General features: G+C 68.0%; 56 protein-coding genes and 1 other RNA gene (1 of these 57 cut by a window edge). 31 read left to right on the top strand and 26 right to left on the bottom strand.

Features of this window, described 5'->3' with window-relative positions; all coding sequences use genetic code 11:
* The first annotated feature begins 47 nt into the window (after window positions 1–47).
* Genes cobC through ACWEFV_RS14975 form a run of 4 tightly spaced genes read left to right on the top strand, consistent with a single transcriptional unit; the run spans window position 48 to window position 4,096 of the window.
* A complete protein-coding gene (cobC, locus tag ACWEFV_RS14990; protein ID WP_450070703.1) occupies window positions 48–1,082 on the top strand; it encodes an Rv2231c family pyridoxal phosphate-dependent protein CobC in 1,035 nt (344 codons plus the stop codon).
* Window positions 1,079–2,212: a Nif3-like dinuclear metal center hexameric protein gene (locus ACWEFV_RS14985; RefSeq protein WP_450070702.1), complete on the top strand. Its 1,134-nt coding sequence runs from the start codon at window positions 1,079–1,081 to the stop codon at window positions 2,210–2,212. The genes cobC and ACWEFV_RS14985 overlap by 4 nt, the downstream gene beginning before the upstream one ends.
* Window positions 2,213–2,264: 52 nt before the next feature.
* Window positions 2,265–2,993 (top strand): zinc ribbon domain-containing protein, encoded by a 729-nt coding sequence (locus ACWEFV_RS14980; RefSeq protein ID WP_135455886.1) that lies wholly within the window; start codon window positions 2,265–2,267, stop codon window positions 2,991–2,993.
* On the top strand, window positions 2,990–4,096 hold the full coding sequence (locus tag ACWEFV_RS14975; RefSeq protein ID WP_450070701.1) for a bifunctional RNase H/acid phosphatase: 1,107 nt from the start codon (window positions 2,990–2,992) through the stop codon (window positions 4,094–4,096). The genes ACWEFV_RS14980 and ACWEFV_RS14975 overlap by 4 nt, the downstream gene beginning before the upstream one ends.
* Window positions 4,097–4,109: 13 nt before the next feature.
* Here the strand turns inward: ACWEFV_RS14975 and ACWEFV_RS14970 are convergent, their stop codons facing one another.
* A complete protein-coding gene (locus ACWEFV_RS14970) occupies window positions 4,110–4,691 on the bottom strand; it encodes a helix-turn-helix domain-containing protein (protein ID WP_450070700.1) in 582 nt (193 codons plus the stop codon).
* Between the two features lie 48 nt (window positions 4,692–4,739).
* Between ACWEFV_RS14970 and ACWEFV_RS14965 the strand changes: the two genes are divergently transcribed.
* The gene (locus tag ACWEFV_RS14965) at window positions 4,740–6,290 is read left to right on the top strand and encodes an FAD-dependent oxidoreductase (RefSeq protein WP_450070699.1); all 1,551 of its coding nucleotides are present in this window, start codon (window positions 4,740–4,742) and stop codon (window positions 6,288–6,290) included.
* A 31-nt stretch (window positions 6,291–6,321) separates the two neighbouring features.
* On the opposite strand, the gene ACWEFV_RS14960 is transcribed toward ACWEFV_RS14965, so the two are convergent.
* Both ACWEFV_RS14960 and ACWEFV_RS14955 read right to left on the bottom strand, forming a co-directional pair.
* Window positions 6,322–6,756, bottom strand: a complete 435-nt coding sequence (locus ACWEFV_RS14960; RefSeq protein WP_135455879.1) for a VOC family protein — start codon at window positions 6,754–6,756, stop codon at window positions 6,322–6,324.
* Window positions 6,757–6,765: 9 nt separating this feature from the next.
* The gene (locus ACWEFV_RS14955) at window positions 6,766–7,218 is read right to left on the bottom strand and encodes a helix-turn-helix transcriptional regulator (RefSeq protein WP_135455877.1); all 453 of its coding nucleotides are present in this window, start codon (window positions 7,216–7,218) and stop codon (window positions 6,766–6,768) included.
* Window positions 7,219–7,247: 29 nt separating this feature from the next.
* Between ACWEFV_RS14955 and rnpB the strand changes: the two genes are divergently transcribed.
* An RNA gene (gene rnpB, locus ACWEFV_RS14950) (RNase P RNA component class A) lies at window positions 7,248–7,641 on the top strand.
* Between the two features lie 20 nt (window positions 7,642–7,661).
* Here rnpB and ACWEFV_RS14945 read toward each other — a convergent pair.
* Entirely contained in the window at window positions 7,662–9,155 is a 1,494-nt protein-coding gene (locus tag ACWEFV_RS14945) for a CYTH and CHAD domain-containing protein (RefSeq protein ID WP_450070698.1), read from the bottom strand.
* Window positions 9,156–9,315: 160 nt separating this feature from the next.
* Here ACWEFV_RS14945 and ACWEFV_RS14940 point away from each other — a divergent pair, with 160 nt between their 5' ends.
* Both ACWEFV_RS14940 and ACWEFV_RS14935 read left to right on the top strand, forming a co-directional pair.
* Window positions 9,316–10,014, top strand: a complete 699-nt coding sequence (locus tag ACWEFV_RS14940) for a TetR/AcrR family transcriptional regulator (RefSeq protein ID WP_450070697.1) — start codon at window positions 9,316–9,318, stop codon at window positions 10,012–10,014.
* Between the two features lie 10 nt (window positions 10,015–10,024).
* Window positions 10,025–10,810, top strand: coding sequence for an enoyl-CoA hydratase/isomerase family protein (locus tag ACWEFV_RS14935; protein ID WP_450070696.1), 786 nt, complete (start codon window positions 10,025–10,027; stop codon window positions 10,808–10,810).
* Here the strand turns inward: ACWEFV_RS14935 and ACWEFV_RS14930 are convergent.
* Complete coding sequence (locus ACWEFV_RS14930; protein WP_450070695.1) at window positions 10,807–11,700, bottom strand: oxidoreductase; 894 nt, start codon at window positions 11,698–11,700, stop codon at window positions 10,807–10,809. The genes ACWEFV_RS14935 and ACWEFV_RS14930 overlap by 4 nt on opposite strands.
* Before the next feature lie 88 nt (window positions 11,701–11,788).
* On the opposite strand from ACWEFV_RS14930, the gene ACWEFV_RS14925 reads away from it, so the two are divergent.
* Entirely contained in the window at window positions 11,789–12,220 is a 432-nt protein-coding gene (locus ACWEFV_RS14925; protein ID WP_135455864.1) for a MarR family winged helix-turn-helix transcriptional regulator, read from the top strand.
* A gap of 9 nt (window positions 12,221–12,229) precedes the next feature.
* Here the strand turns inward: ACWEFV_RS14925 and panB are convergent, their stop codons facing one another.
* Window positions 12,230–13,075 (bottom strand): 3-methyl-2-oxobutanoate hydroxymethyltransferase, encoded by an 846-nt coding sequence (gene panB, locus ACWEFV_RS14920; protein ID WP_450070694.1) that lies wholly within the window; start codon window positions 13,073–13,075, stop codon window positions 12,230–12,232.
* Between the two features lie 155 nt (window positions 13,076–13,230).
* Between panB and ACWEFV_RS14915 the strand changes: the two genes are divergently transcribed.
* The 7 genes from ACWEFV_RS14915 (at window position 13,231) to ACWEFV_RS14885 (ending at window position 23,830) form a co-directional block, all read left to right on the top strand.
* On the top strand, window positions 13,231–14,622 hold the full coding sequence (locus ACWEFV_RS14915; protein WP_450070693.1) for a WS/DGAT/MGAT family O-acyltransferase: 1,392 nt from the start codon (window positions 13,231–13,233) through the stop codon (window positions 14,620–14,622).
* A gap of 65 nt (window positions 14,623–14,687) precedes the next feature.
* A complete protein-coding gene (locus tag ACWEFV_RS14910) occupies window positions 14,688–16,205 on the top strand; it encodes an alpha/beta hydrolase (RefSeq protein ID WP_450070692.1) in 1,518 nt (505 codons plus the stop codon).
* Window positions 16,206–16,293: 88 nt separating this feature from the next.
* Entirely contained in the window at window positions 16,294–17,817 is a 1,524-nt protein-coding gene (locus ACWEFV_RS14905) for an alpha/beta hydrolase (protein ID WP_450070691.1), read from the top strand.
* Window positions 17,818–17,869: 52 nt separating this feature from the next.
* Window positions 17,870–19,210 (top strand): type I glutamate--ammonia ligase, encoded by a 1,341-nt coding sequence (glnA, locus tag ACWEFV_RS14900; RefSeq protein ID WP_036449413.1) that lies wholly within the window; start codon window positions 17,870–17,872, stop codon window positions 19,208–19,210.
* A gap of 51 nt (window positions 19,211–19,261) precedes the next feature.
* Window positions 19,262–22,267, top strand: a complete 3,006-nt coding sequence (locus ACWEFV_RS14895) for a bifunctional [glutamine synthetase] adenylyltransferase/[glutamine synthetase]-adenylyl-L-tyrosine phosphorylase (protein ID WP_450070690.1) — start codon at window positions 19,262–19,264, stop codon at window positions 22,265–22,267.
* Between the two features lie 79 nt (window positions 22,268–22,346).
* Window positions 22,347–22,976, top strand: coding sequence for a PaaI family thioesterase (locus tag ACWEFV_RS14890; RefSeq protein WP_450070689.1), 630 nt, complete (start codon window positions 22,347–22,349; stop codon window positions 22,974–22,976).
* On the top strand, window positions 22,973–23,830 hold the full coding sequence (locus tag ACWEFV_RS14885; protein WP_450070688.1) for a TIGR03619 family F420-dependent LLM class oxidoreductase: 858 nt from the start codon (window positions 22,973–22,975) through the stop codon (window positions 23,828–23,830). The genes ACWEFV_RS14890 and ACWEFV_RS14885 overlap by 4 nt, the downstream gene beginning before the upstream one ends.
* Here the strand turns inward: ACWEFV_RS14885 and ACWEFV_RS14880 are convergent.
* The 3 genes from ACWEFV_RS14880 to glnA (ACWEFV_RS14870) all read right to left on the bottom strand — a co-directional run bounded on the left by ACWEFV_RS14880 (window position 23,827) and on the right by glnA (ACWEFV_RS14870) (window position 26,324).
* Window positions 23,827–24,261 (bottom strand): DoxX family protein, encoded by a 435-nt coding sequence (locus ACWEFV_RS14880; RefSeq protein ID WP_450070687.1) that lies wholly within the window; start codon window positions 24,259–24,261, stop codon window positions 23,827–23,829. The two genes, ACWEFV_RS14885 and ACWEFV_RS14880, sit on opposite strands and share 4 nt — an antisense overlap.
* Before the next feature lie 31 nt (window positions 24,262–24,292).
* Entirely contained in the window at window positions 24,293–24,724 is a 432-nt protein-coding gene (gene dtd / locus ACWEFV_RS14875) for a D-aminoacyl-tRNA deacylase (RefSeq protein ID WP_450070686.1), read from the bottom strand.
* Between the two features lie 163 nt (window positions 24,725–24,887).
* On the bottom strand, window positions 24,888–26,324 hold the full coding sequence (glnA, locus tag ACWEFV_RS14870) for a type I glutamate--ammonia ligase (protein ID WP_135455844.1): 1,437 nt from the start codon (window positions 26,322–26,324) through the stop codon (window positions 24,888–24,890).
* A gap of 147 nt (window positions 26,325–26,471) precedes the next feature.
* On the opposite strand from glnA (ACWEFV_RS14870), the gene ACWEFV_RS14865 reads away from it, so the two are divergent.
* Complete coding sequence (locus ACWEFV_RS14865; RefSeq protein WP_450070685.1) at window positions 26,472–26,948, top strand: RDD family protein; 477 nt, start codon at window positions 26,472–26,474, stop codon at window positions 26,946–26,948.
* A 69-nt stretch (window positions 26,949–27,017) separates the two neighbouring features.
* Here ACWEFV_RS14865 and ACWEFV_RS14860 read toward each other — a convergent pair whose 3' ends face one another.
* Genes ACWEFV_RS14860 through lipB form a run of 3 tightly spaced genes read right to left on the bottom strand, consistent with a single transcriptional unit; the run spans window position 27,018 to window position 29,452 of the window.
* Window positions 27,018–27,770, bottom strand: a complete 753-nt coding sequence (locus tag ACWEFV_RS14860; protein WP_135455840.1) for a DUF4191 domain-containing protein — start codon at window positions 27,768–27,770, stop codon at window positions 27,018–27,020.
* Window positions 27,771–27,774: 4 nt separating this feature from the next.
* A complete protein-coding gene (lipA, locus tag ACWEFV_RS14855) occupies window positions 27,775–28,719 on the bottom strand; it encodes a lipoyl synthase (RefSeq protein ID WP_450070684.1) in 945 nt (314 codons plus the stop codon).
* A 4-nt stretch (window positions 28,720–28,723) separates the two neighbouring features.
* Window positions 28,724–29,452 (bottom strand): lipoyl(octanoyl) transferase LipB, encoded by a 729-nt coding sequence (gene lipB, locus ACWEFV_RS14850; RefSeq protein WP_450070683.1) that lies wholly within the window; start codon window positions 29,450–29,452, stop codon window positions 28,724–28,726.
* Window positions 29,453–29,463: 11 nt separating this feature from the next.
* Here lipB and ACWEFV_RS14845 point away from each other — a divergent pair, with 11 nt between their 5' ends.
* Window positions 29,464–29,766: an STM3941 family protein gene (locus ACWEFV_RS14845; protein WP_450070682.1), complete on the top strand. Its 303-nt coding sequence runs from the start codon at window positions 29,464–29,466 to the stop codon at window positions 29,764–29,766.
* Between the two features lie 12 nt (window positions 29,767–29,778).
* Window positions 29,779–29,955 (top strand): hypothetical protein, encoded by a 177-nt coding sequence (locus ACWEFV_RS14840; protein WP_450070681.1) that lies wholly within the window; start codon window positions 29,779–29,781, stop codon window positions 29,953–29,955.
* Here the strand turns inward: ACWEFV_RS14840 and ACWEFV_RS14835 are convergent.
* Both ACWEFV_RS14835 and sucB read right to left on the bottom strand, forming a co-directional pair.
* Window positions 29,952–30,860: a TIGR01777 family oxidoreductase gene (locus tag ACWEFV_RS14835; protein ID WP_450070680.1), complete on the bottom strand. Its 909-nt coding sequence runs from the start codon at window positions 30,858–30,860 to the stop codon at window positions 29,952–29,954. The two genes, ACWEFV_RS14840 and ACWEFV_RS14835, sit on opposite strands and share 4 nt — an antisense overlap.
* Window positions 30,861–30,885: 25 nt before the next feature.
* Window positions 30,886–32,670, bottom strand: a complete 1,785-nt coding sequence (gene sucB / locus ACWEFV_RS14830) for a 2-oxoglutarate dehydrogenase, E2 component, dihydrolipoamide succinyltransferase (protein ID WP_450070679.1) — start codon at window positions 32,668–32,670, stop codon at window positions 30,886–30,888.
* Between the two features lie 216 nt (window positions 32,671–32,886).
* On the opposite strand from sucB, the gene ACWEFV_RS14825 reads away from it, so the two are divergent.
* Entirely contained in the window at window positions 32,887–33,240 is a 354-nt protein-coding gene (locus ACWEFV_RS14825) for an oxidoreductase (RefSeq protein WP_450070678.1), read from the top strand.
* A 68-nt stretch (window positions 33,241–33,308) separates the two neighbouring features.
* A complete protein-coding gene (locus tag ACWEFV_RS14820; RefSeq protein WP_135455826.1) occupies window positions 33,309–35,045 on the top strand; it encodes an SDR family oxidoreductase in 1,737 nt (578 codons plus the stop codon).
* 5 nt (window positions 35,046–35,050) lie between these two features.
* Here ACWEFV_RS14820 and ACWEFV_RS14815 read toward each other — a convergent pair whose 3' ends face one another.
* Genes ACWEFV_RS14815 through ACWEFV_RS14800 form a run of 4 tightly spaced genes read right to left on the bottom strand, consistent with a single transcriptional unit; the run spans window position 35,051 to window position 39,746 of the window.
* Window positions 35,051–35,974, bottom strand: coding sequence for a lytic murein transglycosylase (locus tag ACWEFV_RS14815; RefSeq protein WP_450070795.1), 924 nt, complete (start codon window positions 35,972–35,974; stop codon window positions 35,051–35,053).
* 54 nt (window positions 35,975–36,028) lie between these two features.
* Window positions 36,029–37,549: a leucyl aminopeptidase gene (locus ACWEFV_RS14810; RefSeq protein ID WP_450070677.1), complete on the bottom strand. Its 1,521-nt coding sequence runs from the start codon at window positions 37,547–37,549 to the stop codon at window positions 36,029–36,031.
* A 10-nt stretch (window positions 37,550–37,559) separates the two neighbouring features.
* A complete protein-coding gene (locus ACWEFV_RS14805; RefSeq protein ID WP_450070676.1) occupies window positions 37,560–38,642 on the bottom strand; it encodes an adenylate/guanylate cyclase domain-containing protein in 1,083 nt (360 codons plus the stop codon).
* Window positions 38,643–38,660: 18 nt separating this feature from the next.
* Window positions 38,661–39,746: an adenylate/guanylate cyclase domain-containing protein gene (locus tag ACWEFV_RS14800; protein WP_286175063.1), complete on the bottom strand. Its 1,086-nt coding sequence runs from the start codon at window positions 39,744–39,746 to the stop codon at window positions 38,661–38,663.
* A gap of 54 nt (window positions 39,747–39,800) precedes the next feature.
* Here ACWEFV_RS14800 and gcvT point away from each other — a divergent pair, with 54 nt between their 5' ends.
* The 3 genes from gcvT (at window position 39,801) to ACWEFV_RS14785 (ending at window position 43,862) form a co-directional block, all read left to right on the top strand.
* Complete coding sequence (gcvT, locus tag ACWEFV_RS14795; protein WP_450070675.1) at window positions 39,801–40,898, top strand: glycine cleavage system aminomethyltransferase GcvT; 1,098 nt, start codon at window positions 39,801–39,803, stop codon at window positions 40,896–40,898.
* Window positions 40,899–40,921: 23 nt separating this feature from the next.
* A complete protein-coding gene (locus ACWEFV_RS14790; protein ID WP_135455815.1) occupies window positions 40,922–42,028 on the top strand; it encodes a branched-chain amino acid aminotransferase in 1,107 nt (368 codons plus the stop codon).
* Between the two features lie 73 nt (window positions 42,029–42,101).
* The gene (locus ACWEFV_RS14785; RefSeq protein ID WP_450070674.1) at window positions 42,102–43,862 is read left to right on the top strand and encodes a hypothetical protein; all 1,761 of its coding nucleotides are present in this window, start codon (window positions 42,102–42,104) and stop codon (window positions 43,860–43,862) included.
* On the opposite strand, the gene ACWEFV_RS14780 is transcribed toward ACWEFV_RS14785, so the two are convergent.
* Genes ACWEFV_RS14780 through ACWEFV_RS14765 form a run of 4 tightly spaced genes read right to left on the bottom strand, consistent with a single transcriptional unit; the run spans window position 43,789 to window position 46,821 of the window.
* Window positions 43,789–44,514: an adenosylcobinamide-GDP ribazoletransferase gene (locus tag ACWEFV_RS14780; RefSeq protein ID WP_450070673.1), complete on the bottom strand. Its 726-nt coding sequence runs from the start codon at window positions 44,512–44,514 to the stop codon at window positions 43,789–43,791. The two genes, ACWEFV_RS14785 and ACWEFV_RS14780, sit on opposite strands and share 74 nt — an antisense overlap.
* Window positions 44,511–45,572 (bottom strand): nicotinate-nucleotide--dimethylbenzimidazole phosphoribosyltransferase, encoded by a 1,062-nt coding sequence (cobT, locus tag ACWEFV_RS14775; protein ID WP_450070672.1) that lies wholly within the window; start codon window positions 45,570–45,572, stop codon window positions 44,511–44,513. The genes ACWEFV_RS14780 and cobT overlap by 4 nt, the downstream gene beginning before the upstream one ends.
* The gene (locus tag ACWEFV_RS14770) at window positions 45,569–46,111 is read right to left on the bottom strand and encodes a bifunctional adenosylcobinamide kinase/adenosylcobinamide-phosphate guanylyltransferase (RefSeq protein ID WP_450070671.1); all 543 of its coding nucleotides are present in this window, start codon (window positions 46,109–46,111) and stop codon (window positions 45,569–45,571) included. The genes cobT and ACWEFV_RS14770 overlap by 4 nt, the downstream gene beginning before the upstream one ends.
* Window positions 46,112–46,134: 23 nt before the next feature.
* Complete coding sequence (locus tag ACWEFV_RS14765) at window positions 46,135–46,821, bottom strand: DUF3043 domain-containing protein (RefSeq protein ID WP_450070670.1); 687 nt, start codon at window positions 46,819–46,821, stop codon at window positions 46,135–46,137.
* Window positions 46,822–46,975: 154 nt separating this feature from the next.
* Between ACWEFV_RS14765 and ACWEFV_RS14760 the strand changes: the two genes are divergently transcribed.
* Complete coding sequence (locus ACWEFV_RS14760; protein WP_044523587.1) at window positions 46,976–47,332, top strand: HesB/IscA family protein; 357 nt, start codon at window positions 46,976–46,978, stop codon at window positions 47,330–47,332.
* Window positions 47,333–47,352: 20 nt separating this feature from the next.
* Here the strand turns inward: ACWEFV_RS14760 and ACWEFV_RS14755 are convergent, their stop codons facing one another.
* Window positions 47,353–47,979: an Rv0361 family membrane protein gene (locus ACWEFV_RS14755; RefSeq protein WP_135455800.1), complete on the bottom strand. Its 627-nt coding sequence runs from the start codon at window positions 47,977–47,979 to the stop codon at window positions 47,353–47,355.
* A gap of 172 nt (window positions 47,980–48,151) precedes the next feature.
* Between ACWEFV_RS14755 and ACWEFV_RS14750 the strand changes: the two genes are divergently transcribed.
* Window positions 48,152–49,126, top strand: a complete 975-nt coding sequence (locus ACWEFV_RS14750; RefSeq protein WP_450070669.1) for a carbohydrate kinase family protein — start codon at window positions 48,152–48,154, stop codon at window positions 49,124–49,126.
* Between the two features lie 91 nt (window positions 49,127–49,217).
* Here the strand turns inward: ACWEFV_RS14750 and asnB are convergent, their stop codons facing one another.
* Window positions 49,218–51,191: an asparagine synthase (glutamine-hydrolyzing) gene (gene asnB / locus ACWEFV_RS14745; protein WP_135455796.1), complete on the bottom strand. Its 1,974-nt coding sequence runs from the start codon at window positions 51,189–51,191 to the stop codon at window positions 49,218–49,220.
* Between the two features lie 190 nt (window positions 51,192–51,381).
* Here asnB and ctaC point away from each other — a divergent pair, with 190 nt between their 5' ends.
* The 5 genes from ctaC (at window position 51,382) to ACWEFV_RS14720 (ending at window position 55,272) form a co-directional block, all read left to right on the top strand.
* A complete protein-coding gene (gene ctaC / locus ACWEFV_RS14740; protein ID WP_450070668.1) occupies window positions 51,382–52,419 on the top strand; it encodes an aa3-type cytochrome oxidase subunit II in 1,038 nt (345 codons plus the stop codon).
* 12 nt (window positions 52,420–52,431) lie between these two features.
* Window positions 52,432–52,851, top strand: a complete 420-nt coding sequence (locus tag ACWEFV_RS14735) for a cytochrome c oxidase subunit 4 (RefSeq protein WP_135455791.1) — start codon at window positions 52,432–52,434, stop codon at window positions 52,849–52,851.
* Between the two features lie 185 nt (window positions 52,852–53,036).
* On the top strand, window positions 53,037–53,915 hold the full coding sequence (locus tag ACWEFV_RS14730) for an MmpS family transport accessory protein (RefSeq protein ID WP_135455790.1): 879 nt from the start codon (window positions 53,037–53,039) through the stop codon (window positions 53,913–53,915).
* Entirely contained in the window at window positions 53,915–54,496 is a 582-nt protein-coding gene (locus ACWEFV_RS14725; protein ID WP_450070667.1) for a DUF2561 family protein, read from the top strand. The genes ACWEFV_RS14730 and ACWEFV_RS14725 overlap by 1 nt, the downstream gene beginning before the upstream one ends.
* A gap of 113 nt (window positions 54,497–54,609) precedes the next feature.
* Entirely contained in the window at window positions 54,610–55,272 is a 663-nt protein-coding gene (locus ACWEFV_RS14720) for an LpqN/LpqT family lipoprotein (protein WP_450070666.1), read from the top strand.
* Here ACWEFV_RS14720 and ACWEFV_RS14715 read toward each other — a convergent pair.
* Entirely contained in the window at window positions 55,262–55,480 is a 219-nt protein-coding gene (locus ACWEFV_RS14715) for a hypothetical protein (RefSeq protein WP_450070665.1), read from the bottom strand. The two genes, ACWEFV_RS14720 and ACWEFV_RS14715, sit on opposite strands and share 11 nt — an antisense overlap.
* 237 nt (window positions 55,481–55,717) lie before the next feature.
* Window positions 55,718–55,731, bottom strand: the 3' portion of a protein-coding gene (qcrB, locus tag ACWEFV_RS14710; protein WP_135455765.1) for a cytochrome bc1 complex cytochrome b subunit. Its footprint extends 1,624 nt past the window's final position; 14 of the gene's 1,638 nt are visible here — the last part of the coding sequence; the start codon falls outside the window, past its right edge; its stop codon occupies window positions 55,718–55,720.

The following is a 55,731-nucleotide window of genomic DNA, read 5'->3' as shown; positions in this document are numbered from 1 at the left end:
AGTCCTCCGGATGCCCAGCTGAGCACCCCGACCACTAGGGTCGTGCTGTGCCGAGTCGAAACCGTGTAGGGGCCCGTGCCGGCGCCCGCTACCACGGCGACCAGGCCGCATTGCCGGGCATGTTGGACTTCGCGGTCAACGTGCGGCCCGGCGGTCCGCCGCCCTGGTTGACCGACCGGCTGGCGTCCCGGCTGCCCGACCTGGGCAGCTATCCGAGCCAGGCCGATCAGCGTCGGGCCGTCGAAACCGTCGCCGCGCGCCACGGCCGCGCTGCGGACGAGGTGGCCCTGCTGGCCGGCGGAGCGGAGGGATTCGCCCTGCTGGCCGGATTGCGGCCGCGGCTGGCGGCCCTGGTCGCACCCTCGTTCACCGAGCCCGAGGCCGTGCTGGCCGAGGCGGACGTACCGATCCACCACGCGGTGTTGCCGTTCCCATTTACCTTGGCGCGAGCGGAGGTGCCGGACGAGGCGGACCTGGTGGTGGTCGGCAACCCGACCAATCCCACCGGGGTGCTGCACCGCCGTGAGGACGTCCTGGCGTTGCGCCGGCCCGGCCGGCTGATCGTCGTCGACGAGGCGTTCGCCGACGGCATCCCCGGTGAGGCCGAATCGCTGGCCGGTGAATCACTGCCCGACGTGCTCGTACTGCGCAGCCTGACCAAGACCTGGGCGCTGGCCGGGCTGCGGGTCGGATACGCCCTCGGTGCGCCCGAGGTGCTGGCCCGGCTGACAGCGCCGCGCCCGCACTGGCCGCTGGGCACGCTGCAACTGGAGGCCATCGCCGCGGCCAACGGTCCTGAAGCGGTGGCCGAGGCCGATGCCGGCGCCCGCCGGCTCGCTGAACTCCGGGTCGCGATGGTCGCCGGGCTCGCTGAGGCGGGGCTGGGCGTGGTGGCCGGAGATGCGCCATTTGTGCTGTTCACGGTGCCTGACGCGGAGCTGATGCGAAAACATCTGGAAAGCAAAAGCATTGCGGTCCGCCGTTGCGATACTTTCGTGGGCCTGCCGGAAAATTACCTGCGTGCCGCGGTGCGGCCGGAATGGCCCGCACTCATCGACGCCATGACGGAGGTGCTGCAATGAGCACGCAACCGGCCGGGGTGCCGTTGGCGGACGTGATCGCCGCACTGGACGCGGCGTACCCGCCGCACCTGGCCCACGACTGGGACTCGGTAGGCCTGGTGTGCGGCGATCCTGACGAGCCGGTCGAATCGGTGACGATCGCGGTCGACGCGACCGAGGCCGTGATCGACGAGGTGCCCGAGCGCGGTCTGCTGTTGGCCCACCACCCGCTGCTGCTGCGCGGCGTGGACACCGTCGCGGCCGACACCGCCAAGGGCGCGCTGATCCACCGGCTGATCCGCACCGGACGGGCCTTGTTCACCGCGCACACCAACGCCGATGCGGCCTCGCCCGGGGTATCCGATGCGCTGGCGGCGGCGTTGGGCTTGACCGTCGACGCGGTTCTGTCGCCGGCGGCGCCGGGACCCGACCTGGACAAATGGGTGGTGTTCGTGCCGGCCGCGGATGCTGCGACAGTGCGGGAGGCGTTGTTCGACGCGGGCGCCGGACGCATCGGCGACTATTCGCACTGCAGTTGGAGTGTGGCCGGAACCGGACAGTTCCTGCCGCACGACGGCGCCGCCCCCGCGATCGGCGAGGTGGGCACCGTCGAGCACGTGGCCGAGGACCGGGTGGAGATGATCGCCCCCTCGCGGCTGCGCGCGACCATCCTCTCCGCCCTGCGCGCCGCACATCCCTACGAGGAGCCTGCCTTCGACATCATCGCGCTGGCGCCGATCCCCGGTGACGTGGGAATCGGTCGGATCGGCGAGCTGGACCGACCGATCCCGTTGTCGGCCTTCGCATCCCGGGTTCGGGCTGCGCTGCCGGCAACCTCATGGGGGGTGCGGACCTCGGGCGACCCCGACGCGATGGTGTCGCGGGTCGCGGTGTGCGGGGGAGCGGGAGATTCACTGCTGGGCACCGTGGCCCGGGCCGGCGTACAGGCCTATGTCACATCGGATCTACGCCACCACCCGGCCGACGAGCACCGCCGGGCCTCATCGGTGGCGCTCATCGACGTGGCGCACTGGGCCACCGAGTTCCCTTGGTGCGCCCAGGCGGCCGGGGTGCTGCGCGGGCAGTTCGGCGATGCGCTGCAGGTGCGGGTGTCGTCGGTGCGCACCGACCCGTGGAACGTCGAGTGCTGATCGCAGCGAACGCAATGAACGCAGGAAACCACAGCTACATGAAAGTCAGGGCATGAAAGCCGAAGTAAAACAACAACGTTCGCTTCTCGCGCTGACCGAGGTCGATGCCGAACTCGGGCGCCTCGCACACCGCGCCAAGAACCTGGCCGAGCAGCAGAAGGTGGACGAGGCGCAGGCCGAGCACGCTGGGGCCAGCGACGGGGTGGGCGTCCTCGGCATCGCACTGGAAGACCTGGAAGCCCAGGTGACCAAGCTCGAGAGCGAGATCGACTCGGTACGTCAGCGTGAGGACCGCGACCGTGGGCTGATCGATGGTGGCACGGTGGGCGCCAAACAGGTCGCCGAGATCCAGCACGAACTGGAAACGTTGCAGCGCAGGCAATCCAACCTGGAGGACTCGCTGCTGGAGCTCATGGAACGCCGCGAGGAACTGTCGAATCAGCAGGCCGAGGCGCTGCAACGCATCGACGATCTGCAGACCGCGTTGTCGTCGGCGCAGCAGGCCCGCGATGCCGCGCTGGTGGAGATCGACCAGGCCAAGCATCAGGCGACGACCCGCCGTGACGGGTTGGTGAGCATCATCGATCCCGAACTCGTCGACCTCTACGAACGTCAGCGGGCCCGTGGCGGCGCCGGGGCCGGGCTGCTTCAGGGCCGGCGCTGCGGTGCCTGCCGGATCGAGATCGACCGCGGCGAGAGTGCCCGGATCGCCGCGGCCGCCGAGGATGACGTGCTGCGCTGCCCGGAATGCGGGGCAATCCTCCTGCGGATCAAGCAGTGAAGGTTCTCGTCGAAGCCGACGGCGGTTCGCGGGGCAACCCCGGGCCGGCGGGCTACGGCGCGGTCGTGTTCGATGCCGAGCACTCCGCAGAGCTGGCCGAGCGCAAGGAAGCGATCGGTCGGGCCACCAACAACGTCGCCGAATACCGGGGCCTGGTCGCCGGACTGGAGGCAGCCACCGAGTTGGGCGCCACCGAGGTGGCGGTCTCGATGGACTCCAAGCTCGTCATCGAACAGATGTCGGGGCGCTGGAAGGTCAAACATCCCGATCTGATTCCGCTGCAACGCCGGGCCGCCGAACTGGCCGCGGGATTCGAGCGGATCAGCTACACCTGGATTCCGCGGGCCCGCAACAGCCATGCCGACCGGCTGGCCAACGAGGCCATGGACGCCGCCGCGGGCATCGTCAGTGCGGCGACTGCCGGACCGGCCAAAGCACCGGCTCAGGCCGAGAAGGCCGCGCTGTCGGCACCCGGGTGGACCGGAGCCACCGGTGCGCCCACCCGGCTGCTGCTGTTGCGCCACGGCCAGACCGAATTGTCCATCGCCCGGCGCTATTCGGGCCGCGGCAACCCGGCGCTGACCGAGGAGGGTCGCAGACAGGCCGATGCCGCCGCGCGGTATCTCGGCACCCGCGGCAGCATTGCGGCGGTGGTCACCTCGCCGCTGGAGCGGGCATACGAGACCGCGACGGCCGCGGCCAAGGTGCTCGGCGTCGACGTCCGCGTCGATGACGACCTGATCGAGACGGACTTCGGTGAGTGGGAAGGGTTGACGTTCGCCGAAGCCGCGCAACGGGATCCGGAACTGCACCGGCGCTGGCTGGGTGACACCAGCGTCGAACCGCCCGGTGGCGAGAGCTTCGATGCGGTGGCCCACCGGGTCCGCCGGGCGCGCAACCGGATCATCGCCGACTACGGCGCAGCCACGGTTCTGGTCGTCTCCCACGTGACCCCGATCAAGACCATCCTCCGGCTCGCGCTCGACGCCGGTGAAGGCATCCTGTACCGGCTGCATCTGGACCTGGCGTCGCTGTCGATCGCCGAGTTCTACGCCGACGGCGGATCTTCGGTGCGGTTGGTCAACCAGACCGCCTACCTGTAGGCCTGCCTACCGGTCAGGCGTGCAGGTGTAACTGCTCGCCGTGCGGGCCGAAGATGGTGATCGCCTCGACCGGGCCGTCGACCACCCCGAACCAGTGCGGTGTCCACGTCGAGAACTCCACGGCCTCACCGGGATTGACGATGAAGTCCTGTTCGCCCAGGATCAGCCGCAGTTGCCCGGACAGCACGTACATCCAGTCGCGTCCCTCGTGGACGGGAAATTCGGCGGGAGGCTTGCGGCGCTTGGGGCTGATCCGGATCTTGTAGGCGTGCAACCCCCCTGCCGGGCCCTGCCGGGTCAACGGCCAGTACGTGATGTCGTGGTGGGTGTGTGAGCTGCCCGTGACCCGAGGGTCCTCGGCCTGCGGCGCGCGCAGTAACTCGTCGGTGGTCACCGACAGTGCGGCGGCCAATCGGGGAAGGTGGTCCAGCGCCAGTCGGCGCTTGCCCGATTCCAGGCGGCTCAATGTCGAGACGTCGATCTGCGCGCGGCGCGCGACGTCCTCCAGGGTGAGTCCGCGTTGGGCGCGTAACTCGCGTAGCCGGGTCCGGACCAGGGCGTCGATGTCGGCGGGGTCGGCGGCGTTTGCCTCCATGGCAAAACAGCTTGGCACTTTGCCATGTGATTGGGCAAGCTCGACGGCATGAACAACATCTGGGATTGCGTCATCGTCGGAGGCGGGGCAGCCGGCCTGAGTGCGGCGCTGGTACTGGGCCGGGCCCGGCGCCGGGTACTGCTCGTCGACGCGGGGAATCAGAGCAACCTGGCCGCACACGGAATCGGCGGCCTGCTGGGCAGCGACGGCCGCCCGCCCGCCGAACTCTATGCGGCGGGCCGCGCCGAGCTGGCCGTCTACCCCACGGTGGAGGTCCGCACTGGCGCAGTCGTGGGTGGGGAGCCGGGATTCGCACTCGAGCTGGCCGACGGAACCCGCGAGCAGGCCAGGACGGTGCTGCTGGCTACCGGCATGGAATACCGGACACCGAACATCGCCGGACTCGAAGAGCTTTGGGGTGCTTCAGTTTTCCACTGCCCGTTCTGCCATGGCTGGGAGCTGCGCGACGCACCGCTCGCGGTCGTCGCGCAGGGGGATCGCGCCGTGCACTCGGCACTGATGCTGCGCGGATGGACCGAGGATCTGGTGGTGCTCACCGACGGTGACGGCGGGCTGGATGACGCCCAGGTCAAGCAGTTGGACGCGGCCGGAATCGGCGTCGACGAGCGCCCGATCGCCCGATTCGTCGCACAGGACGGCGAACTGGCGGCCGTCGAATTCGCCGACGGCACCCGACTGGCCAGGCGCGGCGCACTCGTCGCCGCCACGCTGCATCAACGCTCACCGCTGGCAGCGCAACTCGGCGCCGTCTCGGCGCCCGGGCCCTTCGCCGCGGACGCCCTCGTCGTCGACCCGTTCGCCCGCACCTCGGTGCCCGGGCTGTTCGCCGCAGGTGACCTGAGTGCCCAGACGCCGCAGGTGGCCGCGGCGGTGGCGTCGGGCAGCCAGGCCGGTGCCGCTGTCGTGCAGTACCTGCTCGGCGAAGACGTCGGGCTCCCGGTGCCGCCGTGGCCCGCTCAGACGGCCGTCACCGCGCAGTACTGGGAACGGCATTACGGGCAGCGCGGCCGTATCTGGAGTGGACGGGTCAACGCCCAACTGGCCAAGATCGCCGCGGATCTGCCCGTCGGGCGGGCGCTGGATCTCGGCTGCGGCGAGGGCGGTGACTCCGTGTGGCTGGCCGAGAAGGGCTGGCAGGTCACGGGCGTCGACGTCTCCGACACCGCGCTCGCCCGCGCTGCCGCCGAGGCGCGGGAGCGGGGCGTGGCGGACCACATCACGTTCGAACGCCACGACCTGTCCGAGAGCCTCCCGGACGGCCGCTTCGACCTGGTCTCGGCCCAATTCCTCCAGTCACCGATCGCGATGGACCGCGCCGGCCTGCTGCGTCGGGCCGCCGGTGCCGTGGCCCCCGGCGGTCTGCTGGTCATCGTCGATCACGGGGCCGCGCCGCCCTGGGCTCCCGAGCATGTCCGCAGGTTCGCGTTTCCCAGTGCCGACTCTGTGGTCGACTCGCTGAACCTCGATGAGGCGCAATGGGAACGAGTCCGGGTGGGTACCGATGAGCGAGAGGCGACCGGCCCGGACGGACAGCGCGGCACCCTGATCGACAACGTGATGGTGCTGCGGCGGCGTTGACGGGCGGCCCCCGCCGCCGCAAGGCCAATGGCTAAGCGGTGGCGGGGATGTCCGTGCGCTGGGTCAGCCGGATGCTGTTGCCCGACGGGTCACGGAAGCCGGAGTCGATGCCGTAGGGCATCTGGTTGGGCGGCTCGCTGAACTCGACGCCGCGCGCCGTCAGCTCCTCGTAGCTCTTCTGGCAGTCCTCGGTGGTCAGAAACACCGTGCCGGCGAAGCCTTTTGCGGTCAGGTCCTGGACCTGCTTGCGAGTCTGCTCATCCATCACCGGCTCGCCGGGGACCGCCATCAGCACGATGCCGACATCGTCCTGCCCGGGCGGACCGACCGTGACCCACCGGAAGTCGCCCATCTCCTCCGGGAACGAAACATCTTCGCGCACTTCCATTCCGACCTTCTCGGTCCAGAACTTCAGCGCGACTTCCTGATCGTGAACCCACAGATGCGTGTATGCGATTTTCATCATGACCCGACGCTACGTGCGGTCCGGCCCCGCCGTCTTCTCCGTTTGTGCTGTCTTGGCTCGACTGGGATGGGGGCGTCGGGTGTCGCGCGCCAGGATGCAGCTGGGCACCGGGGCGCGCAGCATGGCCGGCGGCAGGCTGGCACGGTAAGCCGCCGGAGGCTTGCCGTACACCCGCGCGAAGTTCGTGGTGAACGAGCCGACGCTGTGCAGGCCGACCATCACGCAGATGTCGGCGACCGAACGGTCGGTGTTGCGCAGCAGCGCCGCGGCCCGCTCCAGGCGCCGGCTCTGCAGGTAGGCCCGCGGGGACTCACCGAAGGTGCGGGTGAACATCCGGCTGAAGTGCGCGCGGGACAAACCGGCGGCCGCGGCGAGGTCGTCGACGGTGATCGGATCCGCGTACCGGGCATCCGCCAGGTCCTTCGCGCGAAGCAAATATCGTGCCGGTGGCACCTGAGACATGAGATTGAGGGTACGGTGATCAGCGCGAACGAGTTGGCTGGGCGGCCGCGGCACCTGGGAAACCGGGGGTCGAGGAAAGTCCGGACTTCACAGAGCAGGGTGATTGCTAACGGCAATCCGAGGTGACTCGCGGGAAAGTGCCACAGAAAACAGACCGCCAGAAATGGTAAGGGTGAAACGGTGCGGTAAGAGCGCACCAGCACCCCGGGTGACCGGGGTGGCTAGGCAAACCCCACCCGAAGCAAGGCCAAGAAGGCCGCAACCTGGTTGCGGTCGCGCAGGCGCCCGAGGGCTGCTCGCCCGAGCCTGCGGGTAGGCCGCTTGAGGCACCCGGCAACGGTGTGTCCAGATGGATGGTCGCCACTGGCCCTCCTGGTAACGGGAGAGCCGGCACAGAATCCGGCTTACAGGCCAACTCGTTCGCCCCAGCCCCGCAAGGGGCCTCAATGGGTCTTGCGAACCGCCTTGTCCAGCTTCTTGAGTGCATCCTGCAGCAACGCCCGGCTGTGCTGGGCCAGGTCGTCCTCCTGTTGATACAGCAGCCCGTAGGTGAAGGTGTCCTCGCCCGCAGCATGCGCAGCGTCGGCCTGGGTGCTCAGATGAGCCTTGCTCACCACACTGTCCTGATGATCGCCAAGCAACGTCTGGATATTCTTGGCGCGCTCAGAGACCTTCTCCGCTCCGGTCGCCGCCGCGGTATAACGAAGCCGCTTGGCGCCCTTGCGAATTCGGTGTAGCGCCTCGTCCTTCTCCTCGGCGCTGGCCTCGGCATCGCTGTCGGCCGCGGCAGCGGTCTTCGCGGCCTTGCGAACCCGCTTGTATGCCGAGTCGATGGTCACCGAAGGCTTTGATGCGTCCCCGGATTCGGGCTGTTCGGCGCTGACCATCTCCTCGAGCGCGTCCAGCAGCCGGAAGTAACGCTGCGAGCACATCGCCAACAAGGACCGCCGCCAGCCGGCGGTGTAGCGGCGGTTGGCGCCCTCGACCAGCCGCTGGCGCACCGGACCGCGGATCAGTTCGGCAGGCATCTCGTCGAGCGCGCGCTGATAGCGCTCGGCCAGGACCTCGGCATCACGTGCCGTGCCCAGTACCGCGGCCAGCGCCCGCAGCTCGTCGAGTACCCAGCCGTCGTCGTCGAGCCCGAAGGAATCCTTCGACTCCTGCAGCAGACTGCGGATCTTGCGGGTGGTCACCCGCATCTGATGCACCGAGTCGTAGGCGTCCGCGCGTACCGCGCGGTCCCAGACCAGCAACGCCTCGATCTGCTCGGCGATGGCCCGGTGCACCGGATCGGCCGGGGGAGTCGGTGCCGGTAGCAGATCGGTGCCGAGCACCTTCGCCAGCTTCGAACCATGCCCGGCCGGCTTCGCGCCGGCATCCGCCAGACGGTTCGTCAGACGATCCATCAGGTCGTCGGGCACATCGGCGGTGAGCAACTCGAGCTCCCATTCCCGCCAGCGCTGTTCTTCGCCTCCGATGGCCGACGCGGTCACGCGGTCATCGCAGAACTCGGCCAGGGCGACGCCGTCGGCGCCGTGCAGCACCTCCACGCTCCGCTGGGTGCTGATCCGGGCCACCGGGGCCAGCGGACGGTCCCGCACGATGGCGAGCACGATGTCTCGCAGATCCTCGGGCACGGTGTCAGTAGCTGTGCCCAGCGGCGTACGGACCTCGGTGCGGGTGTCGACTCCGGCCGGAAGCTTCAGGTGCCAGCCCGCATCAGGGCCGCCGGTGCGGCGCCGCAACGTGATGCGGTGCGCCGCGAGGTCACGATTCGGAGTGTCGAAATACACCGCATCCAGGTGCTGGATTTCCGCTCGGGCTACCTCGGCGACGGCCGACAGCCCCTCGAATGACGGCGAGACGGTGTTCTCGGTGACCGCGAACTTCCGCTCGATCTCGGTGTACCTCGCGGTCTTGGATTTGCCGGGGGCCATAGTCACCTTCGCTGTGCACCGGAGGCGGATCGGGATGGCACCAGCGTGCCATATCCGGGTGGGTGCCACGACCGGTGTCTGGTCACAGCAGTATCAAGACTTGCCCCACCGCCCACCGCGCTGTCGGCCGTGTCCGTCGGGGTCTCCTACTGTTGCTGACATGGCGGCTGAGACGACACCGGCGAACGCCGCTGCCGGGCGTGGACGCCCACGGCTGGAGCGGCCCCGCCGACCGGGCACGACCGCCCGTGAACAGATCCTCGATGCCGCCGCCGAGCTGTTCACCACCCACGGTTACGCCAGCACCTCGACCCGGCGCATCGCCGACGAAGTGGGGGTACGGCAGGCCTCGCTATATCACCATTTCGCCACCAAGGACGACATTCTGGATGCGCTCCTGGCCGGCACCGTCGACGAGGCCCTGGAACTGGGCGCCGAGCTACTCGACAGCACGGGGCCCGCGGCACAGCATCTGCACACGCTCGCGGTGGGCGATGCACACCAGCTGTGTGCCGGCCGGTGGAATCTGGGCGCCCTGTATCTGCTTCCCGAGCTGCGCACCGACCGGTTCGAGCCGTTCCGGCGCCGGCGCGCCGAGCTGCGCGAGGTGTACCGCAGGCTGTCGGAGGCGGTGATCACCGAATGCGCAGGGCCGCCCGATGCCGCAGACCTGCCGTTTCGACTGGTGGAATCGGTGGTCAACAGCCGTTCCGACGACGTCGAGAGCACCCCGGCTCAGCCCTGGGCGATCGGGGAGGGGGCGCTGCGGATCCTCGGGTTCGGCGGCGAGTTGGGCCCGCTGGTGCGGGCCACCGCAGCCCGGCTGGGCGTGCGACCACCGCAGACCCCGGCCCGCTAGAGTTCGGGCCGTGACCGAGCCCACCTATGAAGCCATCTCGTTCGAGCAGTCCGGCGCCGTCGCGCGCATCACGCTGAACCGGCCGGACGCCGCGAATGGCATGAACGACACCATGACTCGCGAACTGGCCGACGCCGCCCGGCGCTGCGACACGCCGGCGACCAAGGCCGTGGTGCTGACCGGTGCGGGCCGGTTCTTCTGCGCGGGCGGCGACCTGAAATCCTTTGCCACCGCGCCCGACCGTGGCCGCTTCATCAAGGGCGTCGCCGACGACCTGCACCAGGCCATCTCGTCGTTCGCCCGGATGAATGCCGTGCTGATCACCGCGGTCAACGGCACCGCGGCCGGCGCCGGATTCAGCCTCGCGGTGACCGGCGACCTGGTGCTGGCCGCCGAATCCGCGACCTTCACCATGGCCTACACCAAGGTGGGGCTGAGCCCCGACGGCAGCGCGTCCTACCACCTGCCGCGACTGGTCGGCCTGCGCCGGGCCCAGGAGCTCATCCTGACCAACCGCACGCTCTCGGCCGCCGAGGCGCAGGAGTGGGGACTGGTCACCGAGGTGGTCGCCGGCGACGACCTGGCTGACCGGGCCACGAAACTGGCCGAGCAGGTGGCGGCGGGTTCCGGCGGATCCAACGGCGCGGTCAAATCCCTGCTGGTGTCCTCGTTCAAGAACAGCCTCGAAGAGCAGATGGCCGCCGAAGCCCGGTTCATCGCGGAGCGGGCCAACTCGGCCGACGGCCGCGAAGGCGTCGACGCGTTCCTGGCCAAGCGCAAGCCCGACTTCGCCTAGCCGGCCGCCGGGCCGGCAGCGGCCGGTTCGATGGTGAGATCTGCGGGCAGCTCGATATCTGCGACAGCCAGGTTCTCCTCCAGGTGGGCAATCGAGGACGTCCCGGGAATCAGCAGCACGTTCGGCGCGACATTCAACGTCCACGCCAACGCGATCTGCGCGGGCGTACGTCCCAGTTCGGTGGCCACCCGCCGGATCGTCGGATGGCCCAGGACCGGATTGTCCGCGGCGAACGCCGAACCCAGCGGAAAGAACGGGACGAAGGCGATGTCGCGTTCGATGCACAGGTCGAGCACGGGCTGCGAGGTGCGGTCGGCGAGGTTGTAGGCGTTCTGCACGCACGCGATCTCGGTGCGCTCCAGCGCAATCTCCACGTGCTCGCGTGAGGCGCTGCTCAGCCCGATGCCGGCGATGAGTCCTTCGTCGCGGGCCGTGATCAGGGTGTCCAGTTGCTGCTCGAACAACCCGTGGTCGACCTCGGCGGGACCTCCGATGTCGGCCCCGAAGAGCCGCAGGTTGACCACGGCGAGCTGGTCGACCCCCAGGGTGCGCAGGTTCTCTTCGATGCTGTGCCGCAGTTCGGCGGGTTGTTGCGCCGGGAGCCAGTCGGCCTGGGCGTCGCGCCTGCCACCGACCTTGGTGACAAGCGCCAGGTTCTGCGGGTAGGGGTACAGCGCTTCCCGGATGAGTTCGTTGGCGACATCCGGCCCGTAGAACTGGGCGGTATCGATGTGGTCGACACCGAGTTCGACGGCGCGGCGCAACACCGCGACCGCCTGGTCGTGGTCACGCGGCGGGCCGAACACTCCGGGCCCGGGCAACTGCATCGCGCCGAATCCGACGCGTCGGACGACCAGCGACCCCAGCGAGAACGTCTGCGGGTAGGTCATGGCAGACCCTTCGTTAGATCTCTAACTATATGAGATCAAACTATATGAGCACTGATATTCTCCGTCAACAGGTCGGAGGAGAACCGTCGTGAATGACGAGCAACGGAGCGCGGCAGAACTGGCCGACGCTTTCGGGCGCGCTGCCAAATCCGTTGTCCGCGCATTCGACGAGCGCCTCGGCGACCGCGGCGTGTCGACCCCGCGGTCCAAGCTGCTCGCCGAGATCGAACGGATGCAACCGGTCCGCTCAGCCGAGGTGGCCCGGGCGGTCGGTGTCACCCAAGCCACCGCATCAACCCTCGTCGAGGCTCTGGTGCGCGAAGGGCTGGTGGTCCGTGCACCCGATGAAAACGACCGCCGGGCAGTGCGATTGACGACGACGGCCGAGGGGCAGGAGCAGGCCCGGCACTGGCGGGCCGACTACATCGCCGCTGCACACGAGATGTTCGCCGGCCTCACCAGTGAGGACAAGGCAACGCTCACCCGGTTACTCATCAAACTCGGTGACGCGCTGGCCTGAAGCCGAGAATCAGTAGCTGTGCTCTTCGGCCGGGAACACCCCGGTCGCCACGTCGTGGGCGTACTGCGCTGCCGCGCGCTGCAGTTCGCCACCCACGTCACCGAAGCGTTTGACGAACTTCGCGGTCTTGCCGCTGGTTAGTCCGGCCATGTCCTGCCAGACAAGTACCTGGGCGTCGCAATTCGGCCCGGCACCGATGCCGACCGTCGGGATCGTCAGCTTGCCGGTGATCTGAGTGGCCAACTCGGCGGGCACCATCTCCAGCACCACCGCGATCGCACCGGCTTCCTGCACGGCGATCGCGTCGTGGATCGTCTGGTCGGCGGCGTCGCCACGGCCCTGGACGCGGTATCCGCCCAGCCCGTTGACGCTCTGTGGGGTGAAGCCGATGTGCGCCACCACCGGGATGCCGGCGGCAGACAGCGTCGCGATCTGATCGGCCATCCGCTCACCACCCTCGAGCTTGATCGCCTGCGCGCCGGTCTCCTTCATGAAGCGGGTGGCAGTGGCCAGTGCCTGGGTCGGGCTGCTCTCGTAGCTGCCGAACGGCATGTCGGCGATAACCAGGGCATGCGGGGCGCCCTTGACGACCGCGCGCGCCAACGGGATCAGCTCGTCGATGGAGATCGGCACGGTCGTGTCATAGCCGTACACGACGTTTGCCGCCGAGTCGCCGACCAGCAGCACCGGAATCTCGGCCTCGTCGAATACCCGCGCACTGGAGTAGTCGTAACAGGTGAGCATCGCCCACTTGTGGCCTTCGGACTTCCATTTCTGCAGCGTGAGCGTGCGGACCTTGGTGCGCGGCTTGGCTTCGGCAGAATCGGAAGCACCATAAACAGACTGTTCAGACATCGTCGTCCTTTGATGGTCGGTTCGATCCTCGAGGCCGCCTGGCGGTCCCCGGGTTCGTCGGACGTCTGCCAGTCTGCCACTGCGGGGAATGAAGGCAAAAGCGACGTTCGAGTGGATTTCCTCACAGTTTCCGCGCTGCGCCTTAACATCAGCGCATGCAACGGCTCAGCGGACTCGACGCCAGCTTCCTGTATCTCGAAACCGCCGCGCAGCCCATGCACGTGTGCTCGGTGCTCGAACTGGACACTTCGACCATGCCGGGCGGCTACACGTTCGACCGGATGCGCGACGAACTCTCATTGCGTATCAAGGCGATGCCGCATTTCCGGGAGAAGCTCGCCGACAGCCGGTTCAACCTCGACCACCCGGTGTGGGTGGAAGACAAGGACTTTGACGTCAACCGGCATCTGCACCGGATCGGGCTGCCCGCCCCCGGCGGGCGCACCGAGCTGGCCGAGATCTGCGGTCACATCGCCTCGCTGCCGCTGGACCGGACCCGGCCGCTCTGGGAGATGTGGATCATCGAGAACATCGCGGGCACTGATGCGCATCACGGCGGCCGGCTGGCATTGATGACGAAGATCCACCATGCCGGGGTCGACGGCGTCACCGGGGCCAACCTGATGTCACAGCTGTGCACCACCGAGGCCGACGCGCCGCCGCCCGACCCGGTGGACGGGGTCGGCGGCGCCTCGGGAGCCGAGATCGCCATCAGCGGTGCCCTCAAGTTCGCGGCCCGCCCGCTCAAGCTGGCCAATATGCTGCCCACCACGGCGACGACGGTCGTCGACACGGTGCGCCGGGCATTCAGCGGGCAGGCAATGGCGGCGCCGTTCAATGCGCCCAAAACCGCGTTCAACACCAACATCACCGGCCAGCGCAGCGTCGCATTCGCCCAGTTGGACCTCGAGGACATCAAGACCGTCAAGAACCACTTCGACGTCAAGGTCAACGATGTGGTGATGGCGCTGGTATCCGGCGTTCTGCGCACGTTCCTGCACGAGCGCGGCGAACTACCGGAGAACTCTCTGGTCGCGATGGTGCCGGTGTCGGTGCACGATCGCTCCGACCGGCCCGGCCGCAACCAGGTGTCGGGGATGTTCTCCAAGCTCGAAACCAATATCGACGACCCGGCCCAGCGGCTGATGGCCATCGCCGCGTCGAATTCGGTTGCCAAGCAGCACAGTTTCGCGATCGGTGCGACGCTGCTTCAGGACTGGACGCAGTTCGCGGCACCGGCGGTGTTCGGCGCCGCTATGCGGGTGTACGCGGCCAGCCGGCTGTCCGGGGCCAAACCCGTCCACAATCTCGTCATCTCCAACGTGCCGGGGCCCCAGGAGCCGCTGTACCTCCTGGGCTGCGAGGTCAAGGCCATGTACCCGCTGGGCCCGATCTTCCACGGATCGGGGCTGAACATCACCGTGATGTCGCTGACCGGGATGCTCGATGTCGGCATCATGTCCTGCCCCGAATTACTGCCTGACCTGTGGGACATGGCCGACGATTTCCACGTGGCGCTCGACGAACTGCTCGCCGCTACCCGATAGCGCCCCTGCGCGTCGCGACCAGGCGCGGCCTGCGGTGATGTCGCGTCATGGCAGCATGGTCAGCCATGAAGTTCAGGATGAGGTTCGGCGCGCTGCTGGCGGTGACGGCGGTGGCCGCGGCGAGCTGCACCCAGGTGGTCGACGGGGAAGCCAAGATCGCGGTCCCGCGGCCCGGCACGCCGGTGCAATGGCTGCCGTGCAACGCCGGTTCGGGTGACCACGCGCAGATCCCCGACAACGCCGAATGCGGGATGTTGTCGGTGCCGGTCGACTACTCCAAGCCGGAAGGCGAAGTCGCCCGGCTGGCGATCATCCGCTTCCCGGCAGCGGGCCAGAAGATCGGCTCGCTGGTGATCAACCCCGGCGGCCCCGGTGAATCCGGGGTCGAATCGGCCGTCTCTCTGTTGTCCGGCCTGCCGCAGTCGGTCAAGGACCGCTTCGACATCGTCGGGTTCGATCCGCGTGGTGTCGGATCCTCGACGCCTGCGGTGTGGTGCAACTCCGACGACGACAACGACCGGCTGCGGGCCGATCCGACCGTCGAATACACGCCCGAAGGCGTCGAGCACCTGGAGAAGGAAACAAAGGACTTCGTCCAGCGCTGCGTCGACAAGATGGGCAAGGAGTTCCTGGAGAACGTCGGCACCGAGAACGTCGCCAAGGATCTGGATGCGATCCGGGTCGCACTCGGCGACGACAAGCTGACCTACCTGGGTTACTCCTACGGCACCCGGATCGGCGCGACCTACGCCGAGCAGTTCCCGGAGAAGGTCCGCGCGATGATCCTCGACGGAGCCGTCGACCCCAATGCGGACCCGGTGGAGGAAGACATCCGTCAGGCGGCCGCGTTCCAGAAGGCCTTCGACGATTACGCCACCGACTGCGCCACGAAGAACCCCGACTGCCCGCTGGGCACGGATCCGGCCAAGGCCGTCGAGGTGTACAAGAGCCTGGTCGATCCGCTGGTGGAACACCCGGCCAAGACGCGCGATTCGCGCGGGCTGAGCTACAGCGACGCCACCGTGGGCACCATCCTGCCGCTGTACTCGCCGAATCTGTGGCGGCACCTGACCGAGGGCCTGACCGGGCTGAAGAACGGCAACGGCGATGTGATGCTGGCACTGGCCGACCTCTACATGGGCCGAGATGCCAAGGGCCACTACAACAATTCGACCGACGTCCGGGTCGCGGTCAACTGCGTGGACAAGCCTGCGATCACTGACCGGGCCACCGTCGTCGAGGAGGACCGGCGGGCCCGCGAGGTGGCGCCGTTCATGAGCTACGGCGAATTCACCGGGAACGCGCCGATGGGTACCTGCGCGTTCTGGCCGGTGCCGCCGACGAGCAAGCCACATGAGATCTCGGTGAAGGGGCTGCCCCCGACGTTGATCGTGTCGACCACGAACGACCCGGCCACGCCGTACCAGGCCGGTGTCGACCTGGCCCGCCAGCTCGGCGGCACGCTGGTGACCTTCGAAGGCACCCAGCACACCGTGGTGTTCCAGGGCAACAAGTGCATCGACGACATCGCCGCCACCTACCTCCTCGACGTGACGGTGCCGCCCGCCGGCACCCGTTGCTGACCGATCCGGCCGACAAGGTCACCGGATGGTCTCCTGCCGATCTCTGGTCGGCCTCAGGCACAGACCCGCTACCGGTCGCCGTGGGACCATGACTGCCGTGTGGTGGGCGGGCGGGGCGATACGCGTTGTGGCGGCAGCGCTCCTCGGCGCAACCGCTGTGCTGTGCCCGATCGCCGGACCGGCCGCACAGGCCGCTCCGGAATCGGGGCCGGAATGGGGAAGTTGCGCCCGTTGGGTGCAAGATCCGGCCACGATCCCGACCGCACAATGCGGCTCCGTCGCGGTACCGCTGGACTGGAATTCGCCGGATCCTCAAGGCGCACAAGCGCAATTGGCGGTCATCCGGATACCGGCCAGCGGTGAGCGGATCGGCGCGTTGTTCATCAACCCCGGCGGCCCCGGCGCCTCGGCGGTGAACACTGTCGCCGGCATGGGCGCCGCGCTGGCCGGCTCACCACTCACCGACCATTTCGATCTCGTCGGCTTCGACCCGCGCGGCGTCGGGCATTCCACGCCGGAGTTGCGGTGCCGGACAGACGCCGAGATCGACGCCTACCGCCGCGAGCCGATGGCCGATTACAGCCCGGCCGGCGTCGCCCACATCGAAGACGTCTACCGCCAGTTCGCCCAGCAGTGCCTGGACCGCATGGGCGCGCCGTTCCTGGCCAACGTGGGCACCGCCTCGGCGGTGCGGGACATGGATGCGGTGCGCGCCGCGCTGGGGGAGGAACAGATCAACTATCTGGGCTTCTCCTACGGCACCGAACTCGGCGGCGCGTACGCCGAACAGTTCGGCGACCGGGTGCGCACCATGGTGCTCGACGGGGCGATCGACCCCAGCCAGGATCCGATCACCAAGAACAACCGCCAGCTCGCCGGCTTCCAGAAGGCGTTCGACACCTACGCCGCGGACTGCGCGAAATCGACCGACTGCCCGCTGGGCACCGACCCCGCTCAGTTCGTCAGCCGGTTCCAGCGGCTGGTGGACCCGTTGGTGACGACGCCGGGCACCACCTCCGACCCGCGCGGACTCGGCTACGCCGACGCGATCACCGGCACCGGCAACGCCCTCTACTCGGCGCGGTACTGGCCCTACCTGACCAGCGGGCTGCTCGGGTTGTCGCGTGGCACCGACGCCGGGGACCTGCTGTTGCTCGCCGACGACTACTGGCGCCGCGACGAAAACGGGCACTACCAGAACATGCAGGACGCGTTCACCGCGATCCGCTGCGTGGACAGGCCGTTCCCCACCGACCCGGCTGTGTGGGCCGACGCCGATCAGCAGCTCCGTACCGTGGCACCGTTCATGTCCTACGGCGAGTTCACCGGATATGCGCCCCGCGACGTCTGTGCACTGTGGCCGGTGCTTGCGACGTCGGCGCCGCACCCGGTCACCGGGCCCGGACCGGGCAAGGTCGTGGTGGTGTCCACCACCGGGGACCCGGCCACGCCGTATCAGGCCGGGGTGGACCTGGCCCGGCAAATGGGCGGGGCGCTGATCTCCTTCACCGGCACCCAACACACCGTGGTGTTCAACGGAGACGCATGCGTGGACACCGCGGTACTGGGTTTCTTTGTCAATGGAACCTCGCCGGGCGACCTCTCCTGCTAACTCCTTGCAGGGCTGTAACACAGATTTAACAGCCGATGCCTACGCTGCGGGCATGGACCGCCAGAAGGAATTCGTGCTGCGCACCCTGGAGGAACGCGATATCCGGTTCGTTCGGTTGTGGTTCACCGACGTCCTCGGCTACCTCAAATCGGTAGCGATCGCGCCCGCCGAACTCGAAGGTGCCTTCGAGGAGGGCATCGGTTTCGACGGCTCTTCGATCGAGGGCTTCGCCCGCGTCTCGGAGTCGGACACCGTGGCCCGCCCCGATCCGTCCACCTTCCAGGTGCTGCCCTGGACCACCAGCGCGGGCAAGCACTACTCGGCACGCATGTTCTGCGACATCACCATGCCGGACGGCTCACCGTCGTGGGCCGACTCCCGGCACGTGCTGCGCCGCCAGCTGGCCAAGGCCAGCGACCTGGGCTTCACCTGCTACGTGCACCCCGAGATCGAGTTTTTCCTGCTGCAGCCCGGACCTGACGACGGCTCGGTGCCCGTGCCGGCCGACAACAGCGGCTATTTCGACCAGGCCGTGCACGATTCGGCCCCCAACTTCCGCCGCCACGCCATCGAGGCCCTGGAACAGATGGGCATCTCGGTGGAGTTCAGCCACCACGAGGGCGCGCCCGGCCAGCAGGAGATCGACCTGCGCTACGCCGACGCGCTGTCGATGGCCGACAACGTGATGACCTTCCGCTATCTGGTCAAGGAGGTCGCCCTCGCCGACGGCGTGCGTGCATCGTTCATGCCAAAGCCGTTCGGCGAGCACCCGGGATCGGCTATGCACACGCACATGAGCCTGTTCGAAGGCGACACCAACGCCTTCCACAGCCCCGACGACCCGCTGCAGCTCTCGGATGTGGCCAAGTCGTTCATCGCTGGCATCCTGGAGCACGCCAGCGAGATCAGTGCCGTGACCAACCAGTGGGTGAACTCCTACAAGCGCCTGGTGCATGGCGGCGAGGCGCCGACCGCGGCCTCGTGGGGCGCGGCCAACCGCTCGGCGCTGGTACGGGTTCCGATGTACACCCCGCGCAAGGCGTCGTCGCGGCGCGTCGAGGTTCGCAGCCCCGACTCGGCATGCAACCCCTACCTGACCTTCGCGGTCCTGCTGGCCGCCGGCCTGCGGGGCGTCGAGAAGGGTTACGTGCTGGGCCCGCAGGCCGAGGACAACGTCTGGAGCCTGACGCCCGAGGAGCGGCGCGCCATGGGCTACCGCGAGCTGCCGTCCAGCCTGGGCAATGCGCTGGAGGCCATGGAGAACTCCGAGCTCGTCGCGGAAGCGTTGGGGGAGCATGTATTCGACTACTTCCTGCGCAACAAGCGCGCGGAGTGGGAGAACTACCGCAGCCACGTCACGCCCTACGAGCTGAAGAACTATCTGTCGCTCTGAGTCGGGGGCGGTAGCAGTGCCGGTGTTTTCCTGCGGGCGTGCGCTACCGTCGTGAACGTGCCAAAGCCTGCAACCGATCGTCCGAAACTGCCCAGCGTAGGTCGGCTCGGTTTGGTGCATCCGCAGGCGTCGGCCCACCTGGAACAGCTCGGCTGGTACACCGAGGCGCACGTCGAGCTTCTGTGGTCGCTGTCGCGCGCACCCGACGCCGACGTCGCGCTGCTGGCGATGGTGCGGCTGGCCGATGCGCTCGGGGCCGACGCGGACGAGCTCAACCGCCAACTGTTGACCGACCGGGCCCTGCGGGGCCGGCTGTTCGGCGTACTGGGATCCTCCCTGGCTCTCGGTGACCACCTCGTCGCCCACCCGCAGTCGTGGCGGTTGTTGGTCGGCAACGTCGTCCTCCCCGGTGTCGAAGAGCTGCACAGCGTCTTCACCGCTGCCGCCCGCAATGTCGAGATCGACAGGGGCGCAAGCAGTGCCGTGCCCGCGCTGCGGGATCTCTACCGCGACCGGTTGTTGGTCCTCGGTGCCCTTGACGTGGCGTCCACCGTCGAGAACGAGCCGGTGCTGCCCTTCGTCGAGGTCGCCGCACACCTGTCCGACCTCGCCGATGCCGCGCTGGGCGCAGCGCTGACGGTTGCCACCCGGGTTGTGTGCGCGGGCGGGAGCGAGCCCCGGCTGGCGGTCATCGCCATGGGCAAATGCGGTGCGCGCGAGCTGAATTACGTCAGCGACGTCGACGTCATCTTCGTGGGTGAACCCGTCGCAGACGGGGACAACGACGACAATCTGGCCACTGCGAACCGGATCGCCGGCGAGATGATGCGCTTCGCCGGTGATGCCTTCTTCGAGGTCGATGCCGCGTTGCGCCCGGAAGGCAAGCGCGGTCAACTGGTCCGGACGCTGGAATCCCACGTCGCCTACTACCAGCGCTGGGCGAAAACCTGGGAATTCCAGGCGCTGCTCAAGGCGCGTCCCGCCGCGGGTGACCCCGAGCTCGGTAAGGCCTACATCGAGGCCCTGATGCCCATGGTGTGGACCGCTTGCGAGCGTGAGGATTTCGTTCCCGAGGTGCAGGCCATGCGCCGCCGCGTCGAGGAACTCGTCCCGGCCGGGGTGCGGGCCCGCGAGCTCAAGCTCGGCACCGGAGGCCTGCGCGACGTCGAATTCGCCGTCCAGCTCCTGCAATTGGTGCACGGACGCAATGACGACTCACTGCATGTGGCGTCCACCGTCGACGCGCTGGCGGCCCTCGGCGAGGGCGGCTACATCGGCCGCGACGACACCGCCAACATGACCGCGTCCTACGAATTCCTGCGGCTGCTCGAACACCGGCTGCAGTTGCAGCGGCTCAAGCGCACCCACATGCTGCCCGACGACAACGACGACGAGGCCTACCGTTGGCTGGCCCGGGCCGCGCACGTGCGCCCCGATGGCCGCCATGACGCGGCGGGCGTGCTGCGCGAGGAACTCAAACGGCAGAGCATGCGGGTGTCGCGGTTGCACGCCAAGCTCTTCTACCAGCCGCTGCTGGAATCGGTGGGTCAACCGGCGGTGGGCATCGGCGCCGGGATGAGCACCGAGGCGGCCGAACGTCAGCTCGCCGCACTGGGTTACGAGGGACCGCAGAGCGCGCTGACGCATCTGGCGGCGCTGACCGGCCAGGGAGGACGCCGTGCGCGGGTGCAACAGGTGCTGTTGCCGACCCTGCTGGACTGGCTCTCGGACACGCCGGACCCGGACGCCGGCCTGCTGGCCTACCGCCGGATCAGCGAGGAGCTGGCCGAGCAGCGCTGGTATCTGTCGACCCTGCGTGACGAGGGGGCGGTGGCCAAGCGGCTGATGCGCGTGCTCGGCACCTCGGCCTACATCCCGGAACTGCTGATGCGGGCTCCCGAGGTGATCCAGCTGTACGCCGACGGGCCCAGCGGGCCGAAACTGCTCGACGGTGATCCCGACAGCGTGGCTCGCGCACTGGTGGCCTCGGCCGGCCGGCATCCGGACCCGGTACGCGGCATCGCGGCCGCGCGCACGCTGCGCCGGCGGGAACTGGCCCGCATCGCCTCGGCCGACGTGCTGGGCCTGCTCGATGTGACCGACGTCTGCAAGGCATTGACCTCGGTGTGGGTCGCAGTGCTGGAGGCCGCGCTGAATGCGGTGGTCCGGGCCAACACACCGGAATCCGGTGCGCCCGCACGCATCGCGGTGATCGGCATGGGCCGGCTCGGCGGCGGCGAGCTCGGATACGGCTCCGACGCCGACGTGATGTTCGTGTGCGAACCGGCCACCGGCGTCGAGGAGTCCGCAGCCATGCGCTGGTCGGTGAGCATCGCCGAACAGGTGAGGGCCCTGCTGGGGACGCCGAGCGCGGATCCGCCACTGGAGGTCGACACCGGGCTGCGTCCAGAGGGGCGAAACGGACCGCTGGTGCGCACGCTGGCCTCGTATGCGGCCTATTACGAGCAGTGGGCCCAGCCGTGGGAGATCCAGGCGCTGTTGCGGGCCCACCGGGTGGCAGGCGATCTGGAACTCGGCGAACGCTTTCTGGTGATGGTCGACAAGACCCGTTACCCCTCCGGCGGGGTATCGGCCGAGACCGTCCAGGAGATCCGGCGAATCAAGGCCCGCGTGGACGCCGAGCGTCTGCCCCGCGGTGCCGACCCCAACACGCACACCAAACTGGGCCGTGGCGGGCTGGCCGACATCGAGTGGACCGTGCAGCTGCTGCAACTGCGCTACGCCCACAAGGTGCCGGCGCTGCACAACACCTCCACATTGCAGACCCTCGACGCGATCGGCGCGGCCGAACTGGTCGCCGAGAGCGACGTCGAGCTGTTGCGCGACGCCTGGCTGACCGCCACGCGGGCGCGCAACGCCCTGGTGCTGGTGCGCGGCAAGCCCACCGATCAGTTGCCCGGGCCGGGTCGTCAGCTCAACGCGGTGGCCTTGGCGGCCGGGTGGGGCAGCGACGACGGTGGGGAGTTCCTGGACAACTACCTGCGGGTGACCCGGCGGGCGAAGGGCGTGGTCCGGAAGATTTTCGGCGGAGAGTAGGGGTTAGGCCGCCCCGAGTGCAGGACGTCGCAGTGGGTGATGTTAATAAGGGCGTATAACCAATTCACTGGGAGTCCGGATGAAGCACACGTTCGACGTCATCACCGCGGCCGAGCACGATCGGCTCGAAGCCCTCTATGAGCCCTTTGCCCAGGCGATGCGCGAACTCGTCGACGCCGGTGTGCGCACCGAGGTGGACCCGCAGACCATCGCCGAGGCGACCGCGGCCGTCGAGGCCGTCACCGCCTCGCTGCGCCGCGAACAGCGCGACGGGCCGCAGGCCATGCTGCATGCCGAGACGAACCGCCCGGTGGTGTGGGCGAACCCGGTCGTCGGATTGCGCAATGCGCTGGCCCCGCCGCTGGTGATCGAGCACGCCGACGACGGCAGCTGCTGGAGCGAATTCGTGCTGGGCGCCGCCTATGAGGGGCCGCTGGGCTGGGTGCACGGCGGCATCTGCGCGTTGGTGCTCGACCACATTCTCGGCGAGGTGGCCAGTGGCGGACTGCACGAGCCGCGCTATACCGGGACCATCACCTGTCGCTATGGTCGCGGCACGCCGCTGGGCCCGTTGCGCGCCGAGGCCTACATCGACCGGACCGAAGGCGTGAAAACCTTTGCGCGGGGCCATATCAGCGACGCCGACGGGATCACCGTCGAGGCTGAGGGAGTCTTCATCACGCCGGCATGGGCGCGGGATGCCGGATGAAGGTCTACGTGAGCATGGCCTTCATGGATACCCGGGAGGCCGTCGAAGTGGCCAGGGCGGCAGACGATCTCGGCTATGACGGCATGGGCATCCCGGATCACGTGGTGAACCTCGAGACGCTGAACACGCCGTATCCGTACACCAAGGACGGCAAGCGGCGCTGGGAGGCGTTCACCGACTGGCCGGACCCGTGGGTGATGATCGGCGCACTCGCGCTGGTCACCACTCGGCTGAAGTTCGTCACCACGGTCTACCTGCCCGCGATGCGCGACCCGTATTCGGCGGCGAAAGCCATTGGCACCGCTGCCTATCTGGCCGGGGGACGGCTGGAGCTCGGCATCGGTGTCGGCTGGTGCGAGGAGGAGTTTGAACTGCTGGGCCAGCAATTCGCGCGGCGCGGCAAGCGCACCGACGAGATGCTCGAATTGATGAAGAAGCTGTGGGAGCCCGGGTGGACCGAGTTCTCCGGCGAGTTCTATTCCACCCCGCGCCTGGAGATGGAGCCCACGCCGCCGCGGATCCCGATCTATGTCGGCGGGCTGTCCGACATCGCGCTGCGCCGCGCGGCGCGGCACGACGGGTGGATCGGTGACCTGATCTCCACCGAGGCCGCCCTGCAGCGGGTCGACCGGCTACGTGACCTGCGCGCCGAAAAGGGTTTGACGATGGATGATTTCACCGTCATCACACCGCTGACCGACGCCTTCACCCCCGAGCACTACGCCCGGGCGGAAGCCGGCGGTATCCAGGGCATCATCACCATGCCGTGGATGTTCTACAGCGGCCCCGGCGCCACGCTGGCCGAGAAGATCGACGGGTTGAAGCGGTTCCGCAAGGACCTCGCGCTGGACTAGGTGCGCTTACTGCGCGCCGCATCCAACGCGAACGCACCGCCACCGATTGCGGCGAGCAGCAGGAAGCCGAAGCAGTACAGCACGGCGAGTTCGCCGCCGTTCTCGATCGGCAACAGACCCTTGGGCTGATGCTGGGTGAAGTAGGCGAACGCCATCTCGCCGGAGGCGATGAAGGCCGCGATGCGGGTGAACAAGCCGGTCAGGATCAGAAGGCCCAGAACGAATTCGATGAGGCCGCCGTACCAGAAGGGCCAGGTGCCCACGGGCACTGCCGGACCGACGAGATCGCCTGCGTTGTCCGGCATCCCGACCGGCCAGGCGAACAACTTCTGGGCTCCGTGGATGGTGTACAGGAAGCCGAACGCGACACGGAACAAACTGATGACAGCGGGCGAAAGCGAGCCCAGTCGGGTGTCCAGGTTGGTCGTCATGTGCTGACAATACGCGCAGCTCGAAGGAAACTCAGAGCTCCAGCAACACTGTTACCGGTCCGTCATTGACCAGTTCCACCCGCATATCCGCACCGAAAACCCCTGTTTCCACAACCGCGCCCAACTTCCTCAACGCGTCGGCAAATTCGGCCACCAGCGGTTCGGCGACGGGCCCCGGCGCTGCCGCATTCCACGACGGGCGCCTGCCCTTGTCGGTATTGGCGTACAACGTGAACTGACTGATCACCAGGATGGGGGCGGCAACGTCCGATGCGGATTTCTCGCCGTCGAGAATTCGTAACTGCCAGAGCTTTTCGGCCATCCGTCGGGCCTTGGCGGCGTCGTCGTCATGAGTCGCCCCGACCAGGGCGAGCAGTCCCTGCGGGTTCGGAGCGATCGCGCCGACGACTTCGCCGTCGACCGCAACGCTCGCCGATGTCACCCGCTGCACCAGAACACGCATCGGTCCATTGTGAAGGGAAGGCCGCCGGTTTCTACGCCTGGGCCGTGATCATCGATCATCAACGACCCAGGAGTAGAAACCGGCAACGACAAAGGGCCGGGGGAGAACCCCCGGCCCTTGTGCCGTGCGTTGGCCGACTTACACGTCGCGTCGGCGAGCCGACTTACACGTCGTAGTACAGGCTGAACTCGTACGGGTGAGGCCGGATCTGGATCGGCATGATCTCGTTCTCCCGCTTGTAGGAGATCCAGGTCTCGATCAGGTCCTCGGTGAACACGCCACCCTCGGTGAGGTACTCGTGGTCCTCTTCCAGCCTGTCGATGACCGCGGACAGCGAGGTCGGGGCCTGCGGGATGTTGGCGGCCTCGTCCGGCGGCAGCTCGTAGAGATCCTTGTCGACCGGGGCCAGCGGCTCGATCTTCTTCTTGATGCCGTCGATGCCGGCCATCAGCATCGCCGCGAACGCCAGGTACGGGTTACCCGAGCTGTCCGGGCAGCGGAACTCGAGGCGCTTGGCCTTCGGGTTGTTGCCGGTGATCGGGATACGGACACAGGCCGAGCGGTTGCGCTGGCTGTACACCAGGTTGATCGGGGCCTCGTAACCCGGCACCAGACGCTTGTAGGAGTTCACCGTCGGGTTGGTGAACGCCAGCAGCGACGGAGCGTGGTGCAGGATGCCGCCGATGTAGTGGCGGGCGATGTCGGACAGGCCGGCGTAGCCGGACTCGTCGTGGAACAGCGGCTTGCCGTCCTTCCACAGCGACTGGTGGGCGTGCATGCCGGAACCGTTGTCACCGAACAGCGGCTTGGGCATGAAGGTGACGGTCTTGCCGTTCTGCCACGCGGTGTTCTTGATGATGTACTTGAACAGCAGCACATCGTCGGCTGCGGCCAGCAGGGTGTTGAACTTGTAGTTGATCTCGGCCTGGCCGGCGGTGCCCACCTCGTGGTGGCCGCGCTCGAGGGTGAACCCGGCGTTGATCAGGTTGGTCGACATCTCGTCGCGCAGGTCGACGTAGTGGTCGTACGGTGCGACGGGGAAGTAGCCACCCTTGGGGCGGACCTTGTAACCGAGGTTGGGGGAGCCGTCGGCCTCGGAGGGCTCGCCGGTGTTCCACCACGCGGACTCGGAATCGACCTCGTAGAAGGTGCCGTTCATCTTGGAGTCGAACGCCACCGAATCGAAGATGTAGAACTCGGCCTCGGCACCGAAGTAACAGGTATCGGCGATACCGGTGCTGGCCAGGTAGTTCTCCGCCTTGCGGGCCACGTTGCGCGGGTCGCGGGAGTAGGCCTCACGGGTGAACGGATCGTGCACGAAGAAGCTCAGGTTCAGCGTCTTGGCGGCGCGGAACGGGTCGATACGCGCGGTGTCGGGGTCCGGCAGCAGCATCATGTCGGATTCGTGGATCGACTGGAAGCCGCGGACCGACGAGCCGTCGAACGCGAGGCCGTCCTCGAAGACGCTCTGGTCGAACGCCGACGCCGGGATCGAGAAGTGCTGGACGACGCCGGGCAGATCGCAGAAGCGAATGTCGACGTACTCGACGTTCTCGTCCTTGATCAGCTTGAAGATGTCGTCGGACGTCTTTTCTGCCACTGAGTGTTCTCCTTTACTGGTAACCCGCGGGTTGACGCTAAGGACACGATGTTGCGCAGTCGTCAACCATATGTTGCGCGCAAGTTACGCAATCGCTTGCGATGCCGACGGGCAACCCCGCTCTCGGCTAAATCTATCCTGGCAACCATGGCACGCGAGATTTCGTCCTGGCTGTCCGGTCCCGCTTCCGACCCAGCCAGTGGGTATCCAGGGGAGCGGCTTGGGTTGCCCGAGCATGGGCCGGGTTCGATCGCGCGGTTCGGCCGACGCGTCGGTGCCATCCTGGTCGACTGGCTGGTCGCTGTCGGCCTCACCGGCATAGTGGCGGTGTCTCTGGGGCTGATGAGTCGCGAGCAACTGTTGTACTCGATGGATTTCCGGAACGTCGCCCTGCTGGTCTGGCTGGTCATCGGCGTTGCGGCGGTGCGGTTGTTCGGGTTCACCCCGGGCCAGTATCTGCTCGGACTGGGGGTGATTCCGCTCGACGGCCGTGACCGCGTCACAGTGGGCCGGGCCCTCACGCGCAACCTGCTGATCGTGCTGGTGATCCCGGCACTGTTCACCGATGCCGACCATCGAGGTTTGCATGATCTGGCATCCAAGACCGCGGTGGTGCGGCGGTAGCTCCGCCCCGAACGTGACGAAGATCGCGAGGTTCTCGCGATCTTGATCACACTCGGCGGCTGGGCGCGGTCAGCGCCTGCGGACCGTCCGCTGCACACCGCGCATCTTCGCGCCGGCGGGCATCGGGCCCTTGGGCATCCCGGCCGGACCGGCCTTGGTGCTGAGCGCGGCGAGCCGGGACTCGATCGAGTCCATCTGCTTGACCGTGATGTTCGCCGGCAGCTTGTTCAGGTGCCGCTCCAGCTTGGACAACGGCACCTCGCCCTCACCGTTGCCGACCACGATGTCGTAGATCGGGATCTCGCCGACCAGGCGTGCCGTGCGCTTCTTCTCCTGCGCCAGCAGCGGCTTGACCCGATTGGCCGAACCCTCACCGACGAAGATCACGCCGGGCCGACCGATCACCCGGTGAACGGCGTCGAAATGACCGGTGGCCGCGACACCGGGGGTGACGCGCCACTTGCCGCGAAGATTGTCCAGCGCCCAGGCCGCGGCACCGGTCTGGCCCTCGGCCTTCGTGTAGACAGACTTTTGCGCCCGCCGGCCGAAGATGATGAAGGCGACCAGCGCGCCCAGCACCACGCCCAGCGGGATCAGCGTGTACATGGTGAACCCGCCGATGAGCAGACCGGCGACCACAGCGGCGGCCACGATCAGCACGAACGCGCCGATCATGTACGGCAGCAGGCGCTTGTCCTCTTTGCGCTGGATCTGGAATGCCTGCCACAGCTGACTGCGCCGCTGCTTGGACGCGGCCTTGCGGGCTGCCTTCGCCTCGGCCTTTGCCGCCTTGGTTTCTGCGGCATTGCGGGTTTTCGCCATTACATCAGGATACGGGGGGCCGATCGGCGAACCGAACCCGCGCGGCCTGCGCATAGAGCTTGCCCGCGCGGTAGGACGAACGCACCAGCGGTCCGGCCAGCACGCCGGCGAATCCGAGGCCCTCGGCATAGCTCGACAGCGCGACGAATTCGTCGGGATGGACCCAGCGCTCCACCGGGTGGTGGCGCGGTGACGGCCGCAGGTACTGGGTGATGGTGACGATGTCGCAGCCCGCCTCATGCAGGTCGCGCAGCGCGGTGTGCACCTCGTCGATGGTCTCGCCCATTCCGAGGATCAGGTTCGATTTGGTGACCAGACCGAAGTCGCGGGCGGCGGTGATCACCGCCAGGCTGCGGTCGTATCGGAACGCCGGACGAATCCGCTTGAAGATGCGCGGCACCGTTTCGACGTTGTGCGCGAACACTTCTGGGCGTGACTCGAACACTTCGGCCAACTGGTCGGGGTTGCCGTTGAAGTCCGGGGCCAGCAACTCCACGCCGGTGTTCGGGTTCAGCCGCTTGATGTAGCGGACGGTCTCGGCGTACAGCCATGCCCCACCGTCGGGCAGGTCATCGCGGGCCACCCCGGTCACAGTCGAGTAGCGCAGGCCCATCGCCTGGACACTCTCGGCGACCCGGCGCGGTTCGTCGCGATCCAGCTCGGCCGGCTTACCGGTGTCGATCTGGCAGAAGTCACACCGCCGGGTGCACTGCTCGCCACCGATCAGGAACGTGGCTTCCCGGTCCTCCCAGCACTCGAAGATGTTGGGGCAGCCGGCCTCCTCGCACACCGTGTGCAGGCCCTCGCGGCGCACCAGACCCTTGAGCTCCGTGTACTCCGGACCCATCTTGGCCCGCGTCTTGATCCACGGTGGCTTGCGTTCGATGGGCGTCTCCGCGTTCCGCACTTCCAGACGCAGCAGCTTCCGACCTTCAGGCACCACAGTCACTGGTTCATCCTACGTTCACGGCCACTTCCAGCCGTCCGTCGAGCGCATCACATACCTTCGCGGCGACCCGGTCGGTGACGTCCTCGACGGTGATGCGGCGGCCGAGTTCGGCCGTCAGCGACGTCACACCGGCATCGGCGATCCCGCACGGCACGATCGACGAGAAGGCGGACAGGTCGCAGTCACAGTTCAGCGCGAACCCGTGCAGCGTCGTCGCCCGGGCCACCCGGATCCCGATCGCCCCGATCTTGCGGGCCGGCCTGAGCTCGTCGCCGGCCACCCACACACCGGAGCGTCCCTCGACCCGACCGGTCTCCAGACCGAGATCCGCGCACACGCTTATGAGCGCTTGTTCAAGGCGCCGAACGAAATTCACCACATCCAGCGGTTCGGCCAGCCCGATGATGGGGTAGCCCACCAGCTGTCCGGGGCCGTGCCAGGTGATCTTGCCGCCGCGGTCGGTGTCGACGACGGGAGTGCCGTCCACCGGGCGCTCATGCGGCTCGGTGCGCTTGCCCGCGGTGTAGACGGCAGGGTGCTCAAGCAGCAGGAGGGTGTCGGGGCCACCGGCCACCCTGGCGTCGGCGATCTCGCGCTGTAGTTCCCAGGCGGCCTCGTAATCGAGTGTGCCCAGGCGTCGCACCTCGAGGGGCTCCGCGGCCGAGCGGATGGATGTCACAGCGTCGACGGTACGCCCCGAGATTGCTGCCCAGCGCAGGGGTTGGCGCGGCATAGGGTCGGATGGTGTCGACATTCTCTGCCCGGTATTCCCCATGGCGACTGCTGATGCCGGTGCTGTTCGGCGTGCTCTTCGCCGCGACATCGGCCTGGATGACCCTGAACGCCGAGCTCTCGCTGCTGTACCGGGCACTCGGTGTGGCCAGCTGCCTGATTTTCCTGAGTCTGGCGGTCATTGCGGTGATCCGGCTGTTCGACCGCGACGAGCAGCTCCGGGTGTCGCCCGACGGCATCTACTACAAGCGGTGGTCGCAGACGGTCATCCCATGGGACGAGATCGTCGATGTGACGGTGTGGAAGGACCGCTAGCAGAAGTTCGTCATGTTGCACCTGGCCGACCCGCGACGGTTCCCGTCGACGACGCTGGTGGGTAGGTTGAGCCGGGCCAACCGGCGGCTGACCGGCGGAGACATCGCGATATCGCTGACCCAGATGAACCGCGGGTTCGATGACGCCTCGGCGGTGATCGAGGACTACCGGGCTACGTCGGCTCGCTAGTCCCTGGGTGCGGCGGTGGCGTAGGCCAGCGCCTCGCCGACGGTGTTGTGGTGAAAGGTGAAGCCGGCGCGTTCCAGGGCGGCGGGAATGGCGCGCTGGCCCACGAGCAGTCCTTCGTCGGCGATCTCGCCCAGCAGCGTGCGCAGCGCAAAACCCGGAATCATCACCGGGGTGGGCCGGTTGACGGCCCGGCCCAGCGCCGCGGTGAACTCGGCGTTGGTCACGGGCGCCGGTCCGGTGAGATTGACCGGGCCCGACAGGCTTTCGTTCGATATCGCGAACAGCACCGCGCGGACCTCGTCCTCCAGGCTGATCCACGGGATGTACTGCCTGCCATTGCCCAACCGTGCGCCAAGGCCCAGCGAGAACAACGGCTTGAGTCGGTTCACCATCCCCCCGGACGGGGCCATCACCAGTCCGGTGCGCAACAGCACCACCCGCGACCCGGCCGCGACGGCGGGCGCGGTGGCCGCTTCCCAATCCGCGCACAGCCTGGCCAGGAAACCGTGTCCCTCGGGCGCCGACTCATCGGTCACCCGGTCTCTGGTGTCGCCGTAGTAGCCGACCGCGCTCGCGTTGATCAACACCGGCACCCCGGCGTCGGCCACGGCACAGGCGAGCACCTCGGTGGGCCCGATCCGGCTGTCGCGCAGGCTCTGTTTGAACGCACCCGACCAACGCTTATCGCCGACACCGACGCCGCAGAGGTTCACCACCACGTCCACACCCTGTAGCGCGCCGGTGTCGAACTCCCCGGTGTCGGGGTTCCAGAACAGCTCGTCGCCGTTCGATGGTGCCCTGCGTACGATCCGGAGCACCCGGCGATCGGCGGCGCGCAGCATTGACACCAGCGCCGAACCGATCAGACCGGATGATCCCGCTATCGCGATGACGGCATCCGCCACAGTGGGGAGCCCCTCCTAACGGCCCTTACAGCCCGAGGTCGGCCTCGAAAGCACCTTCTTCGAGCCTGCGCTTGATGGTGGTCACGAACCGGCCGGCGTCGGCGCCGTCGATCAGTCGGTGGTCGTAGGTCAGCGGCAGGTAGCACACCGAGCGCACACCGATCGACTCGTTGCCGTAGGCGTCCGAGATCACCCGCGGCCGCTTGACGATCGCCCCGGTGCCCAGCATCGCCGCCTGCGGCGGCACCAGGATCGGGGTGTCGAACAGCGCGCCCTGGCTGCCGATGTTGGTGATGGTGAACGTGCCGCCGGACAACTCGTCGGGCTTGAGGTTGCCCGACCGGGCCCGGGCCGCGATGTCGGAGATGGCGCGCGCCAGTCCGCCCAGCGACAGGTCGCCGGCGTTGTGGATCACCGGCGAGAGCAGGCCCTGGTCGGTATCCACCGCGAAGCCGAGGTGCTCGGCGTCGTAGTAGGTGATCTCCTTGGTGTCCTCGTTGTAGCTGGCGTTGACGTTCGGGTGGATCTTGAGCGCGTCGATGACGGCGCGCGCGATGAACGGCAGGTACGTGAGGTTGACGCCCTCGCGCTCGGCGAAGTCCGCCTTGGCCCGGGCCCGCAGCGCCACGATCTTGGTCATGTCGACCTCGTGGGTCTGGGTGAGCTGTGCGGTCGCCTGCAACGATTCGCGCGTCTTCTTCGCGGTGATCTGGCGAATCCGGTTGGCCTTCTGCGTCGTTCCGCGCAGGTGGGCCAATGCCGGAGCTGCTGCGGCCGCAGCGGCGGGCGCGGCTGCCGCAGGGGCTGCCGGTGCCGGTGCCGGGGGAGCCTTTTTCGCCTCGGCCGCCGCGAGCACGTCCTGCTTGCGGATACGGCCGCCGACGCCGGTGCCCTTCACGGCCGCGAGGTCAACACCGTTCTCCGCGGCCAGCTTTCGCACCAACGGGGTGACGTACGGGGAGCCGTCCCCGGCGGCGGCAGCGGCTGCGGGAGCCGGTGCCGCGGGTGCGGGGGCGGGCGCCGGGGCAGCTGCCGCTGGTGCGGCTGCGGGAGCCGGAGTCGCTGCGGGTGCTGGTGCGGCTGCGGGAGCCGGCTTGGGCTCAGGCGCGGGGGCCGCCGGAGCGGGTGCTGGTGCAGGTGCCGCGGGTGCAGGTGCCGCGGGTGCGGGGGCAGCGGCCGGCGCGGCGGAGGCGTCCCCGATCTTGGCCAGCTCGCCGCCGATCGCGACGGTGTCGTCCTCTTGCGCGGTGATCTCCAGCAGGGTGCCGGCCACCGGTGACGGGATCTCGGTGTCGACCTTGTCGGTGGACACCTCGACCAGCGGCTCGTCGACGCCGACGGAGTCGCCGACCTTCTTGAGCCACCGGGTGACCGTGCCTTCGGTGACCGACTCGCCCAACTCCGGCATCACGACGGTGGTGGCCGAACCGGACGCGGCGGCGGGGGGTGCAGCCGCGGGGGCGGGCGCCGGCGCGGCGGCAGCGACCGGCGCGGGAGCCGGTGCGGCAGGGGCAGGCTCGGGTTCGGGTTCGGGAGCGGCTGCCGGAGCCGCGGCCGGTGCCGGTGCTTCGCCGGCCTCGCCGATGACCGCGAGCTCGCCACCGATCTCGACGGTGTCGTCCTCCTGGGCGACGATCTTCGTCAACACGCCTGCGGCGGGCGACGGGATCTCGGTGTCGACCTTGTCCGTGGACACCTCCAGCAGCGGCTCGTCGAGTTCGACGGTGTCGCCCTCCTGTTTAAGCCAGCGGGTGACGGTCCCCTCGGTGACGCTCTCACCTAGCGCGGGCATCTGGACGGAGATGGCCATGTGTATTGACTCCTCGGACGGTCACTTGTGACGACTCGAACTCTGGCTTACCACAGCTAGGTGCACTGGGTACGGCACCTAGGTGGATTGTCGGAACCATCCTGTCACTGCAGCACCATTCGCACGCACTCAGGGTTGCTCCGAGCTCTGGCACTATCGAATGAGGGTTTGCAGGGTTGTTCGTCGAACTTCCCCAGAGCTGAGGAGACCGTTCCGTTGGGGTTGTTCGATACGTTTCGCCGAGGTCGCTCGGCGCGCGGATTCGGCGGCGACGCGGGCGAGGATCTGCGGTATCTGCAGCGGTGGGTGGCCGAGCACGCCGGCGTCGAGGCATTCGTGGAACCCCGCACCACCGTCACCGAGGTGACCGTCGTGTTGGTTGCTGCCGACGGGGAATGGACCCGGCGCCGGGTCGGTGGTGAGGCCGGGGCACGCCGGCTCAGCGATCGGCTGCAGATCCCGGTCTACGACGTCCAGAAGGTCGGCTACCCGCAACGCATGCGGGACCACGACGCGCGGCGGCGCATCGAACGGGAGCGCGCCGTACGCCAGGAACTCGGCGACCGTTAGAGTCAAGGCAACCGATACCTCCGGTATTGGATACTGTTCGTTACAGGTACCTCGTGGAGGGGTGGACTATGCAGCGCTTCGTCGTCAGCTCGGACGGAACCCGCATCGCGGTTTACGAACAAGGGGATCGGCAGCGTCCCACGCTGGTGATGGCGCACGGATGGCCGGACTCGCATGTGTTGTGGAACGGCGTGACCGGTGAACTGGGCGACCGGTTCCACATCGTGCGGTACGACAACCGCGGTGCCGGCGCCTCGGACGTTCCCAAGCCCGTATCCGCCTATCGCATGGACCGGTTCGCCGACGACCTGTCCGCGGTGATCGATGCCGTCAGTCCCGGCCGCCCCGTGCACGTCCTGGCGCACGACTGGGGATCGGTGGGGGTGTGGGAGTACCTGAGCCGCCCGGAGGCCTCCGAGCGGGTGGCGTCGTTCACGTCGGTTTCGGGACCCAGCACCGACCATTACGGCTCGTTCGTGCGCGGCCGGCTGGCCCGCCCGTACCGTCCGATCCGGTTCGCCAAGGCGGTGAACCTGGCATCGCGGTTCAGCTACTGGATCCCGTTCTCGATCCCGGTGATCGCGCCCGCGCTGATGCGTCGAGGCGCGGCGCGCCGACTGCAGGCCATCGACACCCCTGGCCCCAAATTCCAGTCCGAGAACCTCGACATCGACGCGGCCAACTCCCTGAAGATCTACCAGGCCAACGCGATTCGATCGTTCACGACGCTGCGCAGCGACCACTACGTGACCGTGCCGGTGCAGTTGATCTGCAACGACCACGATCCGGTGGTGCGCGGCGACGGCTACGCCGAGGAGTCCACCTGGGTGCCGCTGCTGTGGCGCCGTGACCTCAAAGCCGGGCACTGGGCGCCGTTCTCGCACTGGCGCGCCATCGCCAACGCGACGGCCGAGCTGATCGACCACATCGAGGGTGCCCCGGCGGCTCGCGCACTTCGCCGCGCCCAGGTCGGCCGGTCGCGTGAACGCTTCGGTGACACACTGGTTTCGGTGACCGGTGCCGGCAGTGGCATCGGCCGCGCCACTGCGCTGGCCTTCGCCGAACAGGGCGCCGAACTCGTGGTCAGCGATATCGACGAAGCATCCGCCAAGTCCACCGCCAACGAGATCGCCGCACGCGGCGGAGTGGCACATGCCTACGGGCTCGACGTGTCCGATGCCGAGGCCGTGGAGAGTTTCGTCGAGCAGGTCTGCGGCACACACGGGGTGCCCGACGTGGTGGTCAACAACGCCGGAATCGGCCACGGCGGCAAGTTCCTCGACACCCCGGCCGAGCAGTACGACCGGGTGCTGGACGTCAACTTCGGCGGAGTCGTCAACTGCTGCCGGTCCTTTGCCCGCAGGCTCGTCGACCGCGGCACCGGTGGCCACATCGTCAACGTGGCCTCGATGGCCGCCTACTCACCGTCGGCGGCGGCGAACGCATACGCCACCAGCAAGGCCGCGGTGTTCATGTTCTCCGACTGCCTGCGTGCCGAATTGAGCTCGGCGGGAATAGGTTTGACCACGATCTGCCCGGGCGTCATCGATACGAACATCATCGACACCACCCGATTCGACGTCCCCGCCGAGCAGCAGGGCCAGATCGAGCAGATGCGGGCCCAGACCAAGAAGGCCTTCGCTGCGCGACGCTATGGGCCGGACAAGGTGGCCAAGGCCATCGTCGCGGCCGTCGTCAGAGACAAAGCGGTCCGGCCGGTTACCCCGGAGGCCTATGCGGCCTACGGGGTGGCGCGACTGATGCCGTCGGCGCTGCGCCGGGCGGCGCGAGCGGGTTCACTCTAACCGCGCTACTGCGGGTGGGCGGTCAGGTACTCGCCGACCGGTATCGGTGATCCGGCGGCGTATCCGATGGGCAGTAGCACGTCACCCGCAGTCGAGACGTAGTAGACGTCCCAGCGGTAGAACGCGGCGAACACCGCGGGATCGGCAGCGATCGCGGCGGCATAGTCGCTGACTGCCCGCACGTACTCGTCGGCGTTGTTGTACCGGAACAGGGCACGGTCCGGGTCATTCGTAAAACCGTTGGCGGCCAGGTAATTACCGGCTGCCATGATGCTGTCCCGGGGCGAGTGGATATCGCCGCCCTTGCCATACGCCGCAAACGTGGACGGCATGAACTGCATCGGTCCCTGGGCGCCGGCCGAGCTGGTGCCACTCACGCTGCCGAAGTGCGTCTCGATCAGGTTGATCGCCGCGAGGAAGTTCCAGCTCACGCCGGAGGCCGCCTCGGCCTCGCGGTAGGCGCCCAGAAGCACCTCGGCCGGGGGTGGCGGGTTGATGCGCCACGCGGGCAGGGTGTCCTTCGGCTGGGCCAGCGCGGCGAGCTGGCGCCGTGCGTTGACATTCCGGTCGTAGAACGCGACCAGGTCAGCCGGGATACGGGGCCGGATGGTGCCGTCCCACTCGGGGTGCCGGCCGATCGCGCGGTAGGCCACCTGCTGACGGCGGGCGGCCTGCGTCAGGGCAGCCTCCGGTGTCGACGGGTCGCGCAGCGCCCGCTCGTCGGCCACCAGATCCTCCGCCAGCCGGACGGGGTCCGGAGCCAGGCGGGGTTGGGCGCCGGCCGGGGCGGCCGGGGCGGTGGTGGCCGGCTGCGTCACCGATGTCGTGCTCGGGGGTGCGGGAGGCGGCGGGTTCGACGATCCAGAACAGCCGGTGAGCGCCGCGCCCAACGTGAACAGGATCGCGAGATCGTGAAGAACTCTCGCCAGCTTGTTCACGTCGGGCGGGCCCACCGTCTACAGCCGTTCGCCGCTGTGTCTCAATCAGCCGTTCACTGCGATGTCCTCGAGGACCGCGAACATCGTGCGGGTCGGCACGCCGGTGCCGCCCTTGGGTGTGTAACCCCATGGCCCGCCGGTGTTGTAGGCCGGAGCGGCGACATCGATGTGCGTCCACTCGACCCCGTCGGCGACGAACTCGCGCAGGTAGGTTCCGGCCACCAGCATCCCGGCGTAGCGTGATCCGCTGACGTTGGCCAGGTCTGCCACCGTGGACTTCAGGTCGTCCTTCAGTTCCTCGGGAAGTGGCATCGCCCAACCGTTTTCACCGACGGACTGAGACAGCGTCGCGACCCGGTCGCGGAACTCTTCGCTGCCCATCACGCCCGGCGTGCGGGAACCCAGCGCGACGGTCTGGGCGCCGGTCAGCGTCGAGGTCTCGATCAGGTAGTCCGGGTCGTCCTCGCAGGCCCGCACGATCGCGTCGGCCAGGATCAGCCGGCCCTCGGCGTCGGTGTTGAGCACCTCGACGGTGATCCCGCCGTACTGCGTGAGCACGTCGCCCGGACGCTGCGCGGTCGCCGACGGCATGTTCTCGGCCATCGGCACGGTCGCGATGACCTCGATCGGCAGGTTCTGCTTGGCGGCCAGCACCACGGTCGCGATCACCGCCGCGGCGCCGCCCATGTCCGAGGTCATGTGATGCATGTTGGCGGCCGGCTTGATCGAGATGCCGCCGGTGTCGAACGTGATGCCCTTGCCGACCAGCGCGACGCGCTTGCTCTTCTTGGTGCCGCCCCGGTGGGTCAACCGGACCAGACGCGGCGGGCGCGAGGATCCCTTGCCGACCCCCACGATGCCGCCGTAGCCCGCCTTGGTCAGGGCCTTGTCGTCGAGCACTTCGACCTCAAGCCCGGCGGCCTCACCCAAAGCCTTTGCTCGCTTGGCGAACTCATCGGGGAACAGATGGCTGGGCGGGGTGTTCACGAAATCGCGGGCCGTGGCCACCGCCGACGCGATGTCCGCTGCGCGCTGAGCCTGGTTCTTGGTCGCCGCCTTGGTGTCGGCTGTCAGTGCGGTGATCGTGGTCAGGCCGGCGTCCTTGGGCGCGGTCTTGGCGCTGCGGAAGTCGCTGAAGCGGTAGGCGCCCAGGATCAGGCCCTCGACGGCGGCTTCCAGATCGATGTCGGACAACGTGGTGATGACCGTCTCGGTGCCGTTCAACGACCGTGCGGCGGTGCCGGCGGCCCGGCGGATCACGTCGGACGGCCACTCGTCGCGCGGCTTGCCCAGGCCGACGGTCAGCACGCTGGCGACCGGGAGTGACGGCGCCAGCACCCTGGTGACCTGGTCGGTGCCGCCCTTCGCGCCGAGTGCCTCGAGCGCGACCTCGATCTCGCCGATCGCCTCGGCGTCGAGGAACGGGTTGCCGACGACGGTGGCGGTTGCGTCGTCATCCTGTCCACTGACCACGGGAACGATCAGTACGGCGTCAGTCTTGCGTTTGGGCAGCGACGCGCTGACGGTGACGTTGGGAACCTGGTAACCGGGATTTGCGGGGCTCACACGCCTCAGCCTAGCTACGGTCGCAACCACTCATGTCGTAGGTCGTGACAGGCTCGTCGAAGCCCTTGAGGGTCAACGGATCTTGTGCGACAGCAGGCCAGTCCGGCAGCGCTGCGCGGACCTCCGGCGCAGCGAGGATCTGCCCTGGTGACGCGGCGGCCACCAATCGCGCGGCCAGGTTCACCGTATCGCCGAAGTAGTCGCCTCCGATCGCAAGGACTTCGCCGTAGCTGAGTCCCGCCCGGACTTGGAGCCCGGCCTTCTGCGTGCGCGGGTCTTCGACGAGGTCGGCGGCGGTTTGCACCAGACGGTCAGGGGTCGAACTGACCCACATCGCGGCGTCGCCGATGAACTTCACCACGCGGCTGTCGCCGGCGTGCATCACATCGGTGACGGCGGCGTTGAAACCGTTGAGCAGGGTCGACAGTTCCGCGGGGGAGAGCACATGGGTGAGTGCGGTGAATCCCGAGAGATCGGCGAATCCGACGCCACATGTGACGCTGCCCGCGGGATTGAGCGTGACGCTCTCGAAAAGCCGGGGACGCGTCGTCTGATGCCGATGAACGGTGTCGAGCAGGGCCCCGATGCGTGGAATCAACTCGGCCACTTCGCGCCAGGCCCGTGCCGTGGTGAGCTCGTCGTGGCTGCGGGTGATCCAGAAATCGGGACGAGAGGTTCGCAGTAGCGTCGTCTCCGCCTCTGCCAACCGGGTCATTGCACTACCGATGAGTCGCAACAGGCCACCGTCGTCGCCCAGTCGCGCCCGCATTGCGGCGCAGGTTGCCAGGGCGTCGAAATCCGCTTCGGTCAACGTGACGTCGTCGGGATCAGGGACACCCAGGTCCAGCGCGGCCCAGAACTGTCCGACGTCGTCGAGCGGCAGCCCGAGTTCGGCGGCGGCACTGCGCAGGCTGTAGGTCGGTGGCCCGGGGCGCCTGATGGCGTCCCCCGCGAGGCCGAACAGGCGCCCACGACGCTCGGCCTCGACCATGTCGTCGACGGAGAAGCCGAGACCGGACAGATATTCGATCAGCTCGGCGCGTTGTCGCGCATCGGCTATCCCCGCGGCTTCCAACGCGTTCAGGTCGACCACGCGCCCTCCTCGAATCCGTCAGCGCGGCAGACGCAGCGGATACGCCGTGACCGGTGTGGCGAAACCCTTGAGTGTCAGTGAGCGAGGCGGGGCGAACGCCTGTCCGTCGAGGAGCTCACGCAGCGGCTCGGACACCAGGACCTGGCTGGGGTCGGCGGCGGCCACGAGGCGGGCCGCCCGATTCACCGGAGTGCCGAAATAGTCGCCGCCGAAGGCCAGCACCTCACCGAAATCGACTCCGGCCCGCACCTGCAGGCTGGTCTCGGCGGCCCGGGGGTGGGTCACCAGGTCGACGGCGACCTGCACCAGTTCGGCGGGTTCGGAGCCGACCCACATGATGGCGTCCCCGATGAACTTCACCACGCGGCAGTCGGCGGCGTGCACGATCTCGGTGCTGGTGGCGCTGAATTCGTTGAGCAGTGCCGACAGTTCGGCGGCGGTCAGCATCTGGGTGAGTGCGGTGAACCCGGAAAGATCGGCAAAACCGATGCCGCACACCACATTCGAAGAGCCGTCGCGGATCACGTGTTCGAAGTAGGTGCGCGCACTCATCATATGGTGGCGGTGCACCGCATCGATCATCAAGCCGATCCGCGGGATGAACCCGGCGGCGGCCCGGTAGGCCCTGGCCGTGGTCAGCTCGTCACGGCTGACGTCGAGCTGGATGTCGGGGGTGCTGGCCCGGCCCATCGACGACAGCGTTTCGGCCAACCGGGCCATACCCGAGCCGATCACGCGCAGCAGACCGGTGGCCTCGACATCACCGACCAGCACCCGCAACTCCGCCCAGGTGCGCAACGCATCCAAATCGGCCCGGCTGAGGGTCTTCACGTCGCAGCCGGCCACCGTCAGGCCCAGTGCGGCCCACGCCCGCTGGACATCTTCCAGCGGGAGGTCGATCTCGGCGGCCACGTCGGCCAGACAGTATTCCGGCGGCCCCGACCACTGCAGGACGTCGCCGGCCAGCCCGAACAACCGGCCGCGGGACTCGGCCTCGATCATCTGCTCGGCGGTGAAACCCAGTCCGTCGAGGTATTCGATGAGCGGGGCGCGGTCCCGCGCATCGGTGATCCCGGCGGCGGCCAGTGCATCGAAATCGACCACAAGACCAGTGTGCAGTTTGGTGGTCCGGTTAGGCGTGCAGATTAGGGTGAAACCGTGAGTGACGACCTGCTGCACGGACCGTTGGAAGACCGCCACCGCGAACTGGGGGCCAGTTTCGCCGAATTCGGTGGCTGGCTGATGCCGGTGTCCTACGCCGGGACCGTCTCCGAACACAACGCCACGCGCGACAACGTCGGCCTCTTCGACGTCAGCCACCTCGGAAAAGCGCTGGTCAAAGGTCCGGGGGCGGCCGCCTACGTCAACTCGGCCCTCACCAACGACCTGAACCGGATCGGACCGGGCAAGGCGCAGTACACCCTGTGCTGCACCGAGTCCGGGGGTGTCATCGATGACCTGATCGCCTACTACGTCTCCGACGACGAGATCTTCCTGGTGCCCAACGCCGCCAACACCGCGGCCGTGGTCGCCGAACTGCGCAAGAACGCCCCCGACGGGCTGACCATCACCGACGAACACCGCTCGTATGCGGTGCTGGCGGTGCAGGGGCCGAAATCCGCCGAGGTGCTCGCTGAGCTGGGGCTGCCCACCGAGATGGACTACATGGGCTATGCCGACGCCGAGTACGACGGCGTGTTCGTGCGGGTGTGCCGCACCGGCTACACCGGCGAACACGGCTATGAGCTGCTGCCGGCCTGGGACCGCGCCGGCGTGGTGTTCGACGCCCTGGTGGCGGCCGTGCGCGCGGCCGGCGGCGAACCCGCGGGCCTGGGCGCCCGTGACACGCTGCGCACCGAGATGGGCTACCCGCTGCACGGCCATGAGCTGTCACTCGACATCTCGCCGCTGCAGGCCCGCTGCGGCTGGGCGATCGGGTGGAAGAAGGACGCGTTCTGGGGGCGCGACGCGCTGCTGGCCGAGAAGGAGGCCGGCCCGGCTCGCGTGCTGCGCGGCCTCAAGGCCGTCGGCCGCGGGGTGCTGCGCGCCGATCTTGCGGTGCTCGACGGAGACACCCGCATCGGCACAACGACGTCGGGGACGTTCTCGCCGTCACTGAAAGTCGGTATCGCGCTGGCACTCATCGACACCGCCGCCGACATCGCCGACGGGCAGCGGGTGAGTGTGGACGTGCGTGGCCGCGCCGTTGAATGTGAAGTGGTCAAGCCACCGTTCGTGGCCCCGAAAACACGTTAGCCTCGGACGATACAATCGCTTGCATGACTAGCGGCCATCTCGAGTTCACGGTTTCAGCCAACGCGAATCCGGAGACCGATGCGGTACGCGAATCCATTCTGGCCAACCCGGGCTTCGGCAAGTACCACACCGACCACATGGTGGCCATCGACTACACCGCCGGGCAGGGCTGGCACGACGCGCAGGTGATCCCGTACGGGCCGATCGAGCTCGACCCCTCGGCCATCGTTCTGCACTACGCGCAGGAAGTGTTCGAAGGGCTCAAGGCGTACCGCTGGGCGGACGGCTCGATCGTGACGTTCCGGCCGGAGTCCAACGCGGCGCGGCTGCAGGCCTCATCGCGGCGGCTGGCCATCCCGGAACTTCCCGAGGACGTGTTCATCGAATCGCTGCGCCAGCTCATCGCGGTCGACGAGAAGTGGGTGCCCGCGGCCGGCGGTGAGGAGTCGCTGTACCTGCGGCCGTTCGTCATCGCCACCGAACCGGGCCTGGGCGTGCGCCCGGCCGGCGAGTACCGCTACCTGGTGATCGGGTCACCGGCCGGGGCGTACTTCAAGGGCGGCATCAAGCCGGTCAGCGTGTGGCTGTCGCATGAGTACGTGCGCGCCTCACCCGGTGGCACCGGCGCGGCCAAGTTCGGCGGCAACTACGCCGCATCTCTGCTCGCGCAGGCACAAGCCGCCGACAACGGGTGCGATCAGGTGGTGTGGCTGGACGCGCTCGAGCGTCGCTACGTCGAAGAGATGGGCGGGATGAACCTGTTCTTCGTCTTCGGCAGCGGCGGTTCGGCCCGCCTCGTCACGCCCGAGCTGTCCGGTTCGCTGTTGCCGGGTATCACGCGGGATTCCTTGCTGCAGTTGGCCACCGACGCCGGTTTCGCGGTCGAGGAACGCAAGATCGATGTCGCCGAATGGCAGAAGAAGGCCGCGGCGGGCGAGATCACCGAGGTGTTCGCCTGCGGTACCGCCGCCGTGATCACCCCGGTCTCGCACGTCAAGTACGCGGACGGCGAGTTCACCATCGCCGACGGGCAACCGGGCGAGATCACCATGGCGCTGCGCGACACCCTGACCGGGATTCAGCGGGGCACCTTCGCCGATACCCATGGCTGGATGGCCCGGCTGAACTAGCGGTTTCTCCCCGAACGATTTGAGGCGCGCGCAGAATTGATCTGACCTGCGCCATCAATCGAGGGAGGCCGTCATGGCACTGGTAGCGGGATTCGATCCGGCCAACAGCGGGCAGCAACCGGTCGACGAGAACGGCACCCCGGTGCCGGTCGGCGTGTGGGGGGATTCCGATATCGGTGGCGGCGTGTTCGGCAGCAGTGGGGTATTGCCGAGCGGCACCACCGTGTTCATCGATCCGCCGGCCGGTGTCGAGGGCCACGGCGCCGACGGGCCGGGTGTGGTGGGCCGCAGCCCCGCCGGCAACGGCGTTGTGGGCGAAAGTTTGCAGGCGCCAGGTGTTTTGGCGCGCAGCTCCACCGCGTCGGGGCTGCTCGGCGTGACCTTCAGTCCCACCGACGATTCACACGGGGTATTCGGTTCCAGCACCACCGGAGGCAACGGAGTCACCGGCTTCGTGGGTGGCGCGACCGGGGTGATCGGCAGCAGTATCGATGGTTTCGGGGTGCGTGGCACGAGTGGTGACAATGCCGGCGTCATGGGCATCAGCTTCGCCGACGGTGGTAGCGCCCCAGGCGTATTCGGCACCGGTGACAACACCATGGGCGTGCTGGGCACCAGCAGCAACGGTCCGGGTGTGTACGGCGTCAGCCAGACGACCGATGCCATCGCCGGTCTCACCTACGGGGTCGGGGTCTCCGGGGTGTCCGGCTTGCACGTCGTCGCGGACTCGACCGGGGCCGGGGTCGCCGGGCACAGCCACAGCGGTACCGGGGTGCGGGGCAGTAGCGACGACCAGGTGGGGGTGCGCGGAGTCAGCCTGTCCTCGGACGGCACCGCCGGCCTCACGACCGGTTCTGGTCACGGGGTGTCCGGCGTGCATTTCTCCACCCATCCCGGCGGCGGGGTCTCCGGGCTCAGCGTGATCGGAAACGGGGTCGAGGGCTTCACTTTCGCCGACACCCGGCGCAACCCCGACGTGGCAGCGGTCCGCGGTCAAAGCGCCAACGGCTTCGCCGGGCTGTTCGTGGGCCGGGTGCGGGTGACGGGTTTCCTCAGCAAGAGCGGTGGCGGGTTCACCGTCGATCACCCGGCCGATCCGGCGAACCGGTACCTGTCGCATTCCTTCGTCGAGTCCCCGGACATGCTCAACATCTACAGCGGCACCGTGACCACGGACCGGTCCGGGCGGGCGCGGGTGAAGCTGCCGCCGTACTTCGAGGCGCTCAACCGGGACTTCCGCTACCAGCTCACCGTGGTCGGTACGTTCAGCCAGGCGGTGGTCTCCGAGGAGATCACGGACAATGCGTTCACGATCGCCACCGACACCGGTCGGGTCAAGGTGTGCTGGCAGGTCACCGGGGTGCGCAAAGATGCCTGGGCCGAAGCGAATCGGGTCACCCCCGAGCAGCGCAAGCCCGACGGCGAGCGCGGTAAGTACCTGCATCCCGAACTGTTCGGGCCCAAGGCGGTGGCACTGCATCCGGCCCCGCCGGCGCGGGTCGCCCAGGTGGTTCCGCCGGAACTGAGCGACTGGGCCGAGCGGCTGCCCGCAGACCTGAGCGCGGCGCCCGGCCAGAAACTGATCGGGTACCTGAGCAGGGCCCGGCGCGTGCTCGGCGCGACGTGGGCCGCCGATCGACGGCGTGCGGAGAAGCGGTTGGGTGCGGTCCCGGAGCTACCCCCGCCGACAGTCGGACGCGCCGAACTGCAGGAGCAGTGGCAAGCCGTGCGGGACGCGGTGGAGGCGATTCGTCCGCAGGTCAGCCAATCGCCAACCCGAGCGCGACGATCGTCGTCGTCACCTCGACACTCGCGCCGAGTACGTCGCCGGTGATGCCGCCGAACCGTCGCACGCAGTGGGCGACCAGCAGCGCCGAAGCGCCCACCGCGACCAGCACCACGACCGGGCCCTGCCACAGCCGGGGGCCCGCCCATGCGGCCAGTGCGGCGACGGCGATCACCCAGCCCGCCACCACGGCGGCCGGCTGGGTGGCCGCCACGGCGCCGCCCAGTGAGCTGCCGGCGGCCGCGGACACCGAACGTCGACAGGCGAGGACCGCGGCAACGCGGCCGGCAGTGACGGCGACGATGATGCCTACCGTGTTGAGTTGATTGAATGCCAGTGTCTGACAACCGATCACAACGATCACCGCGGCGACACCGAAGGGTCCGGCCGAACCGTCGCGCATGACCGCCAGTGCCCGTTCCGGCGGGCCGTAGCAGCCCAGACCGTCGATGGTGTCGCAGAACCCGTCGATGTGCAGCCCGCGGGTGGCCAGCAGGAGCGCGGCCACCGCCAGTAGGCCGGGCAGTGCACTGCCGGTGCCGAACGCCCACTGGCCACCTGCCACGACCGCGGCCGCCAGCCCGCCGAGCGCCAGCCCGACCACAGGCAGGGCCGTGAGTGCACCCCGCCCGACGCCGGCCGAAGTTCGTACCGGCAACACCGTGCCGAATGCGAACGCCCCGCCGAGTGCGCCAATCATGGTGTCTCTTCGGAGATTCCGGCTTCGTCGAAGGTGGCCATCGAGGCCAGGGTGGCGATGGCGGCCCGCACGATCGGCAACGCCACCGCGGCGCCGGTGCCCTCGCCCAGCCGCATGCCGAGGTCGACGATCGGCTCCAGGCGCAGGTGTGACAGCGCCAGGCTGTGGGCCGGCTCGGTCGACCGGTGCCCGGCCTGCCACCAGGCCCGCGCGCCCGGCGCCAACTCCTCGGCCACCAGGGCCGCCGCCGTCACCACCAAGCCGTCCAGCAGCACCGGGGTGCGCCGGACGGCGGCCTGGGCCAGGAACCCGGCCATGGCAGCCAGGTCTGCGCCGCCGCACACGCGCAACAGCCCCAGCGGATCGTGCGTCACGTCGCGGGCCCGGTACAGCGCGTCCCGTACGGCGCCGGCCTTGCGCATCCAGCCGAGGTCGTCGATGCCGGTGCCGCGGCCCACCACCACAACTGGCTCGGCACCGGTCAGAGCGGCCACCAAAGTCGTTGCCGCCGTGGTATTTCCGATTCCCATATCGCCTGCGATGAGAAGATCGGCACCGGCGTCGACCTCGTCGTCGGCGATCTGGCGCCCTGCTGAAATTGCAGCGACCGCTTCGTCTTCGCTGAGTGCATCTTCGACCGCGATGTTGCCCGAACTGCGGCGCACCTTGTGGGCACCGATCGCGGGGGAGAGCGGCTCGTCGCAGTCGACGGCGATGTCGGCCACGCGCACGGTGGCGCCGGCCACCTCGGCCAGCACGTTGATCGCGGCACCGCCCGCGTCGAAGTTGGCCACCATCTGGCCGGTCACCGCGGACGGGAACGCCGATACCCCCGCGGCCGTGACCCCGTGGTCCGCGGCGAAAACCACCACCCGCGCCCGGGTGAGCGGCTGCGGCGGGCATACGCCCTGGCACGAGGCCGCCCAGATCGAAAGTTCCTCGAGGCGGCCGAGGGAGCCGGGCGGCTTGGTGAGCCGGGTCTGACGGGCCCGCGCCTCCGTGGCGACGTCGGCGTCCGGGGCGGTGACCGGGTCGAAGGCCGCATCGAATTCGGTCATGAAGGCTCCTTCACCGTGAGCGGTTGGCCGGCCACCACCAGCACCACGTGGTCGCACACCGCGGCCAGGCGTTGGTTGACCGTGCCCAGTTCGTCGGCGAACCGGCGTCCTGCCTCGGTGGCGGGGACAACGGTCAGCCCGACCTCGGGGCTGACGAGGACCAGGGGAGCGGTGAAAGCGTCCACCGCCTTGACCAGTGCGTCGACCTCGGGGCCCACGGGTGCACCGGTCCACGCACCGATCCGGTCCATGGTCGCCGTCAGCCAGCCACCGATGTCGTCGACGAGTGTCGCGGTGTCAGGTTCCTGCGGGTCGGCAGTCAGAGCCGCCACGAGATCACAGGTCTCGACGGTGCGCCAGTGCGCGGGACGACGAGCCTGATGCGCACCCACGCGCTGAGCCCAGGCCGGATCGCCGTCAGCGGCGGGGCCGGTGGCCAGGTAACGCACGGGCACGCCGTCGCCGGCGGAGTGCGCCGCGGCCGCTTCGGCCCACTGGGATTTACCGGAGCGGATGCCGCCGAGCACCAGTGTGCGCACTTCTCAGCCCGCCTGACGCGGCATCAAGAGATCTTGGCGCCGCGCTCGACGACGGGCCGCGGCGCCCGCATGCGGCGCAGCTGCGACGCCCGGCTGGCCGCGTAAAGCCCCAGTTTCCAACCACTTTCGGTGTTCCCGGGGAACTTCTCGTCCACCATGTGGTTCACCTTGCGGCCGACGATCAACCCGTCGATCAGCATGATGACCACCAGGATCAGCATCGCGTAGGACAGCATCTGCTGGAACTTCAGCGAGGGCAGCGCGAGCATGAAGAAGATCATCGCCAGGGCGGCGGGCATGAACAGGCCCAGCACGTTGCGGCGGGAGTCGACGATGTCGCGGACATAGCGGCGCACCGGACCCTTGTCGCGGGGGAGCAGATAGGACTCATCGCCGGCCATCATCTTCTCGCGGCGGTCGGCCATATCGGCGCGGCGGGTGAGCCGCTCGATCTTGCGCTCCTCCTTGGACAGCTTCGGCCCGCGCAGCTCCTTACGGCGCTGACGTGCCTCGGCAGACGTCAGGGGCGCGGGCGCGACCGGGCCGCGCCGCTTGGTGGCCTCGCTCCGCTTGGGCGTCGGCCTGCCCTTGGGGGCGGTGCTCGGGGCGGCGCCGCCGGCTGTCGATTCGGCGGCCCCGTCGACGCTCGTGACCTGGTCGGTCCCGGCGGGTTCGCCTTCGTTGTCCTTCTTACGGCCCAGCAGCTTCACGCCAGCCAGGTTACTGCCCGCCGCAGGTGGCCCGGTCACATGCCCCGGCCTGTGGATAAGTCGGGAATAGCGTCGGAACAAGGTACCGTTGAGGTAGTAGACGCGCGGTACATCCACGCGTTTCCTCGATGCCCCGGGATCCTTAGGGAGAGCTATGACTGTTCAGGACGCCAGCACCACCGAAACCCACGGTGCGACCCTGTCCGACGCTGCGGCGACGAAGGCGAAGGCGCTGCTGGACCAGGAAGGCCGCGACGACCTCGCGCTGCGTATCGCGGTGCAGCCGGGCGGCTGTGCCGGCCTGCGCTACAACCTGTTCTTCGACGACCGCACCCTCGACGGTGACCTCACCAGCGAGTTCGGCGGTGTCAAGCTGGTCGTGGACCGGATGAGCGCGCCGTACATCCAGGGCGCCACCATCGACTTCGTCGACTCCATCGAGAAGCAGGGCTTCACGATCGACAACCCGAACGCCACCGGCTCCTGCGCCTGCGGCGACTCCTTCAACTGACGTGAGCTGACGACCAGCGGTCAGTACTGACCGCTGGTGCGTAGCACGTAAGAGCACACCAGAACCTGCTCGTTTTTCCCGTCTCGTTTCACCAATAGCTGCGCCACGCCCTGCTGTTGCTCATCGACAGGGCGTTGCCCGCGTGTTGACCCGCTGGCCGGTGCGACCCGCATGGTGAACAACACCTGAGTCTGCGTGGTGGACCACGGCACGTTCGCGTCGATCCCGGTCACCTCGACCTGGCTGAACTGTTTGCGGAAAGCGTCGCTGGCCAGGCCGGCCACCGCGAGATCGGCCTTGCGGTCCCTGACCCCGTCGTACAGCCCGCACAGGGTGTGCCGCGCAACGGCTTCCTCATCCCCGTCGAGCAGCGCGTTGAGGTATTCCTGGATCGCGGCCTCGGCCCGGGCGTCGGAGACCACCACCGGCGCGGCGGGACTGCGACGCCCGGCTACCAGCACCGCGGTCAACACACCTCCAAGCGCGACCACCACCAGCAGCCCCGCCAGGATCTTGGGCCAGCGCCGCCGTGTCGGGTACGGCACCGGCGGCGGCAGCGTCCCGGGATACGCGGACGGCGTGGACGACACCTGCTCGGGATATGGGAGAGGCGGAGTCTGCTCGGGGTACTGGTAAGAACCAGTCATTAATTGGCGCTCCCCGCGTGTTCTGGAGGTTGGTCAGCCGTCTACGGTGACCGGGAATACGGTTATACGCAGGTTAGCGCAACCCGCGACGTGCGACCGTGCGCGCAGATCGCCGCCGGGCCGCGCGGGTACTGTTATGTAGCCGACTTAACGAAATGAGGGGTGACACCACGTGACCATCGCAGTTACCGGATCCATCGCAACCGACCACCTGATGCGGTTCCCGGGCAAATTCTCCGAGCAACTGCTGGCCGACCACCTGCAGAAGGTGTCGCTGAGCTTCCTGGTCGACGATCTGGTGATCCACCGCGGGGGCGTGGCAGGCAACATGGCCTTCGCGATCGGCATCCTCGGCGGTGACGTCGCGCTGGTCGGCGCCGCCGGTCAGGATTTCGGTGAATACCGCACCTGGCTGGAGGGCGCCAACGTCGACTGCGGCAACGTGCTGATCTCCGAGAGCGCCTACACCGCGCGCTTCGTCTGCACCACCGACGAGGACATGGCCCAGATCGCCTCGTTCTACCCCGGCGCCATGTCGGAGGCACGCAACATCGCCCTGGCCGATCTGGTGGACCGGGTGGGCAAGCCGGAACTGGTGATCATCGGCGCCAACGATCCCGAGGCGATGTTCCTGCACACCGAGGAGTGCCGCAAGCTCGGCCTGGCCTTCGCCGCCGACCCCTCGCAGCAGCTGGCCCGGCTGTCCGGTGAGGAGATCCGCAAGCTCATCAACGGTGCCGCCTACCTGTTCACCAACGACTACGAGTGGGATCTGCTGCTGCAGAAGTCGGGGTGGAGCGAGGCCCAGGTGATGAGCCAGATCGGCATGCGCGTCACCACGCTGGGCGCCAAGGGCGTCGACCTGGTCAGCTCGGACGGCACGTTCGTGCACGTCGATGTGGTGCCCGAGAAGCATCAGGCCGACCCCACCGGTATCGGCGACGCGTTCCGCGCCGGCTTCCTCACCGGACGCAGCGCCGGGCTGGGCCTTGAGCGCTCCGCCCAGCTGGCGTCGCTGGTCGCGGTGCTGGTCCTGGAGTCGACGGGTCCGCAGGAATGGACCTGGGACGCGGCCGAAGCCGTGCAGCGCCTGACCGATGCCTACGGGGCAGAGGCAGGCGCCGAGATCGGCAAAGCTCTGGCCTGATCCGGTCGAACCGATAGAGAATCGCCCCGAAACCACGGTTTCGGGGCGATTCTGCTGGGGGCTCCACCCGCTTGCGGGGGACTGTTCGCGGTTAGAGCTGGACCGGGTAGTGCGGTTCGGAGATCTGCGGGGTCACGCTGTGCTCCACGAAGATGGCGTGCCACAGCATGAAGATCAGCACGGTCCACAACCGGCGGCTGTGATCGCTGACGCCGTTGCGGTGCTCGTCGAGCATGATGCGCACGGCGGCGAGATCGACGTACTCCCCGGCTCCGGATGACGCCGTCATGGCGTAGGCCCAGTCCATCAGCTCGCCGGCCCGCAGCCAGTGCCGGATCGGCACGGGAAAGCCCAGCTTGGGCCGGTTCAGCACATGGGCCGGGATGATCGGCTCCAGCGCGCGCCGCAGCGCGTACTTGGTCGTCGAGCGGGTGATCTTCTGATCGACCGGCAACCGCGAGGCCACCGCGAACACCTCGGGGTCCAGGAACGGCACCCGCAGCTCCAGTGAGTTGGCCATGGTGATCTTGTCGGCTTTGACCAGGATGTCGCCGCGCAGCCAGGTGAACAGATCGATGTGCTGCATGCGGGCCACCGGATCCCAGCCCTGCGACTCGGCGTACAACGGGGCGGTGACGTCGGTGTGCGTCCATTCCGGCCGGAAGCCCGGCAGGACCGCGCGCAGCTGCTCGTCGGAGAAGCTGCGCGCATTGCCGTAGTAGCGCTCCTCGAGCGTGAGCGAACCGCGGTGCAGCAGGCTCTTGCCGCGCATGCCCTCCGGCAGCGGCTTCGACACCTTGCGCAGTGACTTGCGCACCGGACGTGGCAGATAGTCGAACGGCTTCAGCGACAACGGTTCCCGGTAGATGGTGTAGCCGCCGAACAGCTCGTCGGCTCCCTCGCCGGACAGCACCACCTTGACGTGCTTGCGCGCCTCGCGGGCGATGAAGAACAGCGGAACCAGGGCCGGGTCGGCCACCGGCTCGTCCAGGTACCAGACGATCTCGGGGAGCGCCTCGACGAATTCGGCCTGGCTGACCACCTTGGTGACGTGCCGGGCGCCGATGGCTTCGGCGGACGCGACGGCCACGTCCACCTCGGAGAAGCCCTCACGCTCGAAGCCGGTGGTGAAGGTGATCAGCCGGGGGTTGTGCCGCATCGCCAGTGCCGCGGTGGCCGTCGAGTCGATGCCACCGGACAGGAACGCGCCGACCGTCACATCGGCCCGCATGTGCTTGGCGACCGAATCCTCTAGGGCGGCGGTGATCTCGTCGTAGCGGGACTGCTCGGCACCCTTGACGAACGGCACCGCATTGAACTTGGGAACGAAGTAGCGCGTCACCTCGGGGCGGCCGCCGGGCTTCATCCGTGCGTAGCTGCCCGACTCCAGCCGGCGGATGCCGCGGTGCAGCGTCTCGGGTTCGGGCACGTACTGCAGCACCGTGTAGTGCTGCACGGCCCGCGCGTCGAGGTCGAGATCGAGCTTCAGAACATCGGCAAGGTCCAGCAGGGACTTCTTCTCGCTGCCGAACGCGGTACCGCCCGGCCCGGTGGCCATGAACAGCGGCTTGATGCCGAACGGGTCCCTGGCGCAGAACAATTCGCGCTCGACGGTGTCCCACAACGCGAACGCGAACATGCCGCGAAGGCGATTCAGCGCCTCAGTTCCCCAGTAGTGGTAGGCCGCCACGATGGCCTCGCCGTCGCCGTCGGTGTGAAATACCGCACCATGTTCGGAGCGCAGTACTTCCCGTAATTCGACGTAGTTGTAGATCTCGCCGTTGAAGACCAGCACGTAGCGGTCCGGCGCGTCGGCAGGCCCCCACCGCAACGGCTGATGGCTGTGCGCGATGTCGATGATCGACAGCCGGTTGAAGCCGAGGACCACGGTGCCGTCGTGTCCGTCGCCGGTGTCAGCCCAGGTGCCGGGCTCGTCGGGGCCCCGGTGACGCATCAGGTGGGAAGCGTTCGCCACGGCGTCGACCAGCCGCGATCCGGTCTCGGGGGAGATGTCACCCCGGGTGGATTCGGAAGGGGCAGTTACCAAGGCGAGCAGTCCGCACACCGCGCCAGTATGTCTGATCCGGCGGGTCGACGAGACCACCACCCGGGCCGTTGCCCCAGTCGTTCAACTCTTGTCGCGACGCCATTCCCGAGTCGCTTCGCTCCCGTGGACCGGCGTGGTCTACGCTGCGTAGTATTCGCAAAACAACGACCCGTCGCGGTCGCGAAATACCGATCTAGGAGGCGCCAACGTGACACCTCGCGGGCTTAAGAAGGTGGCCCGAGCGGCGTTGTTGACAATTGTCCTGGGTGGCTCAGCGCTCTTGCTGAGCGGCTGCAGCTGGCAGGACGCACTCGCGCTCGGTTGGCCGACCGGAATCACTCCGGAGGGCAAACTCAACCGAGAGCTGTGGATCGGCTCCGTGATTGCGTCCTTCGTGGTGGGCGCCATCGTGTGGGCCCTGATCTTCTGGTCGAGTGCGTTCCACCGGAAGAAGAAGGGCGATACCGAGCTGCCGCGCCAGTTCGGCTACAACATGCCGCTGGAGCTGGTGCTGACGGTCATCCCGTTCCTCATCATCTCGGTGCTGTTCTACTTCACCGTGGTGGTCCAGGAACGGATGCTGCACAAGGATCCCAACCCTGAGGTCGTCATCGACGTGACCGCCTTCCAGTGGAACTGGAAGTTCGGCTACCAGAAGATCAATTACGCCGACGGCACATTCAAGTACGACGGTGCCGACGAACAGCGCAAGGCTGCGATGACGTCCAAGCCCGAGGGCAAGGACGAGCACGGCAACGAGCGCGTCGGCGCGGTGCACGGCCTCAACCCCGAGGACCGCACCTACCTGAACTTCGACAAGATCGAGACGCTGGGCACCTCCACCGAGATCCCGGTTCTGGTGCTCCCGGTCGGCAAGCGCGTCGAATTCCAGCTCAACTCCGCGGACGTGATCCACGGGTTCTGGGTGCCGGAGTTCCTCTTCAAGCGCGACGTGATGCCCGACCCAGCGGCCAACCACTCGGACAACATCTTCCAGGTCAGCGAGATCGAGCAGACCGGCGCGTTCGTCGGGCGTTGCACCGAGATGTGCGGCACCTACCACTCGATGATGAACTTCGAGGTCCGGGTCGTCGAGCCCAATGACTTCAAGGCCTACATCGACCAGCGCAACGCGGGTAAGACCAATGCCGAGGCGTTGACGGCGATCCACCAGGATCCGGTGGCCATCACCACGCACCCGTTCGACACCCGACGCGGTGAACAGGCACCGCAGGCGAGCAAGTAGGGGCTACACGCAATGCATATTGAAGCTCGACTGTTCGAGATCCTCACGGCGTTCTTCGCCTTGTCGGCGGTGGTCTACGGCGTTTTGACGGCGATGTTCGCCACCGGTGGTGTCGAGTGGGCCGGTACCACCGCGCTCACGCTCACCACCGGCCTGACCTTGATCACCGGTACGTTCTTCCGCTTCGTGGCGCGTCGTCTCGACACCCGCCCCGAGGACTACGAAGACGCCGAGATCAGCGATGGCGCAGGGGAACTGGGTTTCTACTCGCCGCACAGCTGGTGGCCGATCCTGATCGCGCTGTCCTTCTCCGTCGCCGCTGTGGGCACCGCCCTGTGGCTGCCCTGGTTGATGGTCGCCGGTATCTGCTTCGTGCTGATGGCGGTCGGTGGCCTGGTCTTCGAGTACTACTGGGGTCCTGAGAAGCACTGACCCGTCCGACGACGTGCCGATTGTGGCCTCACCGAGGTCACAATCGGGCCGTCACTTCATCCGCCACCGGCAGCGCCGGACTCGCCGGCTTCACCTCGTTCGGTAATGTTGCCGGGGCACTGTCACCAGCGAACGGTTTCGTTCGTTCCGCGTGGCAGTGAAGTTGTCGAGAAGGATAGGCGTAGATGAGCGGGCCGAATCCCCCGGAACCGGGTGCCTCCGGTTCTGATTTGCCGGATCAACCCGGAAAACACTCTGCACCCGAGGAGCCGACTCAGGTCGCCGGTGCCGATGCGGATGGCGACGAGACGGATTTCTACTCGCAGGCGTACTCCGCGCCGGAGTCGGAGCAGTTCACCAGCGGGCCGTACGTGCCTGCCGACGTGGCGCTCTACGACTACGACGACTACGACCCCGCGACCGAACTCGTCGACACCACCCCGCCGCCGCGCTGGCCGTGGGTGGTCGGCATCACGGCGATCGTCGCGGCGGTCGCCCTGGTGGCTTCGGTGGCCGTGCTGGTGACCCGAGAGGACGACACCACCAACCTGGCCACCCCACAGCCGAGTACCACCACGTCGGCGCCGCCGGTGCAGGACGAGATCACGACGACGACCCCTCCGCCTCCGCCTCCGCCCCCTCCGACGTCGGAGGAACTACCGCCTCCGCCGCCCCCGGAGACCGTGACGGTCACCGAGCCGCCGCCTCCCGTGCCTGGGCCGTCCAGCGAGGCGCCTGCGCCGGCCCCGAGCACCACGACGGCACCGCCGACCACCACCACGACCCACGCCGGACCACGTCAGGTCACCTACTCGGTGACGGGTACCAAGGCCCCGGGTGACATCATCACGATCACCTATGTCGACGGGAACGGAAACCGCCGCACCCTGCGCAACGTGTACATCCCGTGGACCTTCACAATGACCCCGATCTCCAACTCGGATGTGGGATCGGTCGAGGCGTCCAGCCTGTTCCTGGTCAGCAGGCTGAACTGCTCGATCACGGCCAGCGACGGAACCGTGCTGTCGTCGAACGCCAACAACTCGGCACAGACTGCCTGCTGATGTCCGGGCCGATCAGCGAACTCGACAACACCGACCGGGTTTTGCTGGGCGCATGCGCCGCGGTGTGGCTCGCCGCGCTGGGTGCCGGGGTCGCCGCTGTCGTTGCCCTGGTGGACCTGGGGCGCAGTCACCCGCAGGGCGCGGAAAGTGCTGACACCCCATGGGTGCTCTATACCGTGATCGGCCTGTCCGTGGTGGTGATCGCCGGAGCCGTGCCATTGCTGCTGCGGGCCCGGGCCCAGGCTGACAACCGCCAGCCCGGACGCCGGCCCCAGCCCCCGGCCCGCTCGCCGCGCCCGATCGGGGGCAGCTACCGTGCCGCGCCCGTCGCGATGAGCCGCTACACCGCGGGCGACGGTGCGGCCGCAGCGGCCGCCGATGCGATCTGGCTGCGGTTTACCTTGGCGGTCGTCTGCGCCATCGGCCTGGGGACCGCGGCCATCGGGCTGGCGACCTATCTGATGGCCACCGGCAGCAATGTGGCGGCCTGGTGCCTCTACGGATTGGCCGGGCTCGTCACGGCGGGCATCATCGCGCTGCCGATCGTGGCGCTGCGTCAGCTCGGCGCGTCGGCGTCCTGAGCTCGCGCGACGCCGGCCAGCATTGCGGGTTTTGCCGCGAAAGGCGCCGGCCGGTCGTAGCCTCGATGTCCAGATGCGGACATGGGCCAACGACACGGAAGGCGAGGCCGCGCATGAGAAAGCTCTTGGCGGGCTTGGTGACGGTGGGAGTGAGCGTCTCGCTCGTCGGTTGTGGGACCGAGACCAAGACCGAGTCGACGACCTCCGCCGCGACAACCACGAGCGCCGCGGCGGAGCGGCCGAACATCACCGGTCCACAGAAGACGATCAACGACTACATCACCGAGAACAAGATCGCCGAGACGCCGTTCAAGCCCAACGAGCCCGGCACACCGGATTTCGACTTCCCGTTCCCGCCGGACTGGAGTAGCGCGGGGGACAAGACGCCCGCCTGGGCCTACGGTGCCATCGTCTACGACAAACCGGCGGATCCGGCCGATCCACCTGCCATCATCGCCATCGCATCGAAGCTGACCGGCGACGTGGACGCGGCCGAGGTCCTGGAGTACGCCCCCGGGATGACGCAGAACCTGCCGGACTACAAGTCGGTCATGGATCCTGAGAAGTCCACGTTGGGTGGCTTCGAGGCGATCCGGTCAGCCGGCACCTACAGCCACGACGGCGAAGCCCGGGTGATCGCCCAGAAGACCGTGGTCATCCCCGGCAACGACGCATTGTTCGTGCTGCAGCTCAACGCTGATGCCCCAGAAGGGCAGAAGGACGTGGTGATCGACGCAGCCAAGATCATCGACGAGCAGACCAAGATCACCCCGTAGCGGAGACCATCGACATGAAGATCCGAACCAGGGCATCCGAGCTCCTGTTGGCGACTCTGTGCAGCACCATGCTGGCCTCCGCGTTCCTTGGGGCAGCACCGTCGGCGACGGCGGCTCCCTGTCCGGGCGGAAGCACCCTGGACCCGACCACCGGCGTCTGCTGGTCGGAGAACAGCCCGAGCAACAGTTTGGGCGGCTCGGGCAACATCCCTTGCCTGCCAGGGCGTGTGGGCCTGTGCCTCGGTGCTCTGCAGAACACTCCGATTCCGGGCTCGGCGCTGAGGACGTCCTATCCACCCGCCGGGCCTGCACCGCGTTCAGGACCCAAGGGCACCTGGCCGTAGCCGTTGTCGTAGCCGGCTCCGCACCTCCGCACCTCCGCATAAAAGACAATCGCCGCAACCTCTCGAAGAGGTTGCGGCGATTGTTCGAGCTAGGGGAGTGGTCAGTGATGACCGT

The organism is Mycobacterium sp. NPDC004974, from assembly GCF_053600815.1.
The sequence above is the reverse complement of the archived record's forward strand: the minus strand, read 5'-3'. Positions and strand labels throughout refer to the sequence as shown.

Bases quoted from the DNA above. Each gene is read 5' to 3' on its own strand.
- ACWEFV_RS14985 (WP_450070702.1), top strand. From the start codon at position 1,079: ATGAGCACGCAACCGGCCGGGGTGCCGTTGGCGGACGTGATCGCCGCA.
- ACWEFV_RS14980 (WP_135455886.1), top strand. From the start codon at position 2,265: ATGAAAGCCGAAGTAAAACAACAACGTTCGCTTCTCGCGCTGACCGAG.
- ACWEFV_RS14970 (WP_450070700.1), bottom strand. From the start codon at position 4,691: ATGGAGGCAAACGCCGCCGACCCCGCCGACATCGACGCCCTGGTCCGG.
- ACWEFV_RS14965 (WP_450070699.1), top strand. From the start codon at position 4,740: ATGAACAACATCTGGGATTGCGTCATCGTCGGAGGCGGGGCAGCCGGC.
- ACWEFV_RS14960 (WP_135455879.1), bottom strand. From the start codon at position 6,756: ATGATGAAAATCGCATACACGCATCTGTGGGTTCACGATCAGGAAGTC.
- ACWEFV_RS14955 (WP_135455877.1), bottom strand. From the start codon at position 7,218: ATGTCTCAGGTGCCACCGGCACGATATTTGCTTCGCGCGAAGGACCTG.
- ACWEFV_RS14945 (WP_450070698.1), bottom strand. From the start codon at position 9,155: ATGGCCCCCGGCAAATCCAAGACCGCGAGGTACACCGAGATCGAGCGG.
- ACWEFV_RS14940 (WP_450070697.1), top strand. From the start codon at position 9,316: ATGGCGGCTGAGACGACACCGGCGAACGCCGCTGCCGGGCGTGGACGC.
- ACWEFV_RS14930 (WP_450070695.1), bottom strand. From the start codon at position 11,700: ATGACCTACCCGCAGACGTTCTCGCTGGGGTCGCTGGTCGTCCGACGC.
- panB (WP_450070694.1), bottom strand. From the start codon at position 13,075: ATGTCTGAACAGTCTGTTTATGGTGCTTCCGATTCTGCCGAAGCCAAG.
- ACWEFV_RS14915 (WP_450070693.1), top strand. From the start codon at position 13,231: ATGCAACGGCTCAGCGGACTCGACGCCAGCTTCCTGTATCTCGAAACC.
- ACWEFV_RS14910 (WP_450070692.1), top strand. From the start codon at position 14,688: ATGAAGTTCAGGATGAGGTTCGGCGCGCTGCTGGCGGTGACGGCGGTG.
- ACWEFV_RS14905 (WP_450070691.1), top strand. From the start codon at position 16,294: ATGACTGCCGTGTGGTGGGCGGGCGGGGCGATACGCGTTGTGGCGGCA.
- glnA (WP_036449413.1), top strand. From the start codon at position 17,870: ATGGACCGCCAGAAGGAATTCGTGCTGCGCACCCTGGAGGAACGCGAT.
- ACWEFV_RS14890 (WP_450070689.1), top strand. From the start codon at position 22,347: ATGAAGCACACGTTCGACGTCATCACCGCGGCCGAGCACGATCGGCTC.
- ACWEFV_RS14885 (WP_450070688.1), top strand. From the start codon at position 22,973: ATGAAGGTCTACGTGAGCATGGCCTTCATGGATACCCGGGAGGCCGTC.
- ACWEFV_RS14880 (WP_450070687.1), bottom strand. From the start codon at position 24,261: ATGACGACCAACCTGGACACCCGACTGGGCTCGCTTTCGCCCGCTGTC.
- dtd (WP_450070686.1), bottom strand. From the start codon at position 24,724: ATGCGTGTTCTGGTGCAGCGGGTGACATCGGCGAGCGTTGCGGTCGAC.
- ACWEFV_RS14865 (WP_450070685.1), top strand. From the start codon at position 26,472: ATGGCACGCGAGATTTCGTCCTGGCTGTCCGGTCCCGCTTCCGACCCA.
- ACWEFV_RS14860 (WP_135455840.1), bottom strand. From the start codon at position 27,770: ATGGCGAAAACCCGCAATGCCGCAGAAACCAAGGCGGCAAAGGCCGAG.
- lipB (WP_450070683.1), bottom strand. From the start codon at position 29,452: ATGCCGCGCCAACCCCTGCGCTGGGCAGCAATCTCGGGGCGTACCGTC.
- ACWEFV_RS14840 (WP_450070681.1), top strand. From the start codon at position 29,779: ATGTTGCACCTGGCCGACCCGCGACGGTTCCCGTCGACGACGCTGGTG.
- sucB (WP_450070679.1), bottom strand. From the start codon at position 32,670: ATGGCCATCTCCGTCCAGATGCCCGCGCTAGGTGAGAGCGTCACCGAG.
- ACWEFV_RS14820 (WP_135455826.1), top strand. From the start codon at position 33,309: ATGCAGCGCTTCGTCGTCAGCTCGGACGGAACCCGCATCGCGGTTTAC.
- ACWEFV_RS14790 (WP_135455815.1), top strand. From the start codon at position 40,922: ATGACTAGCGGCCATCTCGAGTTCACGGTTTCAGCCAACGCGAATCCG.
- ACWEFV_RS14785 (WP_450070674.1), top strand. From the start codon at position 42,102: ATGGCACTGGTAGCGGGATTCGATCCGGCCAACAGCGGGCAGCAACCG.
- ACWEFV_RS14780 (WP_450070673.1), bottom strand. From the start codon at position 44,514: ATGATTGGCGCACTCGGCGGGGCGTTCGCATTCGGCACGGTGTTGCCG.
- cobT (WP_450070672.1), bottom strand. From the start codon at position 45,572: ATGACCGAATTCGATGCGGCCTTCGACCCGGTCACCGCCCCGGACGCC.
- ACWEFV_RS14760 (WP_044523587.1), top strand. From the start codon at position 46,976: ATGACTGTTCAGGACGCCAGCACCACCGAAACCCACGGTGCGACCCTG.
- ACWEFV_RS14755 (WP_135455800.1), bottom strand. From the start codon at position 47,979: ATGACTGGTTCTTACCAGTACCCCGAGCAGACTCCGCCTCTCCCATAT.
- ACWEFV_RS14735 (WP_135455791.1), top strand. From the start codon at position 52,432: ATGCATATTGAAGCTCGACTGTTCGAGATCCTCACGGCGTTCTTCGCC.
- ACWEFV_RS14730 (WP_135455790.1), top strand. From the start codon at position 53,037: ATGAGCGGGCCGAATCCCCCGGAACCGGGTGCCTCCGGTTCTGATTTG.
- ACWEFV_RS14725 (WP_450070667.1), top strand. From the start codon at position 53,915: ATGTCCGGGCCGATCAGCGAACTCGACAACACCGACCGGGTTTTGCTG.
- ACWEFV_RS14720 (WP_450070666.1), top strand. From the start codon at position 54,610: ATGAGAAAGCTCTTGGCGGGCTTGGTGACGGTGGGAGTGAGCGTCTCG.
- ACWEFV_RS14715 (WP_450070665.1), bottom strand. From the start codon at position 55,480: ATGTTGCCCGAGCCGCCCAAACTGTTGCTCGGGCTGTTCTCCGACCAG.